The 57,671-nt window shown below is 75.1% G+C and carries 46 protein-coding genes (1 of these 46 running past the window's edge); 23 read left to right on the top strand and 23 right to left on the bottom strand.

Annotated features, from left to right (window positions below):
- From ACIP4P_RS33765 to ACIP4P_RS33755, 3 genes are all read right to left on the bottom strand, one after another.
- On the bottom strand, positions 1-2,464 hold the 5' portion of the coding sequence (locus tag ACIP4P_RS33765) for a hypothetical protein (protein ID WP_400925025.1). 797 nt of this gene lie to the left of the window's left edge; the window shows 2,464 of its 3,261 coding nt (coding positions 1-2,464); its start codon is at positions 2,462-2,464; the stop codon falls past the left edge of the window.
- A 554-nt stretch (positions 2,465-3,018) separates the two neighbouring features.
- Entirely contained in the window at positions 3,019-5,139 is a 2,121-nt protein-coding gene (locus ACIP4P_RS33760; RefSeq protein ID WP_400925023.1) for a putative bifunctional diguanylate cyclase/phosphodiesterase, read from the bottom strand.
- 148 nt (positions 5,140-5,287) lie between these two features.
- Positions 5,288-6,094 carry an SAM-dependent methyltransferase gene (locus ACIP4P_RS33755; protein WP_400925021.1) on the bottom strand — a complete coding sequence of 269 codons (807 nt, stop codon included), beginning with the start codon at positions 6,092-6,094 and terminating at the stop codon, positions 5,288-5,290.
- Positions 6,095-6,348: 254 nt separating this feature from the next.
- Between ACIP4P_RS33755 and ACIP4P_RS33750 the strand changes: the two genes are divergently transcribed.
- From ACIP4P_RS33750 to ACIP4P_RS33715, 8 genes are all read left to right on the top strand, one after another.
- Positions 6,349-6,840: an SRPBCC family protein gene (locus tag ACIP4P_RS33750; protein WP_400925019.1), complete on the top strand. Its 492-nt coding sequence runs from the start codon at positions 6,349-6,351 to the stop codon at positions 6,838-6,840.
- The gene (locus tag ACIP4P_RS33745) at positions 6,837-8,081 is read left to right on the top strand and encodes an aminotransferase class I/II-fold pyridoxal phosphate-dependent enzyme (RefSeq protein ID WP_400925017.1); all 1,245 of its coding nucleotides are present in this window, start codon (positions 6,837-6,839) and stop codon (positions 8,079-8,081) included. The genes ACIP4P_RS33750 and ACIP4P_RS33745 overlap by 4 nt, the downstream gene beginning before the upstream one ends.
- A 190-nt stretch (positions 8,082-8,271) precedes the next feature.
- Complete coding sequence (gene egtA, locus ACIP4P_RS33740; RefSeq protein ID WP_400925015.1) at positions 8,272-9,633, top strand: ergothioneine biosynthesis glutamate--cysteine ligase EgtA; 1,362 nt, start codon at positions 8,272-8,274, stop codon at positions 9,631-9,633.
- The gene (egtB, locus tag ACIP4P_RS33735) at positions 9,630-11,042 is read left to right on the top strand and encodes an ergothioneine biosynthesis protein EgtB (protein ID WP_400925013.1); all 1,413 of its coding nucleotides are present in this window, start codon (positions 9,630-9,632) and stop codon (positions 11,040-11,042) included. The genes egtA and egtB overlap by 4 nt, the downstream gene beginning before the upstream one ends.
- On the top strand, positions 11,042-11,791 hold the full coding sequence (gene egtC, locus ACIP4P_RS33730; protein ID WP_400925011.1) for an ergothioneine biosynthesis protein EgtC: 750 nt from the start codon (positions 11,042-11,044) through the stop codon (positions 11,789-11,791). Before egtB ends, egtC begins: the two co-directional genes overlap by 1 nt.
- Positions 11,792-11,836: 45 nt before the next feature.
- Positions 11,837-12,808 (top strand): L-histidine N(alpha)-methyltransferase, encoded by a 972-nt coding sequence (gene egtD, locus ACIP4P_RS33725; protein ID WP_400925009.1) that lies wholly within the window; start codon positions 11,837-11,839, stop codon positions 12,806-12,808.
- Positions 12,809-13,036: 228 nt separating this feature from the next.
- Entirely contained in the window at positions 13,037-14,464 is a 1,428-nt protein-coding gene (locus ACIP4P_RS33720) for a sugar porter family MFS transporter (RefSeq protein ID WP_400925180.1), read from the top strand.
- Positions 14,465-14,603: 139 nt separating this feature from the next.
- Positions 14,604-15,905, top strand: a complete 1,302-nt coding sequence (locus ACIP4P_RS33715; protein ID WP_400925007.1) for a nitric oxide synthase oxygenase — start codon at positions 14,604-14,606, stop codon at positions 15,903-15,905.
- A 63-nt stretch (positions 15,906-15,968) separates the two neighbouring features.
- On the opposite strand, the gene ACIP4P_RS33710 is transcribed toward ACIP4P_RS33715, so the two are convergent.
- Positions 15,969-16,622: a TetR/AcrR family transcriptional regulator gene (locus ACIP4P_RS33710; protein WP_400925005.1), complete on the bottom strand. Its 654-nt coding sequence runs from the start codon at positions 16,620-16,622 to the stop codon at positions 15,969-15,971.
- Between the two features lie 126 nt (positions 16,623-16,748).
- Between ACIP4P_RS33710 and ACIP4P_RS33705 the strand changes: the two genes are divergently transcribed.
- From ACIP4P_RS33705 to ACIP4P_RS33690, 4 genes are all read left to right on the top strand, one after another.
- Positions 16,749-17,912 carry an acyl-CoA dehydrogenase family protein gene (locus ACIP4P_RS33705; protein WP_400925003.1) on the top strand — a complete coding sequence of 388 codons (1,164 nt, stop codon included), beginning with the start codon at positions 16,749-16,751 and terminating at the stop codon, positions 17,910-17,912.
- Positions 17,913-18,026: 114 nt separating this feature from the next.
- A complete protein-coding gene (locus tag ACIP4P_RS33700; RefSeq protein WP_400925001.1) occupies positions 18,027-19,226 on the top strand; it encodes a thiolase family protein in 1,200 nt (399 codons plus the stop codon).
- A 100-nt stretch (positions 19,227-19,326) separates the two neighbouring features.
- The gene (gene fabG, locus ACIP4P_RS33695) at positions 19,327-20,085 is read left to right on the top strand and encodes a 3-oxoacyl-ACP reductase FabG (RefSeq protein ID WP_400924999.1); all 759 of its coding nucleotides are present in this window, start codon (positions 19,327-19,329) and stop codon (positions 20,083-20,085) included.
- 357 nt (positions 20,086-20,442) lie between these two features.
- Positions 20,443-21,849, top strand: a complete 1,407-nt coding sequence (locus ACIP4P_RS33690; protein WP_400924998.1) for a S8 family serine peptidase — start codon at positions 20,443-20,445, stop codon at positions 21,847-21,849.
- Positions 21,850-22,045: 196 nt separating this feature from the next.
- Here the strand turns inward: ACIP4P_RS33690 and ACIP4P_RS33685 are convergent, their stop codons facing one another.
- The gene (locus ACIP4P_RS33685; RefSeq protein ID WP_400924996.1) at positions 22,046-24,160 is read right to left on the bottom strand and encodes a hypothetical protein; all 2,115 of its coding nucleotides are present in this window, start codon (positions 24,158-24,160) and stop codon (positions 22,046-22,048) included.
- Positions 24,161-24,332: 172 nt separating this feature from the next.
- Between ACIP4P_RS33685 and ACIP4P_RS33680 the strand changes: the two genes are divergently transcribed.
- On the top strand, positions 24,333-24,866 hold the full coding sequence (locus ACIP4P_RS33680) for an HAD domain-containing protein (protein WP_400924994.1): 534 nt from the start codon (positions 24,333-24,335) through the stop codon (positions 24,864-24,866).
- A 131-nt stretch (positions 24,867-24,997) separates the two neighbouring features.
- Here the strand turns inward: ACIP4P_RS33680 and ACIP4P_RS33675 are convergent, their stop codons facing one another.
- The 13 genes from ACIP4P_RS33675 to ACIP4P_RS33615 all read right to left on the bottom strand — a co-directional run bounded on the left by ACIP4P_RS33675 (position 24,998) and on the right by ACIP4P_RS33615 (position 39,275).
- The gene (locus tag ACIP4P_RS33675; protein ID WP_400924992.1) at positions 24,998-28,891 is read right to left on the bottom strand and encodes a LysM peptidoglycan-binding domain-containing protein; all 3,894 of its coding nucleotides are present in this window, start codon (positions 28,889-28,891) and stop codon (positions 24,998-25,000) included.
- Positions 28,892-29,067: 176 nt separating this feature from the next.
- On the bottom strand, positions 29,068-29,535 hold the full coding sequence (locus ACIP4P_RS33670) for a hypothetical protein (RefSeq protein ID WP_350512720.1): 468 nt from the start codon (positions 29,533-29,535) through the stop codon (positions 29,068-29,070).
- Between the two features lie 167 nt (positions 29,536-29,702).
- Positions 29,703-30,071, bottom strand: a complete 369-nt coding sequence (locus ACIP4P_RS33665; RefSeq protein ID WP_400924990.1) for a pilus assembly protein — start codon at positions 30,069-30,071, stop codon at positions 29,703-29,705.
- A gap of 140 nt (positions 30,072-30,211) precedes the next feature.
- A complete protein-coding gene (locus ACIP4P_RS33660) occupies positions 30,212-30,586 on the bottom strand; it encodes a TadE/TadG family type IV pilus assembly protein (protein WP_350512718.1) in 375 nt (124 codons plus the stop codon).
- 44 nt (positions 30,587-30,630) lie between these two features.
- The gene (locus tag ACIP4P_RS33655) at positions 30,631-30,921 is read right to left on the bottom strand and encodes a hypothetical protein (protein ID WP_400924987.1); all 291 of its coding nucleotides are present in this window, start codon (positions 30,919-30,921) and stop codon (positions 30,631-30,633) included.
- Between the two features lie 50 nt (positions 30,922-30,971).
- The gene (locus ACIP4P_RS33650; protein ID WP_350512716.1) at positions 30,972-31,850 is read right to left on the bottom strand and encodes a hypothetical protein; all 879 of its coding nucleotides are present in this window, start codon (positions 31,848-31,850) and stop codon (positions 30,972-30,974) included.
- Positions 31,847-32,824, bottom strand: a complete 978-nt coding sequence (locus tag ACIP4P_RS33645) for a type II secretion system F family protein (RefSeq protein ID WP_400924985.1) — start codon at positions 32,822-32,824, stop codon at positions 31,847-31,849. The genes ACIP4P_RS33650 and ACIP4P_RS33645 overlap by 4 nt, the downstream gene beginning before the upstream one ends.
- Complete coding sequence (locus ACIP4P_RS33640; protein ID WP_400924983.1) at positions 32,821-34,458, bottom strand: CpaF family protein; 1,638 nt, start codon at positions 34,456-34,458, stop codon at positions 32,821-32,823. Before ACIP4P_RS33640 ends, ACIP4P_RS33645 begins: the two co-directional genes overlap by 4 nt.
- Positions 34,448-35,785, bottom strand: a complete 1,338-nt coding sequence (locus tag ACIP4P_RS33635) for a hypothetical protein (protein WP_400924981.1) — start codon at positions 35,783-35,785, stop codon at positions 34,448-34,450. Before ACIP4P_RS33635 ends, ACIP4P_RS33640 begins: the two co-directional genes overlap by 11 nt.
- Entirely contained in the window at positions 35,785-36,591 is an 807-nt protein-coding gene (locus ACIP4P_RS33630; protein WP_400924979.1) for an SAF domain-containing protein, read from the bottom strand. The genes ACIP4P_RS33635 and ACIP4P_RS33630 overlap by 1 nt, the downstream gene beginning before the upstream one ends.
- Before the next feature lie 119 nt (positions 36,592-36,710).
- On the bottom strand, positions 36,711-37,517 hold the full coding sequence (locus ACIP4P_RS33625) for a hypothetical protein (RefSeq protein ID WP_400924977.1): 807 nt from the start codon (positions 37,515-37,517) through the stop codon (positions 36,711-36,713).
- 128 nt (positions 37,518-37,645) lie between these two features.
- Entirely contained in the window at positions 37,646-38,125 is a 480-nt protein-coding gene (locus ACIP4P_RS33620) for a hypothetical protein (RefSeq protein ID WP_400924975.1), read from the bottom strand.
- Positions 38,126-38,405: 280 nt separating this feature from the next.
- On the bottom strand, positions 38,406-39,275 hold the full coding sequence (locus ACIP4P_RS33615) for a hypothetical protein (RefSeq protein ID WP_400924974.1): 870 nt from the start codon (positions 39,273-39,275) through the stop codon (positions 38,406-38,408).
- A gap of 149 nt (positions 39,276-39,424) precedes the next feature.
- Here ACIP4P_RS33615 and ACIP4P_RS33610 point away from each other — a divergent pair, with 149 nt between their 5' ends.
- The 3 genes from ACIP4P_RS33610 (at position 39,425) to ACIP4P_RS33600 (ending at position 41,944) form a co-directional block, all read left to right on the top strand.
- On the top strand, positions 39,425-39,889 hold the full coding sequence (locus ACIP4P_RS33610; RefSeq protein ID WP_350512708.1) for a pyridoxamine 5'-phosphate oxidase family protein: 465 nt from the start codon (positions 39,425-39,427) through the stop codon (positions 39,887-39,889).
- Positions 39,890-39,992: 103 nt separating this feature from the next.
- A complete protein-coding gene (locus ACIP4P_RS33605) occupies positions 39,993-40,445 on the top strand; it encodes a MaoC family dehydratase (protein WP_400924971.1) in 453 nt (150 codons plus the stop codon).
- A gap of 302 nt (positions 40,446-40,747) precedes the next feature.
- The gene (locus ACIP4P_RS33600; protein ID WP_400925178.1) at positions 40,748-41,944 is read left to right on the top strand and encodes an MBL fold metallo-hydrolase; all 1,197 of its coding nucleotides are present in this window, start codon (positions 40,748-40,750) and stop codon (positions 41,942-41,944) included.
- A gap of 55 nt (positions 41,945-41,999) precedes the next feature.
- Here ACIP4P_RS33600 and ACIP4P_RS33595 read toward each other — a convergent pair whose 3' ends face one another.
- The 3 genes from ACIP4P_RS33595 to ACIP4P_RS33585 all read right to left on the bottom strand — a co-directional run bounded on the left by ACIP4P_RS33595 (position 42,000) and on the right by ACIP4P_RS33585 (position 47,166).
- Positions 42,000-42,962, bottom strand: coding sequence for a DUF389 domain-containing protein (locus ACIP4P_RS33595; protein WP_400924969.1), 963 nt, complete (start codon positions 42,960-42,962; stop codon positions 42,000-42,002).
- Positions 42,963-43,093: 131 nt separating this feature from the next.
- Positions 43,094-45,805: a DUF6493 family protein gene (locus ACIP4P_RS33590; RefSeq protein ID WP_400925176.1), complete on the bottom strand. Its 2,712-nt coding sequence runs from the start codon at positions 45,803-45,805 to the stop codon at positions 43,094-43,096.
- Between the two features lie 5 nt (positions 45,806-45,810).
- Positions 45,811-47,166 (bottom strand): SWIM zinc finger family protein, encoded by a 1,356-nt coding sequence (locus tag ACIP4P_RS33585; RefSeq protein WP_400924967.1) that lies wholly within the window; start codon positions 47,164-47,166, stop codon positions 45,811-45,813.
- A gap of 126 nt (positions 47,167-47,292) precedes the next feature.
- Here ACIP4P_RS33585 and ACIP4P_RS33580 point away from each other — a divergent pair, with 126 nt between their 5' ends.
- Complete coding sequence (locus tag ACIP4P_RS33580; RefSeq protein WP_400924965.1) at positions 47,293-48,204, top strand: acyl-CoA thioesterase; 912 nt, start codon at positions 47,293-47,295, stop codon at positions 48,202-48,204.
- A gap of 200 nt (positions 48,205-48,404) precedes the next feature.
- The gene (locus tag ACIP4P_RS33575) at positions 48,405-49,055 is read left to right on the top strand and encodes a TetR/AcrR family transcriptional regulator (protein WP_350512702.1); all 651 of its coding nucleotides are present in this window, start codon (positions 48,405-48,407) and stop codon (positions 49,053-49,055) included.
- A gap of 93 nt (positions 49,056-49,148) precedes the next feature.
- Here the strand turns inward: ACIP4P_RS33575 and ACIP4P_RS33570 are convergent, their stop codons facing one another.
- Positions 49,149-50,378, bottom strand: coding sequence for a sulfite oxidase (locus ACIP4P_RS33570; RefSeq protein WP_400924963.1), 1,230 nt, complete (start codon positions 50,376-50,378; stop codon positions 49,149-49,151).
- 331 nt (positions 50,379-50,709) lie between these two features.
- Between ACIP4P_RS33570 and ACIP4P_RS33565 the strand changes: the two genes are divergently transcribed.
- From ACIP4P_RS33565 to ACIP4P_RS33550, 4 genes are all read left to right on the top strand, one after another.
- Positions 50,710-51,081, top strand: a complete 372-nt coding sequence (locus ACIP4P_RS33565; protein ID WP_400924961.1) for a MerR family transcriptional regulator — start codon at positions 50,710-50,712, stop codon at positions 51,079-51,081.
- A gap of 166 nt (positions 51,082-51,247) precedes the next feature.
- The gene (locus tag ACIP4P_RS33560) at positions 51,248-52,900 is read left to right on the top strand and encodes a BCCT family transporter (RefSeq protein WP_400924959.1); all 1,653 of its coding nucleotides are present in this window, start codon (positions 51,248-51,250) and stop codon (positions 52,898-52,900) included.
- A 200-nt stretch (positions 52,901-53,100) separates the two neighbouring features.
- Complete coding sequence (locus ACIP4P_RS33555) at positions 53,101-53,277, top strand: hypothetical protein (protein WP_400924957.1); 177 nt, start codon at positions 53,101-53,103, stop codon at positions 53,275-53,277.
- Between the two features lie 138 nt (positions 53,278-53,415).
- Positions 53,416-54,801, top strand: a complete 1,386-nt coding sequence (locus ACIP4P_RS33550) for an FAD-dependent oxidoreductase (RefSeq protein WP_400924955.1) — start codon at positions 53,416-53,418, stop codon at positions 54,799-54,801.
- A 39-nt stretch (positions 54,802-54,840) separates the two neighbouring features.
- Here the strand turns inward: ACIP4P_RS33550 and ACIP4P_RS33545 are convergent, their stop codons facing one another.
- Entirely contained in the window at positions 54,841-56,556 is a 1,716-nt protein-coding gene (locus tag ACIP4P_RS33545; RefSeq protein WP_400924953.1) for a DUF2398 family protein, read from the bottom strand.
- Positions 56,557-56,786: 230 nt separating this feature from the next.
- Between ACIP4P_RS33545 and ACIP4P_RS33540 the strand changes: the two genes are divergently transcribed.
- Positions 56,787-57,530 carry a lysoplasmalogenase gene (locus ACIP4P_RS33540; protein ID WP_400924951.1) on the top strand — a complete coding sequence of 248 codons (744 nt, stop codon included), beginning with the start codon at positions 56,787-56,789 and terminating at the stop codon, positions 57,528-57,530.
- Positions 57,531-57,671: the final 141 nt, after the last annotated feature.

Here is a 57,671-nt window from a genome sequence, read left to right as displayed (position 1 = left end):
TACCGAGACCGACCGGCGCCGGAAAGAAGGCGAGCACGGCCGCCGCCACGAAGGCCCCGCCGAGCTGACCCACCACCTGTTCGGCCGCCTGCCGCCCGGCCCGCCGCAACGACCCGCCGAACAGGTCCGGCGAGAGGTCGAGTTGGTGCCCCGCCTCGACCGGGTGGCGCAGCACCGCCCCCGCCCACAGCAGCAGACCCAGGCCCAGCACCAGCAGCGCGACCGCCGCGACCCGACGCGGCAGCATGGTCCGGGCGTAGGGCCACCAAACCCGCAGCCGGGCCGCCCAGTCCACCGGCGCCCGTCGGCGCCGCTCCTGCCACAGCCGGGCCGCCGCCCGGCCGGCCCGCGTCCGCCCCTGCCGCAGCACGCCCGGCTCGGACTCGGGTCGTTCCGCCCGCCCCCGGCCGCGCCGCCGCAGCGCCTCGGCGGCCACCAGCGCCGCCCGCCCCGCGACCTGCTCCGGGTCGGCCCCCACCGCCCGCCGCCGCAGCGCCGACCAGCGGCGGCGCACCATCTCCCGAGGGGTGGCCGCCGCCGGGTCCGGTGCCGGCCGCCGGGCCGCCGCCCGGACCGCCGTACGGGCCCCGGCACCCGCCGCCAGCGCCCCGTCCACCACCGCCGCCGCGACCACGGCCGCGAGCTCCGACACCCGTACCGGCAGCGGCAGTCGGTGCAGCGCCGCGGGCAGCGGGGAGAGCCGGCCGAGCACCCGGTGCCGCTCCTCGGGGCGGATGGTCAGCCAGACCGCCAGCCGGTGCGCCTCCTCGCGCTCCTCCGGGCTGAGCCCGCCGTCCCCGCGCCGCCCGCCGCCGACGGTGCGGGCGGTGCGCTCCACCTCGGCCAGTACCTCCGGCAGGGCGGCCAGGGCCGACAGCCGCGCGCAGTGCTCGCCGTAGCACTCGGGGTGGAAGCAGTCGTAGCGCGCGGCGACGGCCGGGGCGCCGCCGCGGACCAGTTCGTCGATGAACGCGGCGCCGTCCGGCTCGGTGGCGATCCGTTCCAGTCCGGCCGGGTCGACCGGCCGGTCGCGGTAGTGCGGGACGGCGGACGGGGCGTAGGCGGCGCCGAGGGCGAGCACGGCGACCCCGGCCACCGCCTCCCGCCGGGAGCCGGGCGCGCGGACCACGTCGGTGAGGTAGTGCAGGTCGAAGACGGAGTCCGTGACCTCGTCGCGCAGCCAGTCGCGCAGCCGCTCCGCCCCGACCGCCGCCAGCCAGCGGGCCGCCGCACCGGAGTTGCGCAGCAGCACCTCGGTGAGCCGGGCCGGGTCGGTGAACGGGTCGCCGAGGAAGGTGATCGGCCGGCGGGCCTGCGGGCGGCGCCGGACCACCTCCGGGCTGCCGCCGGCCAGCCAGCTGCGCACCTCGGGGGCGGTCCAGCGGTCCTCCGGCTTCTTGGTGAACAGGCCCTGGAGGAGCAGCAGTCGGCGCCGGTCGGTGACGGCGGTGAGGTCCACCTCCTCGCCCATGACCAGTTCCAGTTCCAGGTCGTGGTCGGCGGCCCGCTCGCCGTCCGGTCCGACGAACCGGGGGCGGCCGACGAACAGTTCGTACAGCACGTTGCCCAACCCCCACCAGGGCCCGGCCTCGTGGTTCTGGCCGGCCAGCTGCTCGGGGGCCATGTAGGCGACGGTGACCATCATCGCGGAGGTGAAGCGACGGCTGTCGGTGAGCCGGTCGACCCCGCCGAAGTCGGCGATCACGAACTCCCCCGGGCCGCGGCCGGGGCGGACCAGGATGTTGGCGGGCTTGAAGTCCAGCGGGTTGCGCTGGATCCGCCGCTGCCAGAACTCCAGCAGCGAGACCAGCTCGTAGACGATCTGCTCGGCGGTCCGCGGGTCGGTGTGGCCGCCGCTGCGGCGCAGCTCGGCGACGTGCGCGGAGAGGGTGACCGGCAGGTACTCCATCGCCACCCAGTCGACCAGCGCGCCGTGGTGGCGGACCCGTCCGAAGTCGATCAGGTGCGGGACGTGCCGGCGGAAGCCGTCGTTGCGCAGGTGGGACAGCAGGTCGTGGTCCATCGGCTGGCCCACCACGGACACCTTGACGGCCGCGTCGGTCCCGCCGTCGGTGCGCCGGACGTACCAGACGGTGCCCTCGGCACCCGCGCCCGCCCGGCCCAGCGGGGTGAAGCGGTCGCGCAGGGCGTCCGGGAAGCCGTCCTCGGCCGGACCGCCGTGCGCGGCGAAGCCGCCGCCCGGGCCGGGGGCGCCGCCCGGTCCCGGGTCGCCGGTCGGGCTGGGGACCGGCCCGCCGTTCGTACTCGGTCCGGGGCCGATGTGGTCCTGCCAGGACGCCGGGCCGTCCGCGGACCGGGGCTGGGACCGGGGCCGGGGCGGTACGACCTCGGTGACGGCCTCGGTGCCGGCCCAGGTGACGGCCCCGGTACCGGCCTCCGGGTCGTGGCGCGGCCCGGGCATCCGCCGGGTCGCGGCGTCCGGATCGTGGCGGGGGCCCGGCATCCGCCGGGTCGCGGCCTCCGGCTCCACCCCGCCGGGCCGCCGGGCCCCGAGCCGGGACGGCCGGTCCGCACCGGACTCCGGACCGGACTCCGAACCGCCCCGCGCCCCGCCCGGCGCACCGCGCCGCCGGTCCCACGATCCCCGGAACCGCGAGCCCCGTTCCCGCGACCCCCAGTCCACCCTGGTCCGCGGCGGCTCCCCGGACCACCCCGGGGGCCGGCCCTCCCCGGCCCCGCTTCCGGCCGGACCGGCGTCCTCCGTTGCGCCCATCGCGGCGCTCCCCCTCCCCGCTCCCCGGGGTCGGTGCGAAGGCCGCGCCCACGGGCGCACCGGTTCCGGGTGGTGATGTCGACGCGTCATCATCCCGCACGGCGGGCAGGGCCGCAGGGCGCTTTCCGGAACGGTTCCGGAACCCTTGCCGGAACGGAACCGTGCTGCGACGAAGGGCCGTTGACGATTCCCCGTACCCGACGACCGCCGCGCGGCGGCACGTTCACGACCGAACGCTCACGGCAGCACACCCGCGTCCGCACCCGCCGCGGACGGCACGCGGCTCACTCCGCCCCGACCGGCCGCCCCTCCGGCTCCTCGACGATCCGGCGGGCGATCTCCACCGGCTGCACCGGGCGGCCGAAGTGCCAGCCCTGCGCCCAGTCGCAGCCCATCGCGCGCAGCCGCTCGGCGTCCTTGCGGGTCTCCACGCCCTCCGCGGTGACGTTCAGCCCGAGCGTGTGGGCCATCGTGACCAGGCCGCTGACGATCCGCCAGCCGGTGGCCCCGTCCTTCGCCGGATCGTGCAGGTCGCCGACGAAGGAACCGGCGATCTTCAGCCCGGAGACCGGCAGGTCGCGCAGGTAGGCGAGGTTGGACCAGCCGGTGCCGAAGTCGTCCACCGCCAGCGAGACGCCGAGGTCGACCAGCCCGTGCAGGGTGCGCAGCGCCTCGTCCTCGGGGCCGACCACCGTCGACTCGGTGATCTCCAGCTGCAGCCGGGCCGGGTCCAGGCCGGTGCTGTCCAGGATCCGGCCGAGGTCGGTGACCAGCGCGGCGCTGCGCGCCTGCCGGACCGCCAGGTTGACGTTGAGCTGCGGCGCGGCGTCGCCGTACTGCTTGATCCAGTCCGCGGCCTGACCGCAGGCCTGTTCCAGCACCCAGCGGCCGAGCGGCATGATCAGCCCGGTCTCCTCGGCGGTGGTGACGAACTCGTCCGGGCCGAGCACGCCGAGCTGCGGGTGGCGCCAGCGCACCAGCGCCTCCACGGCGGCCATCCGGCCGTCGGCGAGGCGGTAGAGCGGCTGGTAGTCGATGAAGAACTCGCCGCGGTCCAGCGCGGCCGGCATCCGGACCGACACCGCGTAGCGGCTGACCGCGCGGGCGTTCTCCTTGGGGTCGAACAGCGTCCAGCGGCCGCGGCCGGCCTCCTTGGCGCGGTACAGCGTCAGGTCGGCGGCCCGGACGGCGGCGCCGGGGGTGGTGGTGGAGACCCGCCGCTCCAGCACGCCGACGCTGGCGCCGACGGCGAGCTTGTGGTCGCCGATCAGCACCGGTCCGGCCAGCGCCTTGAGCACGGTCCTGGCGGCGGCGACCGCCTCCTGCTCGCCCCGGCAGTGCTCCAGCAGGACGACGAACTCGTCCCCGCCGAGCCGGGCGACCAGGTGGCCGAGCGGGGAGAGGGCGGCCTTGAGCCGGGCGGCGACGGCGCTCAGCAGCTGGTCGCCCATGTCGTGGCCGAGGCTGTCGTTGACCACCTTGAAGCCGTCGAGGTCGACGTAGCAGAGGCCGAAGCGGGCGCCGGGCTCCGGCTCCTCGAACAGCTTCTCCAGCCGCTCGAAGAAGGCGGCGCGGTTGGGCAGGCCGGTCAGCGGGTCATGGGTGGCCTGGTGGCGCAGCCGCTCCTGGAGCCGGTAGCGGTCGGTGACGTCCTCCAGCATCGCGACCTGGTACTGCGGGACGCCGTCGTCGTCGCGGATCAGCGAGACGGTCAGGTGGGTCCAGACCACCTCGCCGTCCTGGCGGTAGTACGGCTTGTCGAACTGGAAGTACTCCCGCTTGCCGCTGATCAGCTCCTCGTACGCCTCCCAGACGCCCGGGGTGTCCTCGGGGTGGACGAGGTCGTCGACCCGGCGCCCGATCATGTCGTCCGGTCCCGCGCCGAACAGCTCCTGCACGGCCTTGTTGACGGCCAGGATGGTGCCGTCGGTGTCGCCGATGGCGATGCCGATCGCGGCGCTCTCGAACAGCGCGCGGAACCGGGCCTCGGACTCGCGCAGGGCCCGCTCGGCCTCCTTGCGGGCGGCGTCGGCGGCGGTGCGGATCGCCTCCTGCTCGCTCAGCGTGCGCTCGCGCAGGGCGTTCGCCCAGCCGGCCGCGAAGGCACCGGTCAGGGCGGGGCCGCGGTCGTCGTGGACCGGCTGGGCCTGGAGCAGTTCGACCGCGCGGGCGAGCAGCGCGGGGTCGGTGAAGTGGGCGTCGACCAGTTCGGCGCCGGCCTGGGCGGCCAGCCGGGGCACGAAGGGTTCGTCCTGCTGGGCGCGGTGCAGCAGGGCGGCGGTGCGTGCGACCAGCCGGCCGAGCAGGTCGGGGTGGACGGCGATGCCGTGGTCGGTGGCGAGCAGCCGGGACCAGTCCTCGTGGAACCGCTCGGCGGTGTCGCCGGCCCGGGTCGCGCCGCTCATCGGGCCGCCCCGGTGACGGGTGCGGCGGTCCGCCGGCGGGGTCCGCGGGATCCGTGGAGCCCCCGGGGCCCGACGGTGGGCGCGGCCGGGTGCCCGGCGGCCGCCGCACGGGGCGTACGGCCGTCGGTCGCTCTCCCGGCGCCACCGCTCAAGGGCGGAACCCCACGCCCGCCACCCCGGCGATCCGCTCGGGGTGCTCGCCGACCGTGTCCGGCTGGTCGGGGCGCCACTGCGGCAGGTGGACCACGCCCGGTTCGACCAGTTCGAAGCCGGCGAACATCGCGGTGACCTGCTCGCGGGTCCGCATGGTCAGCGGGGTCGGGGTCCGCCGGTAGAGCTCCTGGTGGTCCTCGGCCTGGTCCGGGCGGGCTTCCAGGGCGGCGTGCGAGAGGACCAGGGCGCTGCCGTCCGGGAGGCGGTCGCGGACCGTGGCGACCAGCTTCCAGGGGTCCTCGTCGTCGCTGACGAAGTGGGCGACGGCCACCAGCAGGACGGCCACCGGCTCCCCTGCGGCCAGCAGGGCGGTCACCTCGGGGCGGTCCAGCAGGTCGTCGACGTCGCGCAGGTCGGCCTGGACGACGGCGCAGTGCGGGTCGTCCTGGAGCAGCAGCCGGCTGTGGGCGACGGCGACCGGGTCGCGGTCCACGTAGACCACCTCGGCCTCCGGGCGGATCGCGCGGGCGATCTCGTGCACGGCGCCGAAGGTGGGGATGCCGGAGCCGATGTCCAGGAAGCGGGTGACCCCGCGCTCGGCGAGGAAGGTCACGGCGCGGCGCAGGAAGGCCCGGTTGGAGCGCATGATCTGGGGCAGCTCCGGCCACAGCTCCATCGCCCGGCGGGCCATCTCCCGGTCGACCTCGAAGTTGTGCGAGCCCCCGAGGTAGTAGTCGTAGACCCGTGCGGCGTTCGGTTTGTCCAGGTCCGTACCTTCCGGTACCCAGCTCGGTCGCCGCATGCCTGTGACTCCTTCACTCCGGTTTCCGGGGGGTGCAGCGCTTGGAGATGCTGCCGTGACTGATGAGACTACAAGCACACAAGATCCTGCCCCGCACCCCGAACGGGTGCAAGCGGAGTGCGCCCCTCCTCCGGGCGGCGCCCTCCGCCCCTCCGGGCGGCGCTCCCGACCCCTCCGGGCGGCGCCCTCCGCCCGGGATCCACCGGGCTCCGGCGCCCTGCCGGACCGGGCGGGCGGCCGACTAGGGTGGGCCCGTGGATCCCAACCACTACCGCTTCCGGGGCGTTTGGCGGCTCGCGGCGCCCGCGGCGGCGGTGTACGCGGCGCTGGAGGACGTCCGGAGCTACCCGCTGTGGTGGCCGGAGATCCGGGAGGTCCGGCAGACCGGCGCGGAGTCCGGGGACGTGGTGATTCGCGCCCTGCTGCCGTACCGGCTGGTGGTCGGCCTGGAGTCCCGGCGGCGCGACCCGGCCGCCGGGGTGCTGGAGGCGGTGATGCGAGGCGACCTCGACGGGTGGTCGCGGTTCACCGTCACGGCGGACCGGCCGGGCGGCGCCGGGTGCCGGGTGCTGTTCGAGGAGGACACCCGCCCCGGCAAGCCCCTGCTGCGACGGCTCGCCCTGCCGCTGCACCCGCTGTTCCGGGCCAACCACGCGGTGATGATGCGCCGGGGGCGCCGGGGGCTGGCAGGGTACCTGGCGGGGACCGGGGCGGCCGACGGCGGACGAGGGACGGCGAACAGATGACAGATGACGACTTTCAGCGAACAGATAACAGCTTTCATCATCTGTCGGCTGTCAGTTGTTCGCCGACCGACCACGACGCCAGCCACGACGTCAGCCACGACGTCGGCCACGACGTCGGCCACGACGTCGGCCACGACTTCGACCGCACCGGCACCGGCAGCAGCAAATGGGCCCGGGCCACCGCCCCCGGGGTGATCCCGATGGGCCTGGCGGACATGGACCTGCCCGGCCCGCCCGCCGTCGCCGAGGCGCTGCAGCGGCGGGCCCGCCACCGCGCCTACGGCTACACCGTCTGCGACCCGTCCGGACGCACCCTGGTCGCCGACTGGTACCGGGCCCGGCACGGCGTCGAGGTGGACCCCGACTGGGTCCTGCTGCCGCCCTGCGGTCCGCGCACCGCGCTGCGCATCCTGCTGGAGGCCGTACGACCGCAGGCCCCCGTCCTCTTCCCCACGCCCGAGTGGGGCGGCTTCGCCCAGCTCTGCCGCGCCATGGGCCTCCCCCACCAGGCGTTGCCGCTGCCCCTGGCCCCGAACGGCTACCGCCTGCCGCCCGGCCCGCTGCCCCGCCCGGTCGGCGCCGTGCTGCTGAGCAACCCGCACAACCCCTCCGGCCGGGTCTGGCCCACCGGCGCGGTCCGCGGCCTCGCCGCCTGGGCGGCGGAGAGCGGCGCCCTGCTGGTCTCGGACGAGGTGCACGGCGACCTCACCCACCCCGGGCACCGCCACCCCGTCGCCGTGACCACCGCCGACCCGGCACACCGGCCGTCCGTCGTCACCCTGAACTCCGTCGGCAAGACCTTCAACTGCTCCGGCATTCCCAGCAGTTTCGCCCTCGTCCCCGACCCCGGCCTGCGCGCCCGCTTCACCGACGCCCTGGCCGGCTACGGCCTCTGGGAGGGCGGCCTGCTGGAGCAGACCGTGCACCGGGCCGCGCTGGGGGCGGGCGGCCCCTGGCTGGACGCGCTGCTCGCCCACCTCGTCGCCGCCCGCACCCGGCTGACCGACCGCCTCGGCCCCGCCGTCCGCTCCGTCCCGCAGGCCTCCTACCTGCTCTGGCTGGACGCCGCCGCCCTCGGCCTGCCGCCGACCGGCGCCCGCGCGGCGCTGCTGGAGCGCTGCGGTCTGGAGGCCTCCGACGGCGCCGAGTTCGGCCCGGGCGGCGCGGGCTCGCTGCGGCTCAACTACGCCCTGCCCGGCCGGGTGCTGGACACCGTCCTGGCGCGGCTGGACCGGCTGTGACCCGGGCATGTGCCGGTGTCGAAGGCGCCCGCGGAACCCCTCCGCACCGCACCCCGGAATCCCCGCGTTCACCCGTTCGCCACGCCCCTGACCTGCGGATACGAACATTCACGCGATATTTGCGAAGCACCCCCGCATGCTCCGTAGCAGACTGGGCAGGGTAGACCGGGCCGCAATCGTGATCCCGAGGATGGTGAGTCCGGTGATACCGATATCCCGCACCACTCCGCCCGACCGGCAGAGCGCACCACCGCCCCCGACGGGGGTGACCCCGCTGACCGAATCGGGGGCGCGCAGCCACGTGTCGGGCGTCTGTTTCAAGATCGGACCGCCCCGACTGGTGGGTGTCGAGGTCGAGTGGTTCGTCCATGACGATCGATGTCCCAGTCGACCCGTACCGCCGGAACTGCTCCACGCCGCGCTGGACTCGCTGCCCCTCGGCGGCCCGGACGGCACCTCGCTCCCCTCCGGTTCGCGCCTCACGCTCGAACCCGGCGGACAGGTAGAGCTCAGCTCCCCGCCCGCCACCGGCCTCCTCGCCTGCGTCGAGGACACCCGACGCGATCTGACCGCCCTGCGGGCCGCCTTCGCGGCCCAGGGTCTTCGACTCACCGGCACCGGGACGGACCCACTGGCCCGCCCCCGACGGATGGTGCTGGACCACCCCCGCTACCTCGCGATGGAGCGCTTCTTCGAGTCGGCCGGGCCCTGGGGCCGGGTCATGATGACCGGTACCGCCTCCGTGCAGGTGTGCCTGGACGCCGGCGAGGCGGCCGGTCCGCACGCGGTCGAACGGCGCTGGCAGCTGGTCCACCGACTGGGCCCGGTGCTGGTCGCGGCCTTCGCCAACTCCCCGCTCCTGGACGGGAAACCGACCGGTCACCGGTCCACCCGGCAGACCGTGTGGTCCCGGATGGACCCGAGCCGCACCCTCGCCCCGGAGCCGGACCACGGCGACCCGCGCGAGGCCTGGGCGCAGTACGTGCTGAACGCCCAAGTCCTGTGCGTGCGACGGCCGGAGGGGCAGCCGTGGACCGCGCCGCCCGACCTGACCTTCCGGGACTGGATCCGCGGCGGGGGTGAACGCCCGCCCACCCTGGCCGACTTGACGTACCACTGCACCACGCTGTTCCCGCCGGTGCGCCCGCGCGGCCACCTGGAACTGCGGATGATCGACGCCCAGCCCGGCGACGGCTGGGTGGTGCCCACCGCCCTCGTCACCGCGCTGCTGGACGACCCGGTGGCCGCCGACACCGCGCTCGACGCCCTGGCTCCACTGGACCGCCCGACCGGCCCGCTACCGCCGCGCAGCGACGTCTGGCTCCGCGCCGCCACCCTGGGCGTCGCCGACCCCGAACTGCGCCGGGCCGCGCTCACCTGCTTCGCCGCCGCCGACGCCGCGCTGGGCCGCCTGCCCGGCGCCGGACGGCTGCGCGCCACCCTCGCCGAGTTCGCCGAGCGCTACCCCGCGCGCGGCCGCTGCCCGGCCGACGATCAGCTGGACGCCCTGCGCACCGGCACCCGACGCACTCCTCCGGAGGAGGCACCATGACCGACGTCCGACCGACCGCCGCCCCCGGGACACCCCACACGGGTGCCCCGGGCACCCCGGACGCCACGCACGGTGCGGCCGGCGCCGGCCGCACCGGCACCGGCACCGAGGCGCTGCGCGAGACCATCGCCGCCGAGCTGCTGGCCGCCCGCGCCCGGACGGCCGTGCTGACCGACTGCGTCGGGGACGCCGACCTCACCGCCCAGCACTCGCCGCTGATGTCCCCGCTGGTCTGGGACCTCGCGCACATCGGCAACCAGGAGGAGCTCTGGCTGCTGCGCAACGTCGGCGGCCGCGACCCGATGCACCCGGAGATCGACCCGCTGTACGACGCGTTCCAGCACCCCCGGGCCGAGCGCCCCAGCCTGCCGCTGCTGCCGCCCGCCGAGGCCCGCGCCTACGCCCACGAGGTGCGCGGCCGGGTGCTGGACCTACTGGCCGCCAGCCCGCTGGAGGGCGCGCCGCTGCTGGATGCCGGGTTCGCCTTCGGGATGATCGCCCAGCACGAGCAGCAGCACGACGAGACGATGCTGATCACCCACCAGCTCCGCACCGGCGAGCCCGCCCTGGCCGCTCCCCCGCCACCGCCCGCACCCGCCGACGCGGCCACCCTGCCGGCCGAAGTCCTCATCCCCGCGGGCCCGTTCACGATGGGCACGGACACCGAGCCGTGGGCCCTGGACAATGAGCGCCCGGCGCACCCCGTCGACCTGCCGGCCTACTTCCTGGACACCGCCCCGGTCACCAACGCCGCCTACCAGCGCTTCATCGCCGACGGCGGCTACGACCAGCCGCACTGGTGGAGCGCGGAGGGCTGGGAGCACCGCCGACGGGCCGACCTGACCGCCCCGCTGTTCTGGAAGCGGGAGGACCGCCAGTGGCTGCGCCGCCGCTTCGGCTCGGTCGAGCCGGTACCGCCGAACGAGCCGGTGCTGCACGTCAGTTGGTACGAGGCGGACGCCTACGCCCGCTGGGCCGGGCGACGGCTGCCGACCGAGGCCGAGTGGGAGAAGGCGGCCCGGCACGACCCGGCCACCGGCCGCTCGCGCCGCTACCCGTGGGGCGACGGCCCGCCCGGCCCCGAGCACGCCAACCTCGGCCAGCGGCACCTGCGCCCGGCCGCCGCCGGAAGCTACCCGGCGGGACAGTCCCCGTACGGGGTACGGCAGTTGATGGGCGACGTGTGGGAGTGGACGGCCAGCGACTTCCACCCCTACCCGGGCTTCCGGGCCTGGCCGTACCAGGAGTACTCGGAGGTCTTCTTCGGGCCCGAGTACAAGGTGCTGCGCGGCGGCTGCTTCGCGGTGGCGCCGGTCGCCTGCCGGGGCACCTTCCGCAACTGGGACTACCCCGTGCGGCGGCAGATCTTCGCCGGCTTCCGCACCGCGCGCGACGCGGAGCGGGCCTGATGTGCCGCCACCTCGCCTACCTGGGCGAGCCGCTGGCACCGCGGGACCTGTTGGTGCACCCGCCGCACGCGCTGTACCGGCAGTCCTGGGCGCCCCGGAGCCAGCGGTACGGGACGGTCAACGCGGACGGCTTCGGCCTGGGCTGGTACGCGGACGGCGACGAACTGCCCGCCCGCTACCGCCGGGCCGGGCCGATCTGGGCCGACGCGACCTTCGCCGACCTCGCCCGGGTGATCCGCACCCGGGCGCTGCTGGCGGCCGTCCGCTCCGCCACCGAGGGCTGCGAGGCGGGCGAGGCGGCGGCCGCGCCGTTCGCCGCCGGGCGCTGGCTGTTCAGCCACAACGGCGCGGTGGCCGGGTGGCCCGGCAAGCTGGACGCGCTCGCCGCCCTGCTGCCGCCCGCCGAGCTGCTGGAACTGGAGGCCCGGAGCGACTCGGCCCTACTGTGGGCGCTCACCCTGCACCGGCTGCGCCGGGGCGCGGAGCTCGGCGAGGCCCTGGCGGGCACGGTGGCGGACGTCGCCGCGCACACCACCGGCCGGCTCAACCTGCTGCTCACCGACGGCACCGCGATCGCCGCCACCGCCTGGGGCGACACCCTGCACTGCCGCGAGCTGCCCGGCCTCGGCACGGTGGTGGCCTCCGAGCCGTACGACGACGAGCCGGGCTGGACCCCCGTCCCGGACGGCTCCCTGCTGCTGGTCGACGCCGCGGGCGTCCGGGTCCGACAGCTCCCCAGTCACTACTGACCCTCCACTCTCCCTTCATCTTCTGAACAGAGGAACCACCCTGTCATGGACACATTCGATCTCACCCGACTGCTGCCCGCCGACCACTTCAGCACCGCGCTGCACCACGACGTCCGGCACGGGCTGACCGCCGACCCCAAGTGGCTGCCGCCGAAGTGGTTCTACGACGCCCGGGGCAGCGAGCTGTTCGAGGAGATCACCCGGCTGCCCGAGTACTACCCGACCCGCGCCGAGCGGGCCATCCTGGCCGCCCGGGCCGACGAGATCGCCGCGGCCACCCGGGCCCGCACCCTGGTCGAGCTCGGCTCCGGCTCCTCCGAGAAGACCCGGCTGCTGCTGGACGCGCTGCGCTCGCGCCGCGACCTGGAGACCTACGTCCCGGTGGACGTCAGCGAGAGCGCGCTGACCGCGGCCGGCACCGCGCTCGCCGCCGAGTACCCCGGACTGGCCGTGCACGGCGTGCTCGCCGACTTCACCGCCCGACTCGGCCTGCCCCCGGACGGCGCCCCCCGCCTGGTCGCCTTCCTCGGCGGCACCCTCGGCAACCTGCTGCCGCCGGAGCGCGCCGTCTTCTTGCGCCACCTGCGCTCCGCGCTCGACCCGGGCGACTTCCTGCTGCTCGGCACCGACCTGGTGAAGGACCCGGCGGTACTGGTCGCCGCCTACGACGACGGCGCCGGGGTGACCGCCGAGTTCAACCGCAACGTGCTCAACGTGCTCAACCGCGAGCTGGGCGCCGACTTCGACCCGGCCGCCTTCGAGCACGTCGCGCTCTGGGACCCGGAGCAGGAGTGGATCGAGATGCGACTGCGCTCGCTGCGCTCGCAGACCGTGAAGATCCCGGCCCTGGACCTGCCGGTGCACTTCGACCGGGGCGAGGAGCTGCGCACCGAGGTCTCGGCCAAGTTCACCCGGGAGCGGGTGACCGGGGAGCTGGCCACGGCCGGGCTGCGGCTCACCCACTGGTGGACCGACCCCGGGGGCCGGTTCGGGCTCTCGCTGTCCGCCCCGGCCTGAGCGGGCCACTCGGGGGCAACGGCCGGGCGCCAGTCCCGGGAAGCCACAGGAAGCCGCAGGAAGCCGCAGGAAGCCGCAGGAAGCTGCGCGAAGCTACGGGAAGCTCAATTTGCTTGTTCACCTTACGAATTCTCAGAGCAAAACTTGAGCTTCCACGTGTACAAGGCTTGAACGAATAGGGGTTACGATCTCGGCTACCGAGCTCAGCGTTGAGTACCAGGAGTCCAGATCGTGAGCGTCACCCAGAAGCCCTCCGGGGCGGCCGAGGCCACCGCGCCCGGCCGCCTCGGCTTCGTCGTCTTCATCACCGCCGCCGCGGCCCTCGGCGGCTTCCTGTTCGGCTACGACAGCTCCGTGATCAACGGCGCCGTCTCCGGCATCCAGGGGAAGTTCGGGGTCGGCAGCGGCGAGACCGGCCTGATCGTCTCCTCGGCGCTGCTGGGTTCGGCGGTCGGCGCCGCACTGGCCGGCCGGTTCGCCGACCGCTACGGCCGGATCAAGGTCATGAAGGCGGGCGCGCTGCTCTTCGCGGTCAGCGCCGTCGGCTCGATGCTGCCGTTCTCCCCCTGGGACCTCGCCCTGTGGCGCGTCCTCGGCGGCGCGGCCATCGGCATCGCCTCGGTGATCGCCCCGACCTATATCGCCGAGGTCGCGCCGACCAAGTACCGGGGCCGACTGGCCTCCTTCCAGCAGGCCGCGATCGTGCTCGGCATCGCGATATCCCAGCTGGTCAACTGGGTGCTGGCGGACGCCGCCGGCGGCGACACCCGCGGCCACCTGCTCGGCCTGGAGGCCTGGCAGTGGATGCTCGGCATCTGCGTCGTCCCGGCCGCGGTCTACTTCGCGCTGTCCTCGATGATCCCCGAGTCCCCGCGCTACCTGATCCAGGCCGAGCGCCTGGACGAGGCCCGCGCGGTGCTGGCCAAGGTCGAGGGCGAGGGCGTGGACGCCGACGCCCGGATCGCCGAGATCCGGACGCTGATCGCCTCCGACCACCGCCCGCGCTTCCGCGACCTGCTCGGCGGCCGCTTCGGCCTGCTCCCGATCATCTGGGTCGGCATCGGGCTGTCGGTCTTCCAGCAGCTGGTCGGCATCAACGTGATCTTCTACTACTCGTCGATCCTGTGGCAGTCGGTCGGCATCGACCAGAGCAACTCGCTGCTGATCAGCTTCATCGGCTCGGTCATCAACATCCTCGGCACCGTGATCGCGATCCTGCTGGTCGACCGGATCGGCCGCAAGCCGCTCGCCCTGATCGGTTCGGCCGGCATGGCCGTCACCCTGGCCGCGGCGGGCTGGGCGTTCTCCTCCGCCACCGGCTCCGGCGACAACGTCTCGCTGCCCGACCTCCAGGGCACCGTCGCGCTGATCTCCGCCAACGCCTTCGTGCTGTTCTTCGCGATGTCCTGGGGCGTGGTCGTCTGGGTGATGCTCGGCGAGATGTTCCCCAACCGGATCCGCGCCGCCGCCCTCTCCGTCGCCGCCTCCGCGCAGTGGATCGCCAACTGGGTGATCACCGTGTCGTTCCCGTCGCTGTCGCGCTGGAACCTGTCGGCGACCTACCTGGTGTACGCGGCCTTCGCGGCGCTGTCGATGGTCTTCGTGGCGAAGTTCATGAAGGAGACCAAGGGCGTCCGGCTGGAGGACATGGGCTGACCGGCCGCACGTCCGCCGGTCGTACGATCCGACCTTCGGCCCCCGCACCCTAGCGCGCTGAGCGCGGGTGCGGGGGCCGAATCGTTCACTCTCTGCGGTGGACCGAGCACCTCCGGTACTCCTGTTCGGCAGGAGGGATGTGTCCTTGATCTTCAACCGGCTCCGCACCCGCAGAACGACCACCGCCCCGAGCGGCGGCTGTCCGTACGCCCACGCCCACACCGGGCCGGCCTTCATGTCACCGGCCTCCATACCACCGACCTCCGCGCCACCGGCCTCCGTGCCACCGGTCCGCCAATCGCCGCCCACCCCGGCTCCCGCGTCACCGGTCAGCCAACTTCCGCCCGCGCCACCGCCGTTCACCGACCCCGACCAGGCCGCCGGGTTCATCCGCCAGTTCCACCACGAGCAACCCGCCGCCGGCGACCCGGAGTCGAGGCTGCGCGCCGTGCGGGAGGAGATCGACCGCACCGGCAGCTACCGGCACACCCCCGAGGAACTCGCCTACGGCGCCAAGCTCGCCTGGCGCAACGCCGCCCGCTGCATCGGCCGGCTGTACTGGCGCAGCCTGGTGGTCCGCGACCTGCGCCACCTGTCCGCCCCCGACGACATCGCCGCCGAGTGCTTCGAGCACCTGCGGGTGGCGGGCAACGGCGGCCGGATCCGCCCGGTGGTCTCGGTGTTCGCCCCCGACCGCCCGGGCCGCCCGGCCGCGCGGATCCTCAACCAGCAGCTGGTCCGCTACGCCGGGCACCACGACGCCGACGGTGCCGTGGTCGGCGACCCGGCGGGCGCCGCGCTCACCGCCCGGGCCCGCGAGCTCGGCTGGAAGTGCGCCGAGGACCGCTTCGAGCCGCTGCCGCTGCTGGTCCAGGAGCGCCCCGGCGAGCGGCCGCACTGGTACGAACTGCCGGACGACACCACCCTGGAGGTGCCGCTGAGCCACCCCGAGCACGGCTGGTTCGCCGAGCTCGGGCTGCGCTGGTACGCGGTGCCCGCGATCAGCGACATGACCCTGGAGATCGGCGGCGTCCGCTACCCCACCGCGCCGTTCAACGGCTGGTACATGGGCACCGAGATCGGCGCCCGCAACCTCGCCGACGCCGACCGCTACGACATGCTGGGCACCGTCGCCGAGCGGCTGGGCCTGGACACCTCCAGCGAACGCACCCTCTGGCGCGACCGCGCCCTGATCGAGCTCAACATCGCGGTGCTGCACTCCTTCCAGGAGGCCGGGGTGACCGTCGCCGACCACCACACCGAGTCGGAGCGCTTCCTCAAGCACGTTGCCCAGGAGCGGCGGCTCGGCCGTCCGACCCCGGCCGACTGGAGCTGGATCGTGCCCCCGGTCTCGGGCGGGCTGACCCCGGTCTACCACCGGTACTACGACCCGGTGGACGAGGAGCAGCGGCCGGCCTTCCTGGCCCGCGAGCCCTGGTAGGCCGGTAGGACTGCAGGACCGTAGGACCCTAGGACCGTCGGAAGGTCGGGGACCGCCGGTGGGTCAGGCCCCCTGGGGGCGGGCGGCCAGGCGCTCGAAGCGCAGGACGAGCCCGTCCAGCAGCGCCTCCAACCCGGTCTCGAAGGCGCCTTCGTCGACCGTCCCCCGGTGCCCGGCGAGCCGGTGCGCCTCGCCGAGGTGCGGGTAGTCGGCCGCGTCGTAGACCTCGGCGTCGGCCGGGAACCCGGCCGCGAAGGAGGCCAGCGCGGAGCCGGTGACGAAATAGCGCATCAGCGCGCCGATCCGGGTCGCCTGGCCGCGCGGCCACCCGGCGTCCACCAGGTGCCCGAACACGGCGTCGGCCAGGCGCAGCGCGTTGGGCCGGCGCCCCGGCCCCTGGGCGAGCACCGGGACGATGTTGGGGTGGGCGGCCAGTGCGGCGCGGTAGGAGCGCGCCCAGTCGCGCAGCGCCTGCGGCCAGGGGATGTCCCGGCCGTCGAACATCGACAGGTCGACTTCGCCGATGACGCTGTCGACCACCGCGTCCAGCAGCTCGTCCTTGGTGGCGAAGTGGTTGTAGAGCGACGGGCCGCTGACCGAGAGCTCGGCGGCGAGGCGACGGGTGGAGAGGGCCTCCGAGCCCTCGTCGTCGATCAGCCGCAGAGCCGCGGCGACGATGCGCTCGCGGCTGAGCAGCGGGGTGCGCGGGCGGGCCATCGGGTCGCTACCTCCGGTCGGGTGGGGCGGGGACCGATTCTGGCAGGTGCCCCTTCCCAGTGCGGGCGGGTCGGGGCTACAGTCCCAGTAAAACTTGCAGCGCTAGTTTAACGGGATGGCACCGTTATGAATCTGGAGTTGTCCGAAGAACAGGGCGCCGTGCGGGACCTCGCCGCCGCGTTCACCGACCGCGAGATCGTTCCGTACGCCACCGAGTGGGACCGCGCCGAACAGGTCGACCGCGCGATCATCGGCAGACTCGGGAAGGTCGGCTTCCTCGGCCTGACCATCCCCGAGGAGTACGGCGGCAGCGGCGGCGACCATCTCGCGTACTGCCTCGTGCTGGAGGAACTCGGGCGCGGCGACTCGGCCGTGCGCGGGATCGTCTCGGTCTCGCTCGGCCTGGTCGGCAAGTCGATCAACGGCTTCGGCACCGAGGAGCAGAAGCGGCACTGGCTGCCCCGGCTCACCTCCGGCGAGGCCCTCGCCTGCTTCGCGCTCACCGAACCCGGCACCGGCTCCGACGCCGCCCACCTCACCACCCGGGCGGTGCGCGACGGCGGAGACTGGCTGATCACCGGCGCCAAGACCTTCATCACCAACGGCACCTGGGCCGACGTCGCCCTGGTCTTCGCCCGCACCGGCGGCGACCACCCCGAACACCAGGGCCACCGGGGCATCACCGCCTTCCTGGTCCCCACCGACCTGCCCGGTTTCGGCCGCACCGAGATCCACGGCAAGCTCGGCCTGCGCGGCCAGGCCACCGCCGAACTCGCCCTGGACGGCGTCCGGGTGCCGGACAGCGCCCGGCTCGGCGAGCTCGGCAAGGGCTTCACGGTGGCGATGGCCGCACTGGCCAAGGGGCGGATGTCGGTCGCGGCGGGCTGCGTGGGCATCGCCCGCGCCTGCCTGGAGGCCGCCGTCCGCTACGCGGGCGAGCGCGAGCAGTTCGGAAAGCCGATCGCCTCGCACCAGCTCGTCCAGGAACTGCTGGCCGGCATCGCGGTGGACGTCGAGGCGGCCCGGCTGCTCACCTGGAAGGTCGCCGACCACATCGACCGCGGGCTCCCGTTCGCCACCGAGTCCTCCGTCGCCAAGCTGTACGCGAGCGAGGCCGCCGTCCGGGCCGCCAACAACGCGCTCCAGGTGTTCGGCGGCTACGGCTTCATCGACGAGTACCCCGTGGGCAAGTACCTGCGCGACGCCCGGGTGATGACCCTCTACGAGGGCACCAGCCAGATCCACCAGCTGCTCATCGGGCGCGCCCTGACCGGCGTCAACGCCTTCTGAGCCGCTCCGTCCCACCCCCGGGCGCCCGCGCTCGGACACCGGAGAACCCGAACACCGGACACCAGACCACCCCGAACACCAGACAGCCCGAACATCCGATAGAAGGAGCACGACGTGCGTCCTGTCTACTTCGCCGCCGCCCGCCGCACACCCATCGGCCGGCTGCGCGGAGCGCTCGCCACGGTCCGGCCGGACGACCTCTCGGCCACCGTGCTGCGGGCCCTGCTCGCCGACGTACCCGCCCTCGACCCGGCCCGGATCGACGACGTCTACTGGGGCGCCGCCAACCAGGCCGGCGAGGACAACCGCAACGCCGCCCGGATGGCCGTCCTGCTGGCCGGCCTGCCCGAGACCGTCCCCGGCGCCACCGTCAACCGGCTCTGCGCCTCCGGCCTGGAGGCCGTCACCCTCGCCGCCCGGGCCATCGGCTCCGGCGAGGCGGACGTGGTACTGGCCGGCGGCTGCGAGTCGATGACCCGCGCGCCCTTCGTCCTGCCCCGCCCCGACGAGGCGCTGCCGCACCGGATCGAGACCTTCGACACCCGGCTCGGCTGGCGGCTCACCAACCCGCGGATGGCCGAACTGCACGGCGTACTCAGCATGGGCGAGACCGCCGAGGAGGTGGCGGGCCGGTACGGCATCGGGCGCGAGCGCCAGGACGCCTTCGCGCTGCGCAGCCACCAGCGGGCCGCCGCCGCCCGCAAGGACGGGCACTTCGACGCCGAGCTGGTCCCGGTCGAGCGGCCGGACGGCGTGACGGTGAGCCAGGACGAGGGCATCCGCGAGGACACCAGCCTGGAGAAGCTGGCCCGCCTCAAGCCCGCCTTCCGCCCCGGCGGCACCGTCACGGCCGGGAACGCCTCGCCGATGAACGACGGCGCGGCCGGGCTGCTCCTGGTCGGCGAGGAGGCGCTGCACGACCTCGGACTGCAGCCGCTCGGCCGGTACGTGGCCGGAGCCTCGGCCGGGGTGCACCCGGACGTGATGGGCATCGGGCCGGTGCCGGCCACCGCCAAGGTGCTCGGACGGGCCGGGTGGAGCCTCGCCGACCTGGACACCGCCGAGCTGAACGAGGCCTTCGCCGCCCAGGCGCTGGCCTCCGCCGACGGCATCGGGTTCAGCCCGGAGCGGGCCGACGAGGTGGTCAACCCGAGCGGCGGGGCGATCGCCCTCGGCCACCCGCTGGGCGGCTCGGGCGCCCGCATCCTCACCACCCTGCTGCACCGCATGCGCCGCACCGGCGCCCGGCGCGGTCTGGCCACGATGTGCGTGGGCGTGGGGCAGGGTACGGCCGTGCTGGTCGAGCACGCCTGAGCCCCGGAAGGGACCAGCGGGTCCCGGCAGGGGCTCGGCACGAGCCCGGAATGAGCCCGGAGCATCCGGGGAGTCTCCAGTGAACGAAGGAGGAAGCGGCATGGCACGTTTCGCGGGGAAGGTCGCCGTGGTGACCGGCGCGGCGCAGGGCATCGGTGCGGCCACCGCCCGGCGGCTGGCGGAGGAGGGCGCGACCGTCGCGGTGGTCGACCTGACCGCCGACCGGGCGGCCGGGACGGTCGCCGAGATCACCGCCAAGGGCGGCACCGCCCGGGCCTACGGCTGCGACGTGGCCGACTACGACGCCGTCGACGCGGTGTTCGCCCGGGTCGTGGAGGAACTCGGCGGGCTGCACGTCCTGGTGAACAACGCCGGGATCACCCGGGACAACCTGTTCTTCAAGATGCCCAAGGCCGACTGGGACGCCGTCCTGACGGTCAACCTGACCAGCGCGTACAACTGCAGCCACGTGGCGCAGAAGTACATGGTGGCGCAGAAGTACGGGAAGATCGTCTCGCTCAGCTCGCGCTCCGCCCTCGGCAACCGGGGCCAGGCCAACTACGCGGCCGCCAAGGCCGGCATCCAGGGGCTCACCGCCACCCTGGCGATCGAGCTCGGGCCGTTCAACATCAACGTCAACGCCGTCGCCCCCGGCTACATCGCCACCCCGATGACGGCCGCCACCGCCGAGCGGGTCGGCGCCACCGCCGAGGACCACCAGACCGAGGTGGCCGCCCGGACGCCGCTGCGCCGGGTCGGTCAGCCGGAGGAGGTCGCCTCGGTGGTGGCCTTCCTGGCGAGCGAGGAGGCCTCGTACGTCAGCGGCCAGACGCTGTACGTCAACGGCGGGGCCCGGTAGCTCCGACTTGCTCCGGCCTGCTCCGGCCTGCTCCGGCTTGCTCGGAGTTGCTCCGGCTTGCTCCGGTTGCCCGGGTCCGTCCCGGGCGTCTCCGGGCGGTCCGCTTGAGATGCGTGGGCGCTGGGTAGATACGGTTAATATTCATTGAATATTACTGACGTGTCATCACATGGCCGTCCCAGGTGGGTGGTTACTTTTCCCTGGGACGGCCTTTACCTTTTCGCGTAGCCGATCATGACCATGGGCCCGGTCGGGTGACCCCACCAAATGACTATGGCATGATCATGCGGCACTCGATGGGATGTCCGAACCGACCCGACCGGACCTGGTCGGGCTCTCTGCGTCCCAAGGAGTCCCATGGGCAGCCCCGCCACCCTCCGCCGTGCCCTGGCTCTGCTCGCCGTGGGGGCCACCGCCCTCACCGCCGGCACCATCGCGGTACCGGCCGTCGGCGCCGCGACCGCCGCCCCCGCGTACGACTACTCGGGCGTCCACGTCCGCCCGGCCTCCTTCGGCCACCACCTCGCCACCTCGCACCCGGTGCCGCTGACCACCACCCAGTGCGTCAGCCAGGTCGGCATCCACTGCTACTCGCCGCTCCAGTACCAGACCGCCTACAACCTGGCGCCGCTGTACAAGGAGGGCATCACCGGCAAGGGCCGCACGATCGTCATCGTCGACTCCTTCGGCTCGCCGACCATCCAGCACGACCTGGAGGTCTTCGACAAGCAGTGGGGTCTGAAGGACACCCAGGTCGAGGTCCGCAAGTGGGGCAACGTCCCCGTCTTCGACCCGAAGAACTCCGACCACACCGGCTGGGCCGGCGAGACCACCCTGGACGTCGAGTACGCCCACGCGATCGCCCCCGACGCCCACATCGTCCTGGTCGAGACCGGCGTCGCCGAGACCGAGGGCACCACCGGCCTGCCCGAGATGATGGACGCCGAGAAGGACCTCATCAAGAAGGGTGTCGGCGACGTCATCTCGCAGAGCTTCGGCGCCACCGAGAACACCTTCCCGGGCTACGACAAGGGCGACTTCAAGTCGCTGACCGACCTGCGCTACGCCTTCAAGGCCGCCGCCGGGCGCAACGTCACCGTCCTCGGCGCCTCCGGCGACAACGGCGCGACCGACTCGCAGTCCAACGGCACCGACCTGTACCCGTTCAAGGTCAACTCCTGGCCGTCCTCGGACCCGCTGGTCACCTCGATCGGCGGCACCCAGCTGACCCTGGACGACAACGGCAAGCGCACCGCGGCCGACAAGGTGTGGCACGACAAGTCCGGCGCCGGCGGCGGTGGCGTCTCGGGCGTCTTCCAGCGCCCGTGGTACCAGGCCGGCGTCGCGGACGTCACCGGTGAGCACCGCGGCACGCCCGACATCAGCATGAGCGCGGCCGTCGACGGCGCCGCCTGGACCTACGAGTCCTACGACCCGACCGCGGTCGGCTGGCACCTCACCGGTGGCACCAGCGAGGCCACCCCGCTGTTCTCGGGCATCGTCGCGCTCGCCGACCAACTGGCCGGCCACCGCCTCGGCCAGATCAACCCGAGCCTGTACGGCCTGAGCCTGCTCCCGAGCAAGTGGAGCGGCATCGTCGACGTCAAGGACGGCGACAACGGCTGGGGCGGCGTCACCGGCTACAACGCCACCGAGGGCTACGACCTCGCGAGCGGTCTGGGCACCATCGACGGCGCCAAGTTCGTCCACGCGCTCGCCGGCGACATCCAGGGCGACGACAACAGCCAGGGCGACGAGCAGTAAGCAGTCGCGGTTGGTCGATGCATGACGGCTGACAAGTAACAGCGAACGGATAACAGATTTCAACATCTGTTATCCGTTCGCTGTTTTCTGTCGGTTGTTCTCTGTCAGTTGTTCTCTGTCGGCTGTTCGCTGTTCGCTGTTCGCCGCCAACTGGCCGCCGGACAGCGGTCGTCGGCGCCTTCCCGACCGACCGGGCTCAGGCCCGGTCGGCCGCCGCCGGGGTGGCGGCCAGCTGCGCGAGGTAGCGCTCGGCGGCGCGGAGCTTGCGGTTGTCGGGGCCCGGGAGGAAGGCCCGCAGCTCGATGATCTCCGGGGCGATCCGGAGGGCCTCCGCCCGGTCGGCGATCGAACGCCAGCAGGCTTCGGCGTTGGTGGCCGCCCGCTGGGTCTCCGGGTGGTCCGCCCCCTGCGAGCGGAGCAGCGTCAGGGCCACCTCGCGGTAGATGTCGGCCGCCTCGGCGGTTCGGCCCGCGAGCCGGCAGACGTGGGCGCGCACCTGGCGCACCTGGAGGACCGGCTCGGAGACGGCCCCGTGCTCGGCGATCGCCTCCAGTTCGAGGGCGAAGGCGAGATCGGTGGCGGCGGCGTGGTCCCCCGCGTCGGCGCTGCGGACGATCCGTCCGATGACCTCGCGGTAGTCCTCGCGCGGCGCGACGGCGGCCGGAGCGGGCGGCGGGGGCGGCGCGTCGGACGGCACCGCGTCCTCGGCCGCGACGGCGTCCGTCGGGACCTCGTCCTGCGGCACTTCGTCCGCGGGAACGACGTCCTGCGGTGCCTCCTCCTCGTCCTCCGGGACGGCGTCCTGCGGCACCTCGTCCACCGGCACCTCGTCCTGGGGCTCCTCGGCCACTGCCGCGTCCTCGGTGGCACCGCCGACGGCGTCCTCGGCGTCCTCCTCCAGCACGTCGGTGTCCGAGGTCTCGGGCTGGGCCTTGCGCAGCGTCACACCCGCCGCGGGCTCGGCCTCCGCCACCGACGGCACGGCGTCGGCGGGGCCGCCCTTGCTCAGGCGCACGTTCGGCTCCGCCTCGGCGGGCTGCTCGCCCGCCTTCAGCAGGCTGACCGGGCGGGAGGCCCGGGGCGGCGTGGGCGGCACACCGGGCTTGATCAGGCTCGCCGGGCCGCCGACCGGCGTGGTCGGCACCGGAGCCGCAGCCTCGACCGATGCCGCAGCCCCAGCCTCGACCGCAGCCGCAGCCGCCCGCTCGACCACGGCGTCCTGCGGCGCGGCCCGGCGCGGCAGCGACGGCACGGCGTCCGCGACCGGCGGCAGGTCCGCCACGGGCGGCGCGTCCGGCAGCGGCAGCAGCACGTCCGCCACCGGGGCCTCGCCCCGGCGGGCCGTGTTGCGGAAGACCGGACGGTCCGGGGCGTGGGTGGCCAGGATGACCACGTCCGGCCGGAGCACCGAGTAGACCTGCTGGCGCAGTTGCTCGGGAGCGAGCACCTCGCCCGCACCCGGGCGACCGCCGTGCAGCGCCTCGATCAGGGCCCGGGTGAAGGTGCCGATCTGCTCCGGGTCCGGGCTGACCACCGCCCACAGCGGGATGCCCTCGCTGAGCGGCGAGACGGTGCCCTGGAGGTACGGCCAGGCGTTCTGGTCGGCGCTCAGGTCGGCGATGACCAGGGTCTGCCACTCGGCCGGACGGTGGCTCAGTTCGGCGGCGACGGCCTGCCAGGGCAGCCCGTCCTGCTTGGCGTCGCGCAGGGTGAGCTGCAGCTGCCCGCCGCGCTTGTCGGCGACCACGTGCCCGCCCAGGTGGACCAGCAGCGGCCCGGGGTGCCGGGAGGCGGCGCGCAGGTGGGCGAGGACGGTGTGCGGGTCACCGGCACCGGGGAGGTGGACGGCGTCCACCGCGTCCGCGGCCAGCAGCACCTGCGGCGAGACGGCGGCGAGCATCGCCGACAGCACCGGCGCCTGGGCGGCACCGCCCCGGCCCCAGGTGCGGCGGCCGGAGTTGCCGTAGCCGCCCTCGATCACCAGGATCCGGCCGCGCGGCGCCGCGCCCAGCCCGCCCGGGCCCGTCGGAGTCGAGCCGGCGGAGACCGGCGCGGGAGAGGCCGGAGCGGGCCCGGCAGTGGCCGCAGCCGCACCCGGCACCGCAGCGCCCGCGGCGGGCAGGCCGGTGAGGGTCCACCCGGTGGGCGGCACCGGCGGGGCCGGGGGCACGGGCGGCGGTTCGTACAGTGCGGCGGGCCCGGGCGGGTGCTCCTCGGCGGGCTGGCGCGCGGGCGGCGGCGGTACGGCGTCCCAGGGGCCCGAGTCCGCGGTCGGCTCGGGACCTCCGGAAACAGCTGTCGTCTCCGCCATCTTCTGGTCACCGCCCCGCCCCGCCGCTGTCGCGGCGTCTGATGCCCCTGCTTTCGTGGTGCCTGCCACCACGTCCCGTGCGCGCCACCCTACGAGATCGCGGCACACCCGAGCCAGGCCGGGTGGTCGATCGGCGCGCCACACCGTCGGCACCGGCCGCTATCGTGCCGTCATGACCGGCTCCGTCCTCCCCCTGCTGTTCCTCGACGTCGACGGACCGCTCATCCCCTTCGGCGCCCCACCGCCCGGCGGCTACCCCGAGTTCCCGGGCCCGACCGGGGGCAATCCGCTGGTGGCCCGGGTCGATCCGGGCCTCGGAGCGCGGCTGCTGCGCCTGCCCTGCGAACTGGTCTGGGCCACCACCTGGTTGACGGACGCCGACGCCTGCCTCGCGCCCCGGCTCGGCCTGCCGCACCTGCCGTACGTGGACTGGCCGGTCACGGACGAACCGGATCAACCGGATCAACCGGGCGTGCCGAACGGAGGCACCGGGGGCGGCGCCCAACTGCACTGGAAGACCCGCACCTTGGTCGCCCGGGCGGGCGGGCGCCCGTTCGCCTGGGTGGACGACGAGATCACCCCGGCCGACCGCCGCTGGGTCCGGACCCACTCCCCCGCGCCCGCGCTGCTGCACCGCGTCGATCCCCAAGTCGGCCTCACCGGGACCGACTTCGCCGTCCTCGACGCCTGGCTTCGGACGGTCTGACCCGGGCGCGTCCCGGATCCGGCGCGGGGTTCGCCGTCGGACCGCCGCCAAGTCGCGGCGGCCGTCGTCGGGTTGGCCACGTCAGCCGGCCGGGACGTCCACCCGGGCCACCACCTCCCTGCCGCGCCGGGTCAGGAGCCGGCCAGCAGGTCGCGGAGCAGGGCGACCGTGTCGGCGTCGAGGTCCCGGCCGGTCCGGCGGCTCAGCGCGTCGAGGCGGTTGACGGCGCGCAGGAGCTGGTCGCGCGCGCCGGCCGAGGCGTAGGCGTAGAAGAGGTCCCGGTGCAGGAGTTCGACGTCCGGGGCGACGGCCAGGCCGCGGAAGACGGCCGCCTCGGCGCTGCGGTGGTCGCCGTACTGGAGGCGGCGGGCGGCGAGTTCGTGGGCGGTGTCGACGATCGCCGCGATCATGTCCTGGCGCTCCGCCTCGGCCCAGCCGTACGAGGCCGGCGGCGCCTCGGCGAACGGGGCGCCGCGGACCAGGGCCAGCGCGTGGGCGAGGGCGGCGTCGGCGGTCGCGCTGGTGCTGCGCATGCCGCGCCGGTAGAGGCTGCGGAACTCGTCCCAGTCGCAGGTGACGGCCGGGGCGAAGGCGTAGCCCTCGGCGGACTCGGTGGGCAGGTAGGCGCGGCCCTCCGGCGAGCTGCCGAACCAGGCCGCCAGGTCGGCGAGTTTGGCCGGGAGCGGGCTCCTGGCGTCGGCGGTGGTGGGGTGCGGGTCGAGGTGCGCGGCACCCGGGTGGAGGTCGTGGTCGAGCGCCTGGTGGTCGGCGCCCGGGCGCAGCGCGAGGTAGACGGCGAGCTCGGTGAGCCGGCCCAGCGCGCCCGGTTCGACCGCGCCGGGGGTGCCGGCCACGTCGACCGGGCCGAGCAGTCGGATCCGGGGGGCGTTGCGCGGCGAGTGCGCCTCCGGGGAGCGGAGGATGGCCAGCAGGTCGTCGCTGTCGCTGCGGCCGGGGGTGGTCCGGGCGACCGGGGCGGCGGCCGCCGGGCCGGGCTCCGGCGCGGGCTCCGGCCGGGCCGGGACGCGCGGGTCGACACCGGTGGGCACGGAGGCGCTCTGGTGCGTCGGCGCCGGCTCGGCGGTCGCCGGCGGCAGCACGGGCGGCTGCGGGGCCACCGGCCGTACGGGCTGGACCGGGGCCACCACGACCGGTGCGTCCGCCGTCGCCGGTGCCGCCTCGGCGGTCCCGGCGTTCCCGGCCGTACCGGCGGGTCCGGTGGTTCCGGTGGCACCGGCCGTTGCAGCCGTTGCGGCGGTTGCCGCGGGCTCGGTCGCCTCGGCGGGCGCGCCCGTCCCGTCGGGTTCGGCCGGCAGCCGCAGGTCACGGGTGGCCTCGTCGGCGGGCTGCTCGGTCCCGGTGGCCGCCTGCCGCCCCTGCCCGTTGACGGCGAACCGCGCCGGACCGGCCGAGGTCGGCACCGGAACCGGTACGGGAGCAACGGGAGCAGCGGTGGGCACCGGAGCGGGCACGGGCACCGGCGAGACCGGGTCGGTGCCCGCGAAGGGGCTGGCGCCGGTCCCGATGACCCGGGCCAGCAGCCGGGGTCCGGCGGCCGGCTCCGCCCCCTCCTCGGCCGTCGCGCCCGGAGCGCCGACGGCGGCCAGGACCGGTACGGCGAGCGGCAGTTCGGTGGTGTCGGTGTCCTCGTCCAGGTCCTGGTCGAGGCCCGGGCCGTCCAGGGTCCAGGCGGGCGCCGGGTGTTGGGTGGTGTCGTCGGCGGCCCGGAGCAACTCGGCGACCTGGTCGTACTGGTGGTCGTCCAGCCGCTGGAGCTCGACGGTCAGGTGCAGGCCGGGAATGGCGGCCTGGCCGGTGGTCGGCAGCGTCCAGCGGGCCACCGGTCCGGTGCCGCGCTCGGGGGCACGGGTGATGACGGCGACGCAGGTGCGCGGGCGGGCGTCCAGCAGTCGGCCGAGTTCGGCCGGGGTGTCGCCACCGGGCTGCTGGGCGCAGAGCACGATCTCCGGCACCCAGGACTCGTCCGCCTGGCCCCGGCTGCGGGCCTCGCGCGGGCTGGTGGCGTCGGCCGCGACCAGGGTGGCACGGGCCTTGGCGGTGCGCGGGCCGAGGGCGGCCAGCGCGGCCTCCAGGGTGGGGTGGCGGTGGATCCGCTCGGCGGCCGGCCCGGTGATCGCCACCTCCTCGGCGAGGTCCACCAGGTGCAGGTGGAGCTTGTCGGCCAGCGGGCTGTGGGCGAGCTCGATGGCGAGGGTCCGCAGCACGTCGCGGGCGTCGTCGGGGTGCCCGGACAGGTGGAGCAGCCGGACCGCCTCCAGGTCGGCGAGCACCACCGATCCGTCCGGCGAGGTGCCCAGGGTGACCAGCGCGGGGTAGGGCGCGGCGGTCTTGCGGGCCTGGGCGGGGTTCAGCAGGTCGCCGGATTCGTCGCTGCACCACCAGACGTTGGCGGCGTGCGCCGCGCGGAACGGCGCGATCGGGGTGGCCGGGCCGGACAGGTGCAGCTCGATGGTGTGGTCGGGGGTGATCCGGGCCGCGACGATCGCGGGCAGCCGCTTGCCGCCGCGCACGACGTTGCGGGCCAGGGTGCGCAGGGCACGGTCCAGCAGCTCCAGACCGGCCTGGTCCTGGCGGACCAGCAGCTCGTTCTCGAAGGCGGCGGCCTCGGCGTCGGGCATCGCGATGCGGTGCCGGGGGCGACGGGCGCGCAGCTGGGTGCCGCGCTTGTAGGCGACGGTGCCGACCATGATGGCGGCCAGCAGGACGCCCACGGTGGAGGCGCCGAGCGCGACGCTGTAGTCGTCGCTGGGTGCCGGGTCGGCGTGCGCGACCGGGGCGGGGGCGGGGGTGTGGGCGGGCGCCTGGGACGGCGCGGGGGCCTGCGCCGACGGGGTCTGGGTCGCCGGGGCCTGGGTCGCCGGGGCCGGCGCGGGCGTGGCCGCGGGAGCGGGCGCCGGATCGGCGGCGGCCCCGGAGCCCGAACCGGACGCGGGCGCGGGGGCGGGCGCGGGGGTCGGCGCGGCCGTCCCCGGGACGGTGAGCACCATCCCCGGTTCCAGCACGTCGGGATCGGTCAGCCGCTCACCGTCCGGGGCCTGCACCCCCTTGTTCGCCTCGAACAGCTTCGGCCAGGCCTCGCCGTCCCCCAACTCCCGCTGGGCGATGGCCGACAGGCTGTCCCCGGACCGCACGGTCACCGTCTTCTGCCCGCTCGGCGCCGGCTCCGTCCCGGCCTGCGGCACCTGGGCCGCGGCCGGAGCCTGGCCCTGGCCCTGCTCGGGAGCCGGAGCCGGAGCCGGGGCCTGGTCCGGTGCGGGCGTCTGGGCCTGGGGCTGCGCCCCGTCCGGCTTGGCGTCCGCCGGCATCAACAGCTCCCAGCCGGGCTGGATCGGCCGCTCCGCGTCGAACGTGCTGCCCGAATCCCCCATCGCCCGGCCCTCGTTGAGCTTGGCGATCTCCACCCAGCGCTCGCCGGAGCCCAGTTGGCGCTCCGCGATGGACCACAGGCTGTCGGCCGGACGGCTGTCCCGCACGGTGTACGTGGGGTGCCGGTCCGCCGCCGGGGCCAGCGCCGGCGCCGAGGCCGCGGCGGGCAGCGCCGCCCGCTGCACGCCGGGGCTCAACTGCGCCTGGGCGACCGGGGTGTGGGCCAGCTCCGGCACCGCCGCGAAGGACGATCCGGCCACCGGAAGCAGTGCGAGCACCGAGCCGACCAGCCCGGCCGCGATCCGCTGGCTCCAGCCGAAGGCCGGGATCCGGCGGGCGATCCGGCCGCGCAGCTGGGCGGGGATCTCCAGCAGGACGGAGAGCGCGAAGCACGCCCAGGCCAGCCAGCCGACCACCACCAGCAGCCAGAGGAACAGCCGCCCGTCGTCCGGACTGGTGAGCGCCTCGCCCACCCCGCCGGACGCGACGTCGCCCATCGAGGCGACCGCCTGGGTGCCGTACAGCAGCAGGGCCGGGACGCCGAACAGCAGGGCGAGCAGGGTGACCAGCGCGCCGAGCGCGGCGATCAGCGCGCCGCCGCGGCCGGACCGGCGCCCGGGCCGGGCGTGCCCTCTCACGCTTCGCCGCCCGCCCTTCCCGCTCCCACCCGGACCGGTCCCACCCGAACCGGATCCACTCGAACCGGATCCGCCCGGACCGGTCCTCCTGGAACCGGTTCCACCCGAGCCGGTCACGCCCGGGCCGGTACGGGCCTGGGCAGTACGGGCCTGGTCCTTGGCACGTGGCGCGGCCATCAGTCGGTCTCCGCTTTCTCGACTCCGTGGACGAGGGTCGCACTGCCCCTGCCCGTTACCTTCCGCTCCCCGAGGGCGCCCAGCAGGACCGGCCGGTAGTCGGCCTGCACGGTGACCGTGACGACCTTGCCGTCATCGGAGAACTCGACGTCGCCGGCCCGCAGTTCGCAGAACTTCAGGTAGGCGTCGGCGGCCTGTCGGACGTAGTCCTGCCGGACCTTGAAGCCCTTCCCCTGGAGCACCGCCGCCTGGTCGAGCTGCTGCCCACCGACCCGTGCGGCCTCCTGGGCGCAGGCGTCGGTGCGTTCGGCGACCCGCAGCCGGCCGCCCGCGTCGATCACCAGCGCGATGACGAGCACCAGGTAGGCCGCGCAGATCGCGACGAAGAGGGCGACCGCGCCCCGGTCCGACCGCCGCCCGGCCGGGCGGCGCGGAGCACGGCCCCGCAACCGACTCAGCACCCGCATCCCCTCCCCCCGATCCGCACGATGTCTCCCCACCGGCTCCCCACCGGGCGCCACTCGGTGCCGTTGCGTCATCCCCCGAGCGCTCTCCGCTTGCGTCTCCCCCGCGCGGGCCGTCCCCAATCCCCCTGCCGCGCCCGTTGCGGCCCGCGCGCCGCCAGTTGCCGCCGTCATGTGCCGCGGTAGCGGTCCATCACGGAGGTGAACTCCCCGCGGAGGTGCTTCGTCACGGGCAGGCCGGACGGTCCGCCGAGCAGGTCGACCAGCTCGACGTCGCAGTCCACGGTGACCTTGACGGTCGCCACCGGGCCGCCCGGCAGGTCCAGTTCGCCCTGGGTGACCTGGACGTTCTGGTTGCCGCAGGACACGCCCTGCTGGCGCAGCGTCGCGAGGGCGGAATCCCGCGCGGGCTGGTCCACCCCGGCGACGCTGCGCTGCAGCGAGCCGGTCCGGGCCCCGGCGCGGGCCGCCGCCTCCACCGTGCCCGCCGTGGTCTGCACCCGCCCGGCGGCGATCGCCAGCAGGACCAGCCCGACCACGCCCGGGACCACGATCGCCGCTTCGATCGCGATCCCGCCCCGGTCCGGGCGACGCGGCCGGCGCCACCACCTGGACCGGTCGACACCCTCGACACCCTCGACACCTTCAGCGCCCCCGCCGCTCCCGTCGCCCGCGCGTCTCACGGCGCCACCACCGGCGGGACGAAGCGCTCGCGCGGCGCCTCGGCGTACTGGCGCACGCTCGGCCCGTTGAGCCCGGGGATCAGCAGCGGCGGCGTCAGCTCCACGGTGACCCTGATCGTCTCCGGCGTGCTGCCGTCGGTGCCCACCTGGTACGAGGTCAGGCCCTGGCGGTCCAGGAAGTCCCGGGCCTGCCGCCGGGCGGCCTCGTCCTTCGTCTGCTCCGTCGTGTCGCCCTGCACCCGGCCGGCGTCCACGCCCTCGCGGGCGGCGGTGAGCGCGACCTGCCGGTCGTACCAGATCAGCGCGGCCTGGACGACGAGCAGCAGGAGCAGCAGGACGACCGGGAAGACGATGGCCAGGCTGAGGCTCATCGATCCCCGGTCGCCGCGACGGCGGAGCAGGCGAAGCAGGTCGGTCACTTGGTGGAGCCGCCCGCGCCGCCGCCACCGGGCAGGTTCGGGTCCTGCTGGACCTTGGTGACCACCTTGTCCTTCAACAGGTACAGCGCGGTCGCGACGGCGCCCGCGACGAACACCAACGCGATGATGGCGAGGGCGAGTTCGATGCTGATGGCGCCGCGGTCGCCGCGCGCCCGGGCGGCCCGCAGCCGTCCCAGCCGCAGGGTGAACAGCAGCAGCGCGAACTGCACGGGCAGCAGGACGGGTCGCAGCACCCGGCCGGCCAGCTGGGCGAGTCGTACGGTCATCGGGGTTTCTCCAGGGGTGAGGTGTGGTGTCAGCTGCTCACTGGCGAAGGTCAGTTGAGCATCTGGTGGAGCGCGGGGAAGACGATCAGGACGGTCATCAGCAGCGTCAGGGCGGCCCCCGGCGCGACCATCCGTTCGCTGTCGGCGTTGGCGCGGGCGAGGTCCTCGGCCAGCAGTTCGCCGCGCAGGCCCTTGGCGCGGGCCCGCAGGGTGTCGTACACGGCGGCGCCGTCGGTGCCGGACAGCCGCATGATGTCGGCCACGTCCTGGAGCGGCGTGAGGCCCAACTCCTCGGCCAGCGCGTCGAGTCCGGCCCAGGGCGGGAGCCGGTCGGTGGCGGCGCGCTCCAGCGCGTCGCGGATCCGCCGGAACACCGCGCCCTGGCCGACCGAGGCGGCCCGGCGCAGCGCCTCGGCGGGGCCGCAGTCGGCGGCCCGCTCCATGGCGACGAGTTCCAGGTAGGCGGCGATGCCGTGCAGGTACTCGGTGCGGGCCTCCTTGGCCTCCCCGCGCACCACCCCGTCCGGGACGAACCAGAGCAGCCCGGCCAGCAGCGGCCCGGCGACCAGCGGCAGGGCGAAGGGCAGGCCGACGTCCACCAGCACCGCCATCGCGCCCAGGTAGGCGGGCAGCACCAGGCCGAGCGCGGCGAACAGCAGCTTGTGGACCATGAACCGGGCCGGGGTGCGGCCGATCAGGGCGAGCTCGCGGCGCGGGATCGTCACCCCGCGCAGGGTGAGCGAGCGTTCGCCGATCCGGTCGTACCAGCGCGGCCGCTCATCCGGGTCGGGTTCGCGGTCCGCCGGGGCGCGGTGCAGCCGGTCCAGCGCCTGGCGCAGGTCCGGTGGGGCGGGCCGCAGTTCGGCGACCAGCAGGGCGATGCCACCGGCCGCGACGGCGCCGGCCAGCACGGACCAGGGGGAGATCACCGGACCTCCCCGAGCTGCTCGGCCGACTCCGGCTCGGACCCGCGACCCGCCGCCGGGCCGGGGCGGCGCCCGCCCTTGCTGCGCCGGTCCGGGGCGAGCAGCCGGGGCACCGGCGGGTGCGCGGCCAGCGCCCGCATCCAGGCGATGATCGCGACGAACAGGGCGGCGACCACGGCCAGCACGATCTGGCCGAGGAAGGTCCCGTACGGGCGGGTGTACTCGCTGTTGAACGAGCCGACGGTGACGACCAGCACGATGATGCCGACCAGCCAGCGGATGGTGGTGCGGTGCTTGGCCCGGTCGGCCTCGATGGCGCGGCGCTGGCGGACCTCCTCGCGCACCGACTCGGCCATGTCGGAGAGGGTCCGGGCCAGGCCCGGGCCGCTGTCCCCGGCGCGCAGCACGAGGGCGGCGAGCACCTTGTCGGCGGTGGCGTCGGCCAGGCTGTCCGCGAAGGCGTGCAGCGCCTCCTCGGGCCGCCAGCGGGCCTGCAGCCGGGCAGCCAGTTCGCCGATCTCCTCCTCCAGGGCGGCGGGGGCGGTGCGGCGGCTGGTGACGATGGCCTGGTTGAGGCCGACGCCGAGCAGCAGCACGTCGGCGATCCGCTGGGTCCACTCGGACAGCGCCTCCAGCCGCTCGATCCGGTGGGTGTCCGGGCGGGTGGTGTCGAACAGCCAGGGCAGGCCGAAGACGGCCAGCGGCACCAGCAGCGCGGTCAGCGGGATGCGGGTGAACAGCCAGGCCAGCGGGGCGCCGATGAGCGCGAGCGGCAGCTGGATCCGGCGCAGCCGGACCATCCGCAGCGAGGCGGCGCCGGGGGCGCCGTACCAGAAGACGTGGGCGCGACCGGCCAGCGGGTTGTCCGGGCGGGCGGGCGCGTCCTCGTCGACGGGCTCGCTGCCGCGGACCCAGACCACCAGGGCGACCAGGCCGCCGGCGACCGCCAGCCCGCACAGGGCGTAGAGCAGCATCATCGCGCGCCACCGCCGATCCGCAGCTGCAGCGGGGCGGCCCAACTCCCGTACCGGGAGCCGAGCAGGGCCGCGTCAAAGCCGGCCCGGCGCAGGTCGTCCAGGCACTGCGGCGGGGTGTGCGGGACGGCCCGCGGTTCGCCGAGGTCCGGCCGGGGGCCGAAGACGGTGTTCAGCGCGGGCCGGCCGCTCTCGCCGAGGCCGGTGACCTCCAGGACGTGCGAGACGAAGCGGTGCCGGCGGCCGCCGACGGCGGTCTCGTCGACCATGGCGACGTGCACGATGAGGTCCAGGGCGTTGGCGGTGAGCCGGTAGGCGAGCGCGTCGGTCATGTGCGAGCCGTACTCCAGGCAGAGTTCGGCGATCCGGTCGACCACCATGTGCGGGCCGCGGGCGTGCAGGGTGCACATCGAGCCGCCCTCGCCGTTGGTCATGACCCGCAGCATCGGGACCACCTCGCCGGAGCGGACCTCGCCGACGATGATCCGGGAGAGCGTCATCCGCAGCGCGGCCGGGATGAGGTCGCCGATCGACAACTCCCCGGCCAGGCGGCCCTCGACGCGTTCCCCGTTGCCCTCGCGGGCCTCCATCGGGACGACCTGGCGCAGGTGGCCGAGGGTGTGCAGCCAGAGCTCGAACTCCGACTCCAGGGTGCCGATCCGCTCGTCCGGCGGGATCTCGGCGGCCATCGCGCGCAGCAGGCTGGTCTTGCCGACGCCCTGGGTGCCGGTGATCATCACGTTCTTCCGGGCCCTGATCGCGGCGGCCAGGAAGGCAGCCAAGGTCCCGTCCAGGGTGCCGAGTTCGACCATCTCGGGCAGGGTCGCCGAGGCCACCCGGTGGCGTCGGATCGCCACGTACGGGCGGGGCGTCACCTCGGTGAGCGCCTGGAGGCGCATGCCGCCCTCCAGGCGCAGCGCGAGGGTCGGGCTGGCGGTGGACAGGCCGCGCTCGCCGCCGCCGTGCTGGCGGGCCAGGTCCTGGAGCAGTTCCACGAGTTCGGCGTCGCTGTCGGCCACCGGCGGTACCTGGCGCAGGGGTTGGTGGACCTTGGAGACCCAGACGTCGTCGCAGCCGTTGACCAGGATGTTCTCGATCTCCGGGTCGTCCAGGTAGGGCTGGAGCCGACCGGCCCGGAACAGCAGGTCGAAGACGGCCTCGGCGAGGGCGCGGTCCTGCTCCCGGGTGGGCGGGATGCCGTGGGTCTGCGCATAGGCGTCGGACCAGCGGGCGACCGCCTCCTCGATCAGCGCGCGGCCGCGCTGCCGACGGGTGGCGCGGTCCGGCTCGGCCCCGGAGGCGGTGGTCAACCGGGTGATCTGCTGGTGCAGTTCGGCCGCGACCTGGCGCTTGAGCTCGCGGGCGACCTGCGGGTCGACGGCCGGGCGGGTGGCGGCGCCCCGCAGGTCCAGCGACGGCAGCTGGGAGGGCACGGCGGTGGGCCCGCCGGGGTCGCCGCCGGGCGGCGCGACCTGGCCGGGAGCGGCCGGCGCCTGCGGGGCGACCGGGCCGGGCCGGTAGGCCTGCGGCTGCGGCTGTGCCTGCGGGTGCGGCTGTCCGGCGCCCGGTACCGGCGCGGTCCAGGGCAGGGCGGCCGGGTCGGCCGACGGGTGCTGGTGCAGGGGGCTACCGCGCACGGAGCACCTCCCCGGGGTTGTACGGGTAGTGGCCGTCACCGTCGGCCTGACGGTCCGTCACCGTCGGCTGTTGGAGCTGGTACTGGCCGTCCTCGCCGACCGGACCGGTGGCCTGCACGTGCGCCGGGAACGGCGCCGGCGCGGCGGGCTGCGGCGCCAGGCCGGCCAGCGGTGCGACCGGGCCGGTGGTGATCACCGGCGGGACGTACGAGGGCGGTTCGCCGTCGTACGGGCCATGGGCCGACTGCCCGGGGTCGGGGTGCCCGTACCCGGGCTGCGGGTAGCCGGACTGCGGGTAGCCGGGCCGACTCTGAGGCTCCTCACCGTAGGCCGACTGCCCGTACGCGCTCGGCCCGTACGGGCTCGGCGCGGGCGCCTGCGGCGCCGGAGCGACCGGCCCGGGTGCCACCGTCACGGGCGTCACCGGCACCGGCCCCGCCGGCATCGGCGCCACCAGCAGGGGCGCGACGGCTCCGGGCCCACCCGGTCCGCCCGCCGCGGTGAGCCGGGCGGGCGCGGCAGCCGTCGCGGCGGCGTTCGGCGCGAGCCGCTGCCGCCGCCGGCGGACCAGCAGCTGCACCTCGTCCGCCGCCGAACGGGCCGTGCGCATCAGTTCGGAACGGATGAACCGCCGGTCGGTGGTGTCCCCGCCGTCGGAGAGCACCCGCGCGGTGCGGGTGGCGTGCGGCAGCTCGCCGAGCACCGGCAGGCCGAACTCGCGGGACACCTCCGCGCCCGAGTACGGCCCCTCGGCGATCAGCAGCAGCCCGAGCGCGTCCGTGCCGGTCCCGCCGGCGGCCAGGTCCTCGCCGAGCGCGGCGAGCCGGGGGCGGGCGGCGCTCAGCCCGCGCAGGGTGCTGCGGACCGTCACCGCCACCACGTCGGCGCGGCGGGCCAGCACCGCGCTGGCCCCGGTGGCACCGGAGCGGCCGAGGTCGACGATGACGTCGTAGCCCTGCTGCTCGATGCCGTGCAGCAGTTCGGCGAGCGGCTCCCAGGTGTAGGCGAGGCCGGGCGCCTGGGCCGGGTCGGTGAGGCCCGGCAGCAGCAGCCGCTCGGCGTCGCCCTCGGGCGAGAGGTCGATCAGCTGCTCCCAGATGGTCTGGGCGAGCAGCCCGCGCCGGTCGGCCACGGCCAGGTTGCGCAGCCCGTACACCGCCTCGACCCGGCCCTCCAGGGCCCCGGCGAGCACCGCGCCGCCGTCCGGGTCGGCCTCGACCAGCAGGATCCGCCGGCCGGGCTGGAGCGGCCAGGCCAGCAGCAGCGCCAGGGCGGTCGTGGTGGCGCCGGGCGCGCCCGGGCCGCCGACGACCGCGATCACCGCCATCAGGCGCCACCCGTTCCGGCCGTCCCCGACGGTACGGCGGCCCCGCCGGGGGGTGTGGCACCGGCGGCGGCCGCACCGCTCGGGGCCGAGGAAGGCACGGTCGAGGGCGCGGCGGAGGGCGCGGTCGAGGGGGCGGCCCCGGTGGCGCGCGGCGCCAGCAGCACCTGGATCCGCCCGCCGGCCACCCACTGGGCCAGCCGGGGCCCGTCCGCCGAGCCGACCGCCACGTCGACCACCTGGCTGCCGTCGGTGTCCACCCGACCGACCGTGATGACCGTCGCGGCCAGCGAGTCGGGCCGGCCGTTGTCGGGGGTGTTCACGACGACGATCTGCACCCCGGGCTGGAGCCTGCTGGCGGGCAGCTGGGTGCGCTTGGCCGACACCCCGACCACGATCTGCCCCGGCTGCACCGTCAGGCCCTGGGCCAGGTCCGAGCCGGTCAGCATGGCGCCGCGCTTGAGGTCGGTGGAGGCCCGCAGGCCGACGGCCCTGGCCCGGTCCTGGGCGGAGACCGGCCGCAGCGCCGGGTCGCTCGCGATCCGGGCCACCACCAGGTCGTCGTCGGTGATCACCTGGCCCCACGGGACGTCCCGGGCCAGCGCCAGCACCGCGACCCGCTGGCCGGTGCTGTTGTAGAGGACGGCGCCGCCCAGCCCACCGGCCGCGATCAGCGCGACCGCCATCGCCAGCACCGCGGGGCGCCGGCGCCGGGCCCGCAGGGTGCGGGCGGGCGCGTGCGGCACCGCCCGGCCCCGGCCGCGTCCGCCGCCGCCCTGCTCCTGCTGCTCCGGGAGCGCCACGGACACCGCGGCGCCTGCGGGTGTGCCGGATCCCGGCGTCGCGAATGTACGGTTCTCCACCGGGTTCCGCCCTTCCCTGGTTCGCTGTCTGACTGGTCAGTGGCCGAACGGCCGCTGTGGCACGGTCAGTTGAGGACCTGCACCTCGGCGACCTTGAGCGCGAGGTCCGCTCCGCGCGGCATGTCGATGTCGAAGGTCTTCGCGTTCGGCCCGGTGATCACCACATGCGCCCGCCAGTGGGCGGTCACCGTGCCGCTGAAGACGCCGCCCTGCCGGGTGCCCGAGCCGGCCGTGAACACATAGCCGCAGTCGGGGGACTTGGCGTCCCCGTACTTGGGGTCGTACGGCGTCCCGGCGGTGGCGCAGTCCACCGTCATCCCCTGGCCGAAGTCCCAGGTCATGCCGTTCAGTTGGGCGGTGACGGTGACCGAGGCGCCCGGTACCGCGAGCGTGCTCGGCTTGGGCGCCACCATGCCCTCGGCCCAGAGCCAGACCGGCGCCTTCACCACCGCGGTGTCCTTGGGCGCGAGGCCCGCCTTGGGCGCCGGGAAGGCCATCCGGCCGGCGAGCAGCTTCGCCTGGACGGTCAGGTCGATCACCGGGGTCGCGCCCGCCGCGTTGCTCACGAACTGGGTCTGCAGTCCGCCCAGTCCGCCGCCGGTCTGCGGGCAGACCTTGGAGTAGACCGTGCCCTCCGACGGCTTGTGCCCCTCCCAGGCGCTGTCCCCCTCCGGCGGCTGCTGGTCCATCGGACGGAAGTAGCAGCCGACGTCGCTGTTGAAGTAGCCGAGCGCCGGGTCGTAGCAGGCCCACTGGGTGTCGTGGAAGCTGCACACCTGCGGTCCGCCGTCCCCGCCGCTGCCGCCCCCGCCCTGCGAGGGCCCGGTCGTCGAGCCGGTGCTCCCACCGGTCCCGGCGTGGGTGCAGATCACACTCGGGGAACAGGTTTCCGCTCCCGCGCCCGGCGGTTCGTCCGCCGTCGCCGTGACCGCCGAGGACAACAACAACCCGGCGGACAACGATGCGACGACCGCGAACCGTCGGGCCGATTTCCGCGAGTTCAGCATGTCCGGTCCACCTCCCGCTTGAAGTCGTAGATCAGCCAGTGCTCTTGGAACCATCGCAGGGAGGCGGTCGCGACATAGCGGTTCAGCCGGTCGGCCGGATCCTTTGCGGTACGGGTGACGGCATCGACGCGGTGCCAGTCCGAGAGGTCGACGCAGTCCTCGATCACGGCGGTCTGCGGATCGGCTTTCAGGTCAATGGCCTTCACCACGGCCGAATTCCTGGGCGTTCCGGTCATCACCAGTTTGGCGTCACGGAGTTGGCGGAGGCCGACCAGGGCGTCGGACAGTGCCCGGCCGGAGGAGTACGCCTCCAGCGCGGAACCGTCCGAATCCGTGCGCCCGAAGGCCTCGGCCTGGGCCTGCCACCAGTCCTGATACGTCCTCAGGGCCAGTCGGCCCCGGGCCCCTTCCGGGCCGTCGGTCGGCGCGATCGTGGCGTTTACCGAACCACCCGAAGGAGTTAACGGACCCACTCCCGCAACCGTGGGCGCGGGCGAACCGAGACGATCGACGGAGCCGCCGGCCCCACCGCTCGCACAAGCCCCGAGCAGTAACACCAGAACCGCCCCGCCAGTCCCAACCGCCCCAGGGCGCAACATATTTCCGCGCTGCCGCATCGCCCCACCTCGTCGCGACCGAGCCGATCCGTGATCCACGGTCGCCAGAGAATTCCGAAGTCCCGCCGATGTTTCCGCTGGGGATCGATTCTTCGCCAACCCACCCCATCACGGCAACACCTCAGGCCCCCTGACCTTACGCGGAAGGCGGTTCCGTCGGGGCACTTTCCCGCCACAGAACGGCCAACAGTTCTTCGGAAAGCGACAATCCGGCCAATGCGCCCCGAACTGCGGCCCGATTGCGCATCAACAGACGGCCGCCGTGCGGCGGGACGAGCAGGCGCGCGCCCGGCGCACCCGAACTACCCGACGGTTCGCCGCCGTCGAGCAGCCCGGCCACGGCGGGCTGGAGGTCCAGCGGGGCGACCGCCGCGGGGGCACCCGGGACGCCCTGGTGCAGGACGGTGGTGAGCGCCCGGCTGAACGAGCCCTCGCCACCGGGCAGCACGGCGTCCCGGCCGCGTCTGCCCGGGGCGTAGCGACTGCCCGGGGCGAACCGGCCGATCCGGCCCCACAGCGGCACCCGGGAGTAGCTGAGCAGCTCACCCGCGGTGTCCTCGCCGGTCCGCTCCAGCGCCGTCCAGGTGTCCCGACCGGCCACCGCGTCGACCAGCAGCAGCGCTTCCTCGTGGTCGCCGTGCACCATCGCGCTGACCACCCAGTCCCAGGCCAGGCCGCGCCGGTAGGCGTTGTCGGGGGTGCTGCCGTGGGTCACCAGGGCGAGCCGGCGCCCGCGCGGATCGGCCGTCAACTGGCCGACCAGGCAGACCACCAGCCAGCGGCCGGGGTGCTGGGCCGCGTCCCGGACGGCGGTGAGCATCGCGTTGGCGTCCGCGTCCGGCGCCACGGCCGTCACCCGGCAGCCGGCGGCCCCGGTGTCGAAGCACATCCCGGGCAGCACCTCGGCCAGCAGCCGGGCGCCCTCCGGGGCGTGCGCCGAACCGCCGAAGGAGCGGTCCGGCCCGCCGTCCGCCCCGATCACCACCAGATCGACCCCGCCGGCCATCCGTCCGCCCCCTCCTGCGTCCGCCCCACCACCGATCCCGCCGCGGGGCAGGCTACCGCTCCGGGCGGACGCCGACGGGGCTCCCGACCCGTCCGCTCAGGGACCATGGGCCCTATCGACACGTGCGCCGACCGTGGACGATCGGACGCATGGAGCGTGAGGACCGTGTGGAGACCCTGAGCGAGGCCGAGTGCCTGCGGCTGCTCAGCACCGTGCCCGTCGGGCGCGTGGTGTACACCGAGCACGCGCTGCCGGCCGTCCTGCCGGTCTCCTTCGAAGTCCTGGACGGGCGGCTGGTGCTCGCCGTGCGCCGGGGAAGTGCCACCGCGCGCGGGCTCGACGGCACGGTGGTGGCCTTCCAGGCGGACCTGCTGGACCCGGTCACCCGGACCGGGTGGAGCGTGCTGGTGCACGGGCGGGCCGACGCGGTCAGGGATCCGGAGCAGGTGCGGCGGGTGCTGCGCTCCGGGCTGCGGCCGTGGGTGGGCGACCCGGAGCCGCTGTTCATCGGGCTGGTGCCGGAGCTGGTCAGCGGACGGCGGCTGTTCCCGGCCGGGCAGCTCCCGCCGGGGCGTGGACCGGGGGCCCTCGGACGACCACTGCTGCGGCCCTGAGCTGGCGATTCGCACTCCGCTCCTGACAGGTACCGGCGGGTAGGCATACGCTTCCCGCGTCCTGACCCCCTCCCCGGGGCCCGTCCCCCTCCAGGAGCGCACCGTGACGACCTTCGCCTCCCTCGCCGAGCTCACCGCCGCCGTCGGCACCGAACTGGGCACCAGCGAGTGGCACACCATCGACCAGCGGACGATCGACCTCTTCGCCGAGGCGACCGGGGACCACCAGTGGATCCACGTGGACCCGGAGCGGGCGAAGGAGAGCCAGTTCGGCTCGACCATCGCCCACGGCTACCTGACCCAGTCGATGATCCCGGTGCTGGCCAAGGAGTGCTACGGCGTCGAGGGCGTGCGGATGGCGCTGAACTACGGCTCGGACAAGGTGCGCTTCCCGGCCCCGGTGCCGGTGGGCACGGCGATCCGGGCCACCGCCGAGCTGCTCTCGGCCACCGCGGTGTCGGGCGGGGTCCAGGCCGTGGTGCGGTTCACCATCACCAGCGAGCAGAGCACCAAGCCGCACTGCGTCGCGGAGGCGATCACCCGCTTCTACGAGTAGCGGCACGCGGGCGCCGGGTACGCCGATTGGACCGTGCCGGGCTCTCCACCAGGTCCGAACAGCCCACGGCGAGTAACGTCCGACGAGATGGTTGTCGTACCTCAGTGGCCCCTTGTGCCCCTCTGGTGCGCGCCCCGGCCTGCCCGGTAGCCGTGACCGTCCCTGGAGGAGCCGTGCCCCGCCCCGTCCCGTGGTTCTCCCGCCTCGCCGGTCTGACCTCACAGTTCGCACCGCCGCCGACCGCACCGGGCACCGACCGGGCCGCCCTCGACCGCGGCGCCCCGGACCGTGCCGTCCCCGGCCTGGCCGGACTGCCCCGCGCCGCCTGGCACCGGGTCCGCACCGAGGCCTTCGGGGCCGAGCCGCGGGGCGAGCGGCTGGCCCGGATCCAGCGCTCGCCCCAGTTCGCCGACGGCGCCTTCCGCAACCCGGTGCCGACCCGCCGCCTGGTCTACGAGCGGAGCCCGCTGGAGATCACCCTCGCCCAGCTGAGCGGGGACAAGACCCGACGGGCACCGGCCGCCGCCGTACCGGTGCACCGGCTCCTCCCGGTCGACCTCGCCGCCCCGCCCGCCTCCGGACTGCGGCTCACCTGGCTGGGCCACGCCACCGTGCTCGCCGAGATCGGCGGCCGGCGGGTGCTGCTCGACCCGGTCTGGGGCGAACGCTGCTCCCCGTTCGGCTGGACCGGCCCCAAGCGGCTGCACCCGGTGCCGCTGCCGCTGTCCGAACTCGGGCCGGTGGACGTGGTGGTGATCTCGCACGACCACTACGACCACCTCGACATGCGCACGGTACGGGCCCTGATCGGGAGCGGCGCGGTGTTCGCGGTGCCGCTCGGGGTCGGGGCGCACCTGGAGCACTGGGGGGTACCGGCCCAGCGGATCGTCGAACTGGACTGGTGGGAGTCGGCCGAGGTCGCCGGTCTGACCCTGACCGCCACGCCCGCCCGGCACTACTGCAGCCGCGGTCCGCGCACCAGCGCGCTGTTCCTGTGGGCGTCCTGGGTGGTGGCGGGTGGCGGGCACCGGATCTTCCACAGCGGGGACACCGGCTACTTCCCCGGCTTCGCGGAGATCGGGCGCCGGTTCGGCCCGTTCGACGCGACGATGATGCAGGTCGGCGCGTACAGCGAGTTCTGGCCCGAGGTGCACATGACCCCCGAGGAGGGCGTCCGGGCGCACCTGGACCTGGGCGGCGAGCTGCTGCTGCCGATCCACTGGTGCACCTTCAACCTGGCGATCCACCCCTGGGAGGAGCCCGCCGAACGGGTCGTCACCGCCGCCCAGGCGCTCGGCGCCCACCTGGCGGTCCCCCGCCCCGGCAAACCCTTCGAACCCGCCGACCCGCCGGCCCTGCGCCTGTGGTGGCGCGCCGTCGCGGCCACCCCGCGCGGCATCGAGCCGCTGGTCGCGGAGCGGGGGGAACGGGGGGAACGGGCGGAGGTGCGCGAGCCGGCGACGGATGTCGGCGAACAGATTTCAAACTCTGTTCTCTGAAATCTGTTATCTGTTCGCTGTTATCTGTCAGTTGTCAGCTGTTGTCTGTCAGCTGTCAGCCGTTCGCCGACGCCCGTCCGCCGAGCCGCTTCCGCCGACGCCGGATCACCGCCCAGCCCGCCTCCTGCACCAGCAGCGTCAGCACCCCGGCCAGCACGATCCCCAGCAGGTTCAGCAGCAACTGCACGCTGGAGCCCCAGAACTGGGCGACCTTGCCGTACCCGAGCGCGACCGCCGCGTTGGCCGCGGCCGGCACGGTGGTGACCGAGATCGCGACGCCCACCAGGGTGCCCGCCTTCGCGGAGGTCAGCGAGAGCAGTCCGGCGATGCCCGCCAGGAAGGCGACCACGAAGGAGGTCGCGTCGGGCTGCCAGATGAACGAGGTGTTCGGCCGCGCGGCGTCGAACCGGGCCTCCGAGAACAGCCCCAGAGCGTCCATCAGCAGTCCGAAGCAGACCGTCAGCGCCATCGCCACCAGGAAGCCGGTCACCAGGGCGTTCAACGAACGCGCGGCCGGGCGCGCCCGGCGCTGGACGAGCGCCACGCAGAGCCCGGCGAGCGGTCCGAACTCCGGGCCGACGGCCATCGCGCCGACGATCAGGATGGCGCTGTCCAGGACCGAACCACAGGCCGCGAGCATGGTGGCGATGGTGAGGAAGGCCAGGAACACCCAGCTGAGGGTGGACTCCTCGTGGGTGATCTCGGAGACCGACTCCCACACCAGCGCGTCGGCCCCCTCCCCCGGGGCCAGCCGTTCGGCCTCGTCGGCCGCCGCCGAGAGGGTCAGGTCGAGCGCCGAGACGTCGATCGCCCCGCGCTCCACCAGGCCCGTCGCCCGCAACTCGCCCAGCACCTCGTCCGCGGACTCCCGCGCGACGTCGCAGAGCACCAGGTCCCCGGCGGGCCGCACCGCCGCCCCCGGCAGCACCGCCACATGGGTCACCCCGACCGAGTCGTCCAGACAGCCGAGCACCGCCTCCCGCAGGTCGGGCGGGACGATCAGGCGAAGGTGCAGCACGGGTACTCCGGTGGGGACGGGACGGACGGGAACGGGACGGACGGGAACGGGACGGACGGGAACGGGACGGACGGGAACGGGCCAGGAATCCCGCCCACCTTAGGGCCTGACGCCCCGCCCGCCCCGCGCGCTCAGTCCGCGAGGACGTCCCGCAGGGCCCGGGCCTCCTTCGCCACCCGACCCGACCCGCCCCACCCGGCCGCCGCCGTCACCTCCGCCAGCGGCCCCCGCGCCCTGCTGCGCCGGGCGCAGTCGGTGGCGAGGGCGAGCAGGTCGCCCAGCCCCCGGGCGGACGGATCGGCCGCCCCCAACAGCCCTGGCACGGCCGCCCGGAGCACCGACCAGACCGTCCCGTACGCGCCGGTCCCCGCCGCCTGGCCGAGCGCCGCCGCCAGTCGGGTCGGCTTGACCGTGCCGCGCGTCACCAGCTCGCCGAGCTCGCGCCCGAGCAGCCCGCCGTCCAACTGGCCCCGCCCGGCGAGCACCAGCAGGGCGTCGACGGCGCCGGTCCGGTCCTCGGTGTGCCGGGCGCCCAGCCCGTACCCGACGGCCAGGTGCAGGGCGAGCCCGGCCGGGCCGCCGGACTCGGCGAGCAGCGGGAGGAAGCGACCGGCCCCGCGCTCGTCCCGGTCGGCGCCCATCGCGAAGTGGTCGAGCCAGCGGGCGGCCAGTTCCTCGCGGTGGTGCGGCAGCATCGCCGCCCAGTGCGGGATCGGCCGCCAGACCCAGTCGTCGGCGGCGCGGGCCCGGGAGACGCTGGGCTCGGTCGGGTCGAGCAGCTTGCGGAACTCCCCGGCGAGCCGCTCCCCGGCCGGCCCCTCCGGTCCGGCGCCGATCCCCGGCTGGGCGACGGCGAGCCGCTGGACGTCCTCCCACCAGCGGTCCGGGTACACGCGGCTGCGCTTGCCACCCCGGCCGGGCGCGAACAGCACCCGTTCGGAGGGCTGCCCGGGCAGGCCGCCGGTGCGCAGCCAGTGCGCCAGCCACCGCCCGGCGGGCGAGCCGAGCGCCCCGGCCGCGGCCAGCACCTCCGGCTCCGCCGAGGGCGCGACCCGCAGCAGGGCCGCGCACAGGTCGGCCCGGCCCGGAGTGACGCCCGCCGTCTCGTACCCGGCGAGCCGGTCGACCAGTGCCGCCGCCTCGATCGCCCCGGTGGCGTCGGTCGGCGTGGCGAGCAGGTACGGCGGCCGGTGGGCCGTGACCTGCCAGGCGGCCTCCTCCAACCGGACGGCGAGGACGGCTCCGTGCACCGAGGTGCGGGCCCCGCGCAGCGGGGAGCGGCCGGCGCCGCTGAGGAAGTCCCAGAGTCGGCGCGGCGGGGTCTCACCGGCCAGGGCGGCCACCACGTAGCTGATCTCCCGGGGCGTGCATTCGCCCCAGTGGCCGGTGCCCCGCCAGGGGTGGGTCGCCCGGACCGGCGCCAGCGCCTCGACCAGCGCGGCGCGGTCCTCGTGGGCCTGCCGGACCAGCCCGTCCAGCACCCGTTCGAAGGCGAGCACCTCGGGCTCCCGGGCGGCGAGCAGCGCGGAGAGCTCCTCGGCGAGTTCGGCCGCCGAGCCGATCGGCTCCCCGAGCGGGCGCGGCGGGGCGGGCGGCGGCGGGAGTTCGTCCCAGCCGGTGTCCGGCTCGTCCCCCTCGCCGCCGACCGACGCACCGAACAGCTCGCCGGCCCGGGCGTGGTGGGCGGGGTTCAGCAGTTCGGCGGCCTCGCGCAGCCCTGGCAGCACCGCCGGTCCCGCCGCCGCGAGGTGCCGGGCCACCACGTTCAGCGCCCGCTCCTGGACGCCGGTGTCCGGGTGTCCGAAGGCCTCGGCGGCCGCGAGCACCACCGGGCCGGAGCGCTCGGGCGCGCGCCGGGCGGCCTTCTCCAGCCAGCCCAGCTGGGCGCGCACCAGCTTCTTCTCGGTCCGGAACAGCACCACCGCCGAGGCCTCGACCAGCACCTCCGGCTCGATCAGCCCGGCCTCGTCCAGGCGTACGAGCACCTCCTGGGCGTGGCCCGCGAGCACCGACAGCCCGTCCAGCAGGGCCAGGACGTCCCGCACCCGGGCCGCGTACTCCTCCGGGGTCGGATCGAGCGCCCGCAGCAGCTCCAGGAAGGCCCGCTGGTCGGCGGGCTTGCCGCCGCGCAGCAGCCGGGCCAGGCAGCGCTCGACCAGTTCGGCCCGGTCCACCGTCCCGGCCGCGGCGAGTTCGGCGATCGCCTCGGTCCACACGTCCCCGCGGCGCGGGCTGAGCTGCTGGGTCAACTGCCATCCGACATCCGCGAGTTCGAGGAGGCGGGGCAGCAGTGCCGGGGCCAGGGCGTCGGCCCGCAGCCGCTCGACCAGCGGCGGCCGCGGACCGTGCTCGCGGGACAGACCCTCGAACCAGCCCCGGACGAAGGGTTCGGCCACCGGCACCGCACAGCCGGTGCGCCGGACCACGGCCTCCGCCAGCGGGTGCATCGACCAGCCCCAGGAGCGTACGGGCCGTTCGGCGAGCCGGGTGGCCACCTCGACCTGCCACTCCCGCGGCTGGGCCTCGACCACCTGGTGCAGCACCGGGTGCCGGGCCCAGTCGCGGCCGCCGAAGTCACTGCCGCCGAGCCAGGTGGCGGCGCCCGCCGGACCGGGGTGACAGCCGGCCCCGGCCACCAGCAGCGCGCCCCGGGCCTCCGTCCCGGACTGCGACCAGTCGTCGCGCAACTTCTTGCGCAGCTCCCTGAGCGCGGCCAGGCACTCCCGCCGCTGGGCCCTGTCCAGCCCGGCCAGCAGCTCGGGCACCGCCTCGACGAAGCCGATCCGGACGGCCGCGAGCAGCTCCCCGACCGGCCCCACCGGTTCGGCCACCGCATCCTCCATCGCGTTCACGCTCCCGCCTCCCGCACCATCGCGACCGCCAGCGCGTGCTTGCACGGGCCGCGCCCGCCCCGGTACTTGGCCCACCACAGGCAGGTGCAGCCCAGCCGCCCCGCCGCGTCCGTCCGCACCCGCTGGACGTGGTCGTCCACCGTGACGACGGCCGTCGCCCCGCCCTCCTCCAACCGGACCGCGCCCGCCGCGACCAGCTCCCGGGCGGCCCGCAGCCGGGGGTTGGCCGTCTCGGCGCGCCCGGCGTCGTACGGGAGTTGCCGGTGGAAGTAGGCGGCCTCGGCGGTGTCGTAGCCGATCTGCCCGGCCGTGCCGAGCCGGGTGAGCGCGGCGCGGACCCGCTCGGCGCTCAGCCCGGACTGCTCGGCGAGCTCGGCGACCTCGATCCGCGGCTCCCAGGCGAGCAGCACCGCGACCAGTTCGGCGTCCCGCTCGGCCGCCTCGGTGGCGAGCGCGCCGAGCACCCCGCCCTCGCCGGAGAAGCCGCGCGAGGCGTCCGGCGAGAGGGTCAGGGTCAGCCGCATGCCGGGCAGCACGACCTCCCAGGCGGAGGCCGTCGGGGCCGGGCCGGCCACCGGCCCGTAGACCCGCAGGGCGAGGGCGTGCCGCAGCACCCGGTGCAGTGCGACCAGCCGTTCGGGCCCGGGCAGGCAGACCGCGCCGGGCACCGGACGGAGGGTGGGGCGCAGGGTGCGCCCGGCGGGGACGACCCAGCCGACGCCGCCGCGGCCGCCGCGCGGCAGCGAGCGCAGGAAGCGCACCGCCTCGGCGGCGGTCAGCTCGGCGCGCAGGTCGAAGCCGGCGGCGACCACCTGGGTCTCGGCGAAGCCGCGCAGCCAGCGCTCCGGCAGCGGGACCTTCTTCTCGACCAGCGGGCCGTCGAAGCTCGTGACCTCCAGCGCGTCCGGCCCGACCGCGAGGTGCAGCGGGTCCGCCGGGCCGATCCTGGACAGCGCCTCCCGCAGCGGGTCGTTGACGTCCACGTTGGTGGTGCCGTGGCCGATGTCGTCGCCGTCCAGCCCGGCCCGGAGGACGTCGAGCCGGGCGTACACGCCGCAGCAGCCGGAGAAGGACTCGAAGCGCAGCCGGTCCCCGTTGGCGGTGACCACCGGGTCGAGCGAGGCGCGCAGCCGCGGCTGGTGGTAGCGGGCGGCGGCGACGTCCGCGACCGCGAGCAGCGCGGCGGCCGCCGGCGCCGGGTCGGCCAGGAAGCCCGTGAAGAAGCGCGGGTGGGCCTGCGCCCCGAGCGGGGTGGCGCCGCCGGAGGTGGCCAGGTCGAGGCTCGGGCCGACGGCACCGTCCAGGACGGCCGACGGACGCAGATAGGCGTACGCGTGTGCGGATTGCGTCATGGGCGGCACGCTAGGTGACGGGTCCGACAATCCGTCGGATCGGCCGGGAAGTGGAACAGGTTCTACGAGCCGGAGGCGTTACCCAGGTCACACCGCCGCACGGTTGGCTTCTGCCACTATGGGCCGGTGACCGACCTGACAGAACAGCAGAGACCGACCGAGCAGGCGCCTGCCCTGGCTGCCACGTTCGCCGAACTGCTGGAGATCGAGCAGCTGGACGAGAACACGTTCCGGGGCCACTGCCACGCCGGTGCCCCGATGCGCGCCTTCGGCGGCCACGTCGCCGCCCAGGCCCTCGCCGCTGCCGGACGCACCAGCCCCGGCCAGCGCGCGGTGCACTCGCTGCACGGCTACTTCCTGCTGCCCGGCGACCCGACCCGCCCGATCGAGTACCGGGTGGACCGGCTGCGCGAGGGCTTCACCTACACCACCCGCCGGGTGCGGGCGGTGCAGGACCGGAACGAGATCTTCGACCTCACCGTCTCCTTCAAGCTCCCCGAGCCGGCCGCCGGCGACCGCCACCGCGACATGCCGCCGCTGCCCGCCCCGGAGACCCTGCCCGACGCGTTCGCGCACTGGGACGAGGAGCTGCGCGCCGCGATCAGGCGGACCGACGGCTTCCGCGACCTCGACGTGCGCTTCGTGCCGCCGGACGCCCCGGGCGTGCCCCCGGTCGTCCCGGGGATGCCCCAGCAGTTCGTCTGGCTGCGGATCGCCACCCCGCTGCCGGAGACCGGACCGCTGCTGCACGCCTGCGCGCTCGCCTACCTCTCCGACCTCACCCTGGCCTCCACCGCCGGACTGCACGAGCAGGCGAACTTCTTCCAGCGCACCGAGCCGCCCCGACTGCTGATGACCTCGCTGGACCACGCGATGTGGTTCCACCGCCCGTTCCGGGCCGACGAGTGGCTGCTGTTCGCCCAGCGCAGCCCGTCCGCCTCGGACGGACGCGGGCTGGCGCTCGGCGAGTTCTACGACCGGGACGGCCTGCTGGTGGCCTCGGCCGTCCAGGAGGCGCTGATCCGCCGCCTGCGGTAGCCCCGGAGGAGCCGCCCGGCAGCGGTCCGCAGGCGCTCCGGCGGCGGTCCGCGGGCGCTCCGGCGGTCCCGGCGAGCGCCGCGCGGGCGCCCCCGGACGAGCCGGTGCGCCCCGACGGGAGACCGGTGGCCGCCGGGCGAACGGAAGGGGGCCGGTCGGCGTCATACTCCTGAGCGGCCCCGGCCCGTATCATGGTGCGGGTGACCAAGGTTGACCTGTCACCACGGCCGGTGGAGGCGATGTCTCCGCGTCAGCTCGAACGCCGCGAAAGCCTGATCGCGGCCGCGCTCGCCCTGGTGAACGAGATCGGCGTCGAGCGGCTGCAGATGAAGCAGGTCTGCGAGCGGTCCGGAGTCGCCCTGGGGACGGCGTACCGCTACTTCTCCTCCAAGGACCACCTACTGGCGGCGGCGATCGCGGAATGGCACCGCCTGCTGCTGGCCGACCTGGTGGCCGAACTGCGGGGGCCGCGGGCCGGACTGGGGGCCACCGACCGGGCGGTGCGGTTCGTCCGGGGCGGGATGCGGGCCTACCAGCGCCAGCCCGAGCTGGCCCGCCTGCGGGTCGCCGTCGCCGCCTCCACCGATCCCTTCGCCAGCGAGGCCCTCCAGGGCATGGCCCGGGCCGACAGCGCCGCGCTCCAGGCGGTGACGGCCGAGGTGCCCGCGGCGGCCAGCGACCTGGTGCGGCACATCGTCGCGCACGCCTGGCAGGGCGAGCTGACCGCCTGGGTGACCGGCCGCACCACCCTCGGGGACGCCCGACGACGACTGGAGGACGTGGTGCGGCTGGTGCTGACCCCGTACGAGACCCATTACCCGGCCCCGTACGAGGTCCAGTCCACCGGCTGAGCCCGGCCCGGACCCGACCCTCCGGACCCGAACCTCCGGACCCGAAGAACCCGAACTCCCCGGGCCCCGAACCGCCGGGGCCCGGGACCGGGCTCAGAGCACCGTCACCGGGTGCGCCACCACCGCGCCGAACAGGTAGCCCTCGCGGTTGAAGACCGCCCGCTCGGGCTGGGTGGCGCCCCCGCGGTCCGTGGCGCGGGCACGCAGCTCGTACCGGCCGGGCCGCTCGGGGCACCAGTCGACGCTCCAGCGGGTCCAGCCGGCCGCGCGCGGTTCCTCGGCCAGCTCGGCACGCCGCCAGCTGCGGCCGCCGTCGGCGCTGACCTCGACCAGCCGCACCGGGGCCGTACCGGACCAGGACCGCCCGTGCAGCCGGTGCTCCCGGCCGGCCGTCAGCCGGGCGCCCTCGGCCAGTTCGAAGGCGGACTTGACCACCTGGGTGGTGAGCGCGGGCCCGCCGCCGGGCGGGTGGCCCGGGCCGAACATCCGGTAGAAGTCGGTGTTCCAGGGCGAGTGCAGCGGGTGGTCGGCCACCTCGATGCTGCCGACCCACTTGATCGAGGCGATGCCGACCCAGCCGGGCACCACCAGCCGCACCGGCGCACCGTGGTCGGGGGTCAGCGGCGCGCCGTTCATCTCGTACGCGAGCAGCGCGTCGTCCAGCGCCTTGGCGATCGGCAGCGGTCGGCGCACCGGACCGTAGTTGGTGCCGTCGACCACGTAGTCCGGGTCCAGGCCGGTCGGCAGCACGTCCACCGCACGGTCGGTCAGCCCGGCCGCCCGGAGCACCTCGGCCAGCCGGACGCCCCGCCAGCTCGCCGAGCCGATGCTGCCGAGGGTCCACGGCGTCCCGGGGGCGCGCTCGCCCTGCTGGCGGTCGAAGTAGCTGCGCCCGTTGCCGGCGCACTCGATCAGCGCGTCGATCCGGGTGGCGGGCAGCGCGCGCAGGTCGTCCAGGCCGAACCCGAGCGCCCGTTCCGGCGGTGGTGCCCCGTGCAGGCCGCTGCCGAACAGCCGCAGCCGCCAGCCGACCGGGTCGATCAACGGGGTGCTGGTGTGGTTGCGGACGAAGAACCGTTCCACCGGGACGTGGCGGCCGACGGCGGCCTTGCCGTCGGCGTCGCGCAGCGCGTCCCAGCGCATCTCGGCGTTGCTGTCGCGTCGGACGAACCACTCCGCGGGCAGCGGCTTGACGATCCCTGGCAGGTTGTCGCTTCCGGGCACGGGCCTGGGCACCTCCTCGGCGGCCGCCCGGCCCGGGGCGAACACCGGCGCGGCCGACGCGGGCACGACGGGCGCCCCGGCGGCGGAGCGCAGCGGCATCCGGACGGCACTGTCCGGATGGCGCTCCTCCCCCAGCGTAGGGGGTCCGGCGCGTTCCGTGACCAGGGCCGCCGCCTGCGCTTTCGCTCGACCTTCCCACCGGTGTGAAGTCCTGGCGTCCCCGGTGTCGGAGGAAGCGCCCCGCCCGGTCACCGAGGAGTGGCGGTGCCGTCTTCGTCGAACTCCCCAGCGACCACCTGCCGATGGCCGAGGCGATACCCCAACTGCGCGCCGTCCTAGAGGAGTTCCAGGAGCTCCTGGAGAGCTGACGCACCGTGGCCGCGCGGGGCCGGCCGGGAACAGCCCGGCCCGAACCCGCGTTCCCCCGATCATGCGCATCGGAGAACTCGCCCGCCTGACCGGGGTGTCCGCCCGCCTGCTCCGCTACTACGAGGAGCAGGGCCTGCTCCAGCCCGCCCGCACCCCGGCCGGCTACCGCGAGTACCAGGAGGAGGACACCGTACGGGTGTGGCAGATCCGCAGTCTGCTCGCGGCCGGTCTGCCCACCCGGATCATCGTCGAGCTCCTGCCCTGCGCCACCGGCCCGGTCCCCGTCCTGGAGGCCTGCCCGAACCTGCTCGCCACCCTGCGCGGCGAACTCGCCGACCTGGACGCCCGGATCGAGGACCTCACCCGCAGCCGCCGAGTGCTCTCCCACTACCTGGCGACGGCGCGCGCCCCGCGCGCGGAGCAGGCGGCCTGACGCGGCGTCGAGGCCCGCGGCCAGGAGCTCCGGTTCCCGTACGGGGACCAAGGTCCCCACCCGCCGCCTCCCCGGCGCGCCCTCCCGCCACTGGCGGCACCGAATGGACATAGTGCGACATACATCTTGAATCCCTGTATTCCGCGTATGTCGAGAGGTCCGCCCGATGAGCAGCCAGCCGCCGCAGCCCTCCCCGGGCGCGCAGGAGCCCGACGAACCCGGCGAGCCCGCCGCGACCCTGCCCACCGACCGCGTGGTGTTCGGCATCAGCGCCGTCCTGGTGCTGGCGGTGGTCGCCTGGGGCGTGTTCGCAGAGGACTCCCTCGGCCGGACCTCCAGCACCGCCCTCGGCTGGGTCCTGCACAACTTCGGCTGGCTCTTCACCGTCGCCGCCGACGTCTTCCTCGTCCTCACCCTGCTGCTCGCCTTCAGCCGCTTCGGCCGCATCCGCCTCGGCCGCGACGACGACGAACCCGAGTTCTCCACCCTCGCCTGGGTCGCCATGATGTTCAGCGCAGGCATGGGCATCGGCCTGATGTTCTACGGCGTCGGCGAACCCCTCCAGCTCTTCGCCACCCCCCAGCCCGGCTCCGGCCTCGAACCCCAGAGCGCGGCCGCCGCCCAGCAGGCCCTGGAGTTCTCCCTCTTCCACTGGACCCTCCACCCCTGGGCCATCTACGCCGTCGGTGGCCTGGCCCTCGCCTACACCACCTTCCGCAAGGGCCGCGGCAACCGGATCTCCGCCGCCTTCGTCCCGCTCATCGGCCAGCGCGGCGCCGACGGCTGGCAGGGCCGGGCCATCGACCTCCTCGCCGTCTTCGCCACCGTCTTCGGCTCCGCCACCAGCCTGGGCCTGGGCGCCCTCCAGGTCGCCGACGGCCTCGGCTACATCACCTCGGTGCGCAACACCCAGAACGCCCAGCTGGTCATCATCGGCTCGCTCACCGCCGCGTTCGTGCTCTCCGCGTTCTCCGGCGTCCACAAGGGCGTCAAGTGGCTGTCCACCGCGAACGTGGTCCTCGCCTCGCTGATCATGCTGTTCGTCTTCGTGTTCGGCCCCACGGTCTTCGTCCTGGACTCCATCCCGGCCACCGTCGGCGGCTACCTCTCCGACCTGCTCGCCATGTCCACCCAGACCGGCGCCTTCACCGACGAGAGCTGGCTCGGCTCCTGGACCATCTTCTACTGGGCCTGGTGGCTCTCCTGGGCCCCCTTCGTCGGCACCTTCATCGCCCGCATCTCGCGCGGCCGCACCATCCGCCAGTTCCTCCTCGGTGTGCTGCTGGTCCCCAGCGGGGCCACCGTCATCTGGTTCTGCGTGATGGGCGGCACCGCGATCCGCCAGGTCACCACCGGGGCGGCCGACCTGGTCGCGACCATCCCGCGCGGCGCCGAGGCCTCGCTGTTCGAGATGCTGCGCTCGCTGCCGCTCGGCTCGGTCACCAGCGTGGTCGCGGTGCTGCTGGTGATGACCTTCTTCATCACCAGCGCGGACTCCGCCTCCCTCGTCCTCGGCTCGCTCTCCAGCCGCGGCTCCCTGCACCCGCGAACCCCGCTGGTGGTGGTGTGGGGCGTGCTGATGGGCGGGGTCGCCGCCGCCCTGCTGCTGGCCGGCGGGCTCACCGCGCTGCAGAACGCGACGATCCTGGTCGCCCTGCCGTTCGTCGTGGTGATGCTGCTGCTGTGCGTGTCGCTGGTGAAGGAGCTCCGCGAGGACCCGGCGGCCGGCCCGTCCCGCTTCCACGCCGCCCACGGCCTGCGGGACGCCGTCCGGGTCGCCGTCGGCGAGGCCCTCGCCGAGCGCGGGCGACGCCGGTGAACCGGGCGCGGGACCGCGTCCGTTCCCGCTGATCCCGCCCCGAACCCGGCCCCGAACCCAGCCTCGGTCACGTCGTTGACCAGCGCATACGCCCCACTCGTCGGACGGGTGGGGCGTATGCGGCCAACCGACGCCGGATCCCCCTCCGGACTTCACCCGCGCGTACCGACCGTTCACACCACCCTGGGAGCCTCCCTGTCATGAACGCCAGCCCTCAGGCGCCCTACCAGGAACCGCGCTTCCCGCTTCCCCAGCGCCACCGTCGTCTCCTCGCCTGCATCGCAGTCCTCGCCTCCATCGCCCTGGGCACCCTCGGTGTCGGCGCGACTGTGGAGACCGTCCAGCCCAGTCCGCTCGCCGCCACCGCGAGCAAGTGACGCCCGACCCCACCAGCACCGCGGTCCGACTCCGGACGCGGTGCTTCCGTCTTTCCGGCGCCTGAGCACAGCGGCGGTTGCGAGTTGATGATCATCCGACAGTAAGATCGCTCCGCAACACGACGCGAAGGGGATGCAGTGGCGCGGGTTGCGATCATCGGTGGGGGAATCAGCGGGCTGGCGACAGCACTCATGCTCGGGCGGCAGGGCCACCCGGTCACCCTGTTCGAACAGGAGACCCGGCAGGCCGGCCACGACCTCGACCAGGACTTCCACCACTGGAACCGGCCCAGGGTCCCCCAGGCCGACCAGCCCCACTCCTTCCTCGCGCCGGTCCGGACCGTCCTGCGCGCCGAGGCCCCCGACGTCCACGCCGACCTGCTGGCCCGCGGTGCCCGGGAGTACCACGACTTCGACTGGTTCGAGGAGCACCCGCCGCACCGGGCCGGGGACGAGGACCTGATCACCCTGCGCACCCGCCGGATCGTCCTGGAGGCCGCCCTGACCGCGGCCGTCGAACGGGAGCCCGCCGTCGACGTCCGGCGGGGCGAGCGGGTGACCGGCCTCACCGTCACCGGCGGGCGGCCGCCCCGGATCACCGGCGTGCGAACGGGCCTGCGTACGGGCGTCGCGACCCACCCGGCGGACCTGGTCGTCGACGCCGCCGGACGCCGTTCACCCGTGCCCGGCTGGCTGGTCGAGGCCGGCTGCCGCCCGCCGGTGGTCGACAGCCACCGCACCGGGATCGCCTACCTGTGCCGCTGGTACCGCCTGCGCGCCGACGGCCCGCGCGACCCCGGACGGGTCAGGACCGGCTCCGCCGCGGAGTTCGCGCTGGCCGGCGTCTTCCCCTCCGACAACGACACCTTCGCGCTGAGCATGGTGGTCTCCACCGCCGATCCGACCCGCGGCGCACTCACCGACCCGGCCGTGTTCGAGGCCGTCGCCCGCCGCTTCCCCGCCTGCGCCGCCTGGCTGGAGCTGGACCCGGAACCCCGGTCGCCCGTCCTCGCGATGGCCGGCCTGGACAACCGCTGGACCTCCCTCGCCGACGCCGCCGGGCCCGTCGTCACCGGCCTGGTCAACGCCGGGGACAGCATCGTCCACACCAACCCCACCCTCGGCCACGGCGTCGCCCTCGGCCTGCGCACCGCCCAGTACCTCGCCCACCACGCCGACGAGGTCGCCGCCGACCCCACCGGCTACCACGCCTGGACCACCCGGAGCCTGCGCCCGGTGTTCGACGACCAGGTCGCCGCGGACCGCGCCAACGAGCAACGCCTGAAGGGGACTTCGGCAGCCCCGGACCGCCGCGCCGCCGCCCTCGCCGCCTGCGCCTTCGACGACCCCGTCGTGATGCGGGCCCGCGCCCACGTCCGCCACCTCGTCCACTCGGCCGACCACGCCTACGGCACCGAGGAGGTCGACCGCCACCTCACCGCCTGGCTCGCCGCCCACCCGGACTTCACCCCCGCCCCCGACGGCCCGACCCGCGCCCAGTGGGACGCCCTCATCCCCGTCTGACATCCCCGCCCGACCGCGCGGGAGCCGGGCCGGTCCTCGCTACGCCCGGAGGCCCTCGCGGGTGGCGGGTGGCGGGGCGGGGCGGGAGTGCCGACCGGTGCTCGGGGTGGGGTGGAGGTCGGGGGCCGGGGCGTAGCGGGCCGCCGGGGGGCGGAGGAGCCAGGTGGTGCGGGGGGTGGGGGTGATCAGGCCGAGGCCGTGGAGGAGGTCGAGGGCGTCGCGGCGCAGCGCGGTGCGGTCGGCCAGGTAGCGGGTGGGGAGGCCGTGGTCGTCGGCGATGTCGCCGAGGAGGCCGTCTATCAGCGCGTCGGGGATCGGGACGTCGCCCTCGCCGGGTTCGCCGGGCAGCGGGCGGACCTCCTCGACCAGCTGCTCGACCAGCAGCAGGGCGGCCTGGGCGAGGGTGCCGGTGCCGGGGAGGGCGAGGTCGGTGAGTTCGGCGGCCGGGTCGAGCAGGGCGACGCCCTCGGCCCGCAGTTCGGTCTCCAGACCGAGGAACTCGGCGAGCGCGGCCGGGCCGCTGAGCCGGTGTTCGGCCAGCCAGGCGCGCCGGTCCTCGGGGAGGTCGGCCGCGAGCACCGCGGGGGTCTCGGCGAGGAGTCGGCGTACGGCGGTGGCGGGTTCGGCCTCGGCGGCGCGGCGGATGAGGTCGGCGGCGGAGTCGGCGGGCCCGGGCGGGTCGACCGGGACGGCGCGGGCGAGTTCGCGGTCGACGGTCAGCACGAAGGCCGGGTCGACGGCGACGGCCGGGTCGGCCGGCAGTTCGCCCAGCACCTGCCACTCGGCCAGTGCGGCGAGCGCCATGCCCAGCGCGGGCGGGTCGGGCGCGAGATCGGGCGCGGCGGCCCGCATCGCCTCCAGCAGCCGCCCGTACCGGAGTTGCTCGGGGGCGTCGACCAGCAGGGCCAGGGCGAGGGCGAGTTGGGCGTAGCCGGCCGGGGTGAACGGGGCACCGGTGGCCGGGTGTTCGAGGCGGCGGACGGCGCCGGGGCCGAGGCCGGCCTTGCACAGCCGGGCGTGCCAGGGGCCGACGGTCAGGCGGTAGCCGAGCAGGGTGTCGAAGCGTTCGGTGAGCCAGTCGCGGTGACGGCGGATCAGCGGAAAGCCGTCGGCGTGCGGGCCGGAGGCGGTGACCAGCGGGTGGGCGAGCAGCAGCCGGGCGGCGATGCGGCGTTCGGCGTCCGGGAGTTCCTCGGCGGAACGGTCCTGCAGCTCACGGAGCGGGCCCGGCAGCGCTCGGCCGAGCTCCTGGCGGCGGTGCCGACCGGGCCTGCCGGGCTTGGCGCCTGACCGGACGACGGGCAGTGCGGCGGCGTCGCGCCGGGCGCGGCGCAGGCCGCCCTCGGTGCGGGCCTCGCGGGCGCGCGGCACGGCGGCGTGGGCCGTCGGGCCGTGCCACCAGCTGACGGCGGGGTCGGCGGGTTCGGCCGCGGCGCCGAGGTGCCGGGCGGAGAAGAGGCCGAAGGAGGCCGTGCACAGGTCGTCGGCGGTGCCGGGGGTGGCGGCGGCGAACCAGTGGGCGAGCCGGAGCAGTCCAGGGTCGGGCGAGAGCCCCTCGGCGGCGGCTTGCGGGCCGTCAGCAGAGCCCTCGGCCGCGCCGTCGACCGTGGCCTCGGCGGCGGAGCCGGAGTCGGAACCGGATCCGCGTACGGCGAGGACGGCGGCGGCGGTTCCCCGCCCTGCCCCGCCCGTACGTCCGTCCGGCCTGCCGGCGGCCACCCGGGTGGCGCCGACCGCGTACTCCTGCTGCTCCATGTCGGGGTCCAGACTAGACGGTGACCGGGTCACCCGGTGGCAGCAACCGTCCTCCTGAGGAAGTCTCCGCAAGAGCCCTGGAAGCGGCCGTCGGCGCTCCGTTCCCCGGCCACGCCGTCATCACCCGTCCCCGACCCGGGTTACGCACCGGTAACCCGGTCTTCCGCCGTCCGACCGGCTCCCATAGGGTCGGTCTCCCCACCCCGAACGACTGCGGAGGCACACGCCGCATGAGTATCCGTACGACCACCCGCGCCACCGGCCTCGGCGGGCGCCTGCGCTCGGCCACCGGCCTGCTCGGCGGCTTCGCGGCCACCTCGGCGGCGCACCTGGGCTCGATCCTGTCCGGGGCCTCCGTCCTGCAGAACGCCACCAAGCCGGCCCTGATGCCGCTGCTGGCCGCGCACAGCGTGGCGGCGGCGGCCCGCGCCGAGCGGGAGGCGCCGAAGCTGCTGGCCCCGGCGCTGCTGGCGAGCGCCGGCGGGGACGTGCTGCTGCAGCTGAAGAACGACACCGCGTTCCTGGCCGGGATGGGCTCCTTCGCGGCCGCCCACGTCTGCTACGTCACCATGTTCGTCCAGCGCGGGGCGTTCACCGACCGTCGGCGGGCCTTCGTCGTCGCGGCCGCGTACGCGACGGCCTGGGCCGGGCTGGTCGGTCAGCTCTGGCCGGACCTCGGGGACCTGAAGGTCCCGGTGGCCGGGTACAGCCTGCTGCTCACCTCGACGGCGGTCGCCTCGGCCGGGCTCGGGTGGCGGACCGGGCTGGGCGGGGCGCTGTTCCTGCTCTCCGACACCCTGATCGCGACCCAGCTGGCCAAGTGGCACGAGCTGCCGGGGCATCAGTTCTGGATCATGGCGACCTATGTGCTGGCCCAGTACCTGCTGGCCAGCGGCATCCTGCAGCACGAGGAGCGCCGGGAACTGCGGGAGCGCCAGGAGCTCCTGGACCGGCTGGCGGGGTCGGCCCGCTGACGCACCGCCGCGCCGTCGGCCCGGTCAGGGGCCGACGGCGCGGCACTGCCGCGGAGCGTCGGGGCCGTCAGGCACAGCGCCGCCGGAGCAGCCAGAAGCCGCCGCCGCCGCCCACCCCCCCGGCCAGCCCACCGGCGCGCT

The sequence above is a fragment of the Kitasatospora sp. NPDC089509 genome (assembly GCF_044749365.1).
Lineage (GTDB): Bacteria > Actinomycetota > Actinomycetes > Streptomycetales > Streptomycetaceae > Kitasatospora.
This window is presented reverse-complemented; position numbering and strand designations above follow the sequence as displayed.

Excerpts from the sequence above, each read along its gene's own strand:
- ACIP4P_RS33760 (WP_400925023.1), bottom strand. The coding sequence starts at position 5,139 with ATGAGCGGCGCGACCCGGGCCGGCGACACCGCCGAGCGGTTCCACGAG.
- ACIP4P_RS33755 (WP_400925021.1), bottom strand. The coding sequence starts at position 6,094 with ATGCGGCGACCGAGCTGGGTACCGGAAGGTACGGACCTGGACAAACCG.
- ACIP4P_RS33745 (WP_400925017.1), top strand. The coding sequence starts at position 6,837 with ATGACAGATGACGACTTTCAGCGAACAGATAACAGCTTTCATCATCTG.
- egtA (WP_400925015.1), top strand. The coding sequence starts at position 8,272 with ATGGTGAGTCCGGTGATACCGATATCCCGCACCACTCCGCCCGACCGG.
- egtB (WP_400925013.1), top strand. The coding sequence starts at position 9,630 with ATGACCGACGTCCGACCGACCGCCGCCCCCGGGACACCCCACACGGGT.
- egtC (WP_400925011.1), top strand. The coding sequence starts at position 11,042 with ATGTGCCGCCACCTCGCCTACCTGGGCGAGCCGCTGGCACCGCGGGAC.
- egtD (WP_400925009.1), top strand. The coding sequence starts at position 11,837 with ATGGACACATTCGATCTCACCCGACTGCTGCCCGCCGACCACTTCAGC.
- ACIP4P_RS33710 (WP_400925005.1), bottom strand. The coding sequence starts at position 16,622 with ATGGCCCGCCCGCGCACCCCGCTGCTCAGCCGCGAGCGCATCGTCGCC.
- ACIP4P_RS33705 (WP_400925003.1), top strand. The coding sequence starts at position 16,749 with ATGAATCTGGAGTTGTCCGAAGAACAGGGCGCCGTGCGGGACCTCGCC.
- fabG (WP_400924999.1), top strand. The coding sequence starts at position 19,327 with ATGGCACGTTTCGCGGGGAAGGTCGCCGTGGTGACCGGCGCGGCGCAG.
- ACIP4P_RS33690 (WP_400924998.1), top strand. The coding sequence starts at position 20,443 with ATGGGCAGCCCCGCCACCCTCCGCCGTGCCCTGGCTCTGCTCGCCGTG.
- ACIP4P_RS33685 (WP_400924996.1), bottom strand. The coding sequence starts at position 24,160 with ATGGCGGAGACGACAGCTGTTTCCGGAGGTCCCGAGCCGACCGCGGAC.
- ACIP4P_RS33680 (WP_400924994.1), top strand. The coding sequence starts at position 24,333 with ATGACCGGCTCCGTCCTCCCCCTGCTGTTCCTCGACGTCGACGGACCG.
- ACIP4P_RS33670 (WP_350512720.1), bottom strand. The coding sequence starts at position 29,535 with ATGCGGGTGCTGAGTCGGTTGCGGGGCCGTGCTCCGCGCCGCCCGGCC.
- ACIP4P_RS33660 (WP_350512718.1), bottom strand. The coding sequence starts at position 30,586 with ATGAGCCTCAGCCTGGCCATCGTCTTCCCGGTCGTCCTGCTGCTCCTG.
- ACIP4P_RS33655 (WP_400924987.1), bottom strand. The coding sequence starts at position 30,921 with ATGACCGTACGACTCGCCCAGCTGGCCGGCCGGGTGCTGCGACCCGTC.
- ACIP4P_RS33645 (WP_400924985.1), bottom strand. The coding sequence starts at position 32,824 with ATGATGCTGCTCTACGCCCTGTGCGGGCTGGCGGTCGCCGGCGGCCTG.
- ACIP4P_RS33635 (WP_400924981.1), bottom strand. The coding sequence starts at position 35,785 with ATGGCGGTGATCGCGGTCGTCGGCGGCCCGGGCGCGCCCGGCGCCACC.
- ACIP4P_RS33615 (WP_400924974.1), bottom strand. The coding sequence starts at position 39,275 with ATGGCCGGCGGGGTCGATCTGGTGGTGATCGGGGCGGACGGCGGGCCG.
- ACIP4P_RS33610 (WP_350512708.1), top strand. The coding sequence starts at position 39,425 with ATGGAGCGTGAGGACCGTGTGGAGACCCTGAGCGAGGCCGAGTGCCTG.
- ACIP4P_RS33590 (WP_400925176.1), bottom strand. The coding sequence starts at position 45,805 with ATGGAGGATGCGGTGGCCGAACCGGTGGGGCCGGTCGGGGAGCTGCTC.
- ACIP4P_RS33585 (WP_400924967.1), bottom strand. The coding sequence starts at position 47,166 with ATGACGCAATCCGCACACGCGTACGCCTATCTGCGTCCGTCGGCCGTC.
- ACIP4P_RS33570 (WP_400924963.1), bottom strand. The coding sequence starts at position 50,378 with ATGCCGCTGCGCTCCGCCGCCGGGGCGCCCGTCGTGCCCGCGTCGGCC.
- ACIP4P_RS33565 (WP_400924961.1), top strand. The coding sequence starts at position 50,710 with ATGCGCATCGGAGAACTCGCCCGCCTGACCGGGGTGTCCGCCCGCCTG.
- ACIP4P_RS33560 (WP_400924959.1), top strand. The coding sequence starts at position 51,248 with ATGAGCAGCCAGCCGCCGCAGCCCTCCCCGGGCGCGCAGGAGCCCGAC.
- ACIP4P_RS33555 (WP_400924957.1), top strand. The coding sequence starts at position 53,101 with ATGAACGCCAGCCCTCAGGCGCCCTACCAGGAACCGCGCTTCCCGCTT.
- ACIP4P_RS33545 (WP_400924953.1), bottom strand. The coding sequence starts at position 56,556 with ATGGAGCAGCAGGAGTACGCGGTCGGCGCCACCCGGGTGGCCGCCGGC.
- ACIP4P_RS33540 (WP_400924951.1), top strand. The coding sequence starts at position 56,787 with ATGAGTATCCGTACGACCACCCGCGCCACCGGCCTCGGCGGGCGCCTG.